A 57,671-nucleotide genomic window follows, 5' to 3' on the forward strand; every position below is an offset into this window, starting at 1 on the left:
AAAACCTTAATTGCTTTTGCACTTTAGAGTCAATTTAAGATATAAATATATTCAAAAGTCAAATTATTTATGATTTGGCAGTTCCAATTCTCTTTGCCGATAATTTAAGAAATCGTAGCACGAGCATTACTGCAGAAATCGTTAATCCCAATCCGAGAGCAATCCACATTCCGAAAGCACCCATTTCCATCGTCACGCAAAGGAAATATCCCAAAGGAATTGTAATCAGCCAATAAGCAATAAATGTAATGATTGATGGAATTTTCACATCCTGCAGACCTCTCAGCATTCCTAAAGCCGTTACCTGAATTCCGTCTGATAATTGAAAAAGAGCGGCAATAATCATTAGTTTTGAGGCTAAAGTAATCACTTCTATTTCTTCACCTTTTGTAAAGAAAGTGGGCAGAATATTTCTTCCTAAAATGAATATTATTCCACAAAAACACATAAAGAGAAAAGCTATCTTCAAATTATTAATTCCAACTTTTCTAAGTTCCACGAAATTCTGCTCTCCTAGTTTTCTCCCGATCATTACGGTAGAAGCAACACTGAAACCGATGCATAAATTAAATGTAAACGAAGCCATACTTAATGCAATTTGGTGAGATGCAATGTCGTGGGAAGAAATAAGTCCGCAAATAAAAGCAGCTCCAGCAAAAGCGGTAACCTCAAAAAACATTTGTAAAGCAGTAGGAAAACCTATTCTCACCATTTTTTCAAACATTTGTTTTGAGAACACTTCTATTTTCAATGAAAAATCTTTTATATACTGTCTTGTTTTTTTCTCTTTAAGTAAAACGTAATAAAGAAAAACAACCATAAAAACTCTTGCAATCAAACTTGCTAATGCAGAACCCTTTACACCCATTTCGGGAAAAATCCATAAGCCTTTGATGAAAACGTAATTTAAAACAATGTTGATAATATTAGCAATAATGGTTGCTTTCGTCACCCCAATTGTATAAGAGAGACCTTCGGAAACCTCTCTCAATGTTTGAAAAGCCATGAATGGCACAATGCTTATCGCCATGATCCAGAGAAAATCGACCGTATCCGGAATAATTTTTTCGGGTTGTCCGGATTTGTAAAGCAATGGTAAACCGGCAAATAATACGAGCATCAGAATAATACCAACCGTCATATTGATCACAAAACCATGACTGAAAACCGAATTAATAGTTTTGCTATCATTTTGAGAATGTGCCTCCGAAACCAGTGGCGGAATGGCAAACGAAAAACCCAATGCTAAAACAAACATTGAGAAAAACACCGCATTACCGAGAGAAACAGAAGCTAATGCATCTGCGCCGAGCAGTTTGCCTACAATAATATTGTCGAATAAGTTCACAGAAACCTGACCGACCTGCGTAAGCATTACGGGAAGAGCCAAAGTGAGAGCTTCTTTGGTGTAGTTTTTATTTAAAAAGTTCATAACAGTTCAAAAAAAATTTGCAGTAAATAATACTACAAATTTTAATTCTATATTTTAATTAATAATTAAATTATTTTCTAACAAAACTTGCAACGTCCTCTTGTGAAACTGTAGTTCCGCCAAGAATTATTAATCTTTCCACAACGTTTCTTAATTCTCTGATGTTTCCTGTCCATGAAAGTGCTTTTAAGGCATCAATTGCAGTGTCATCGAATTTTTTCAAAGCTGTACCGTGCTCATCAGAAATCAATGTCGAAAAGTGATCTACCAGTAATTTGATGTCTTCTTTTCTGTCATCCAAAGGCGGAACGTAGATTTCAATTACAGAAAGTCTGTGATACAGATCTTCTCTGAATCTTCCGGCCTCGATTTCTTTCGCCATATTTTTGTTGGTTGCTGCAAGTACTCTTACATCAACTTTTATTTCTTTATCGCTTCCAACAGGAGAAACTTTGCTTTCCTGCAATGCTCTCAAAACTTTCGCCTGAGCGATTAAACTCATATCACCGATCTCATCTAAGAAAATAGTACCGCCATTCGCCTGTTCAAATTTTCCTTGTTTGTCTTTTATAGCGCCTGTAAACGAACCTTTTACGTGTCCGAAAAGTTCAGATTCTATCAACTCGGAAGGAATTGCAGCACAGTTTACCTCTACCATCGGACCTTTTGCTCTTTCGCTTAAATTGTGAATTGCATGAGCAACCAATTCTTTTCCGGCACCATTTGGGCCTGTAATCAAAACTCTAGCATCAGAAACAGCCACTTTCTCGATCATCTCCTGAATTTTCTTCAAAGCAGCAGATTCACCGATCATCTGGTATTTTTTATTAACTTTTCTTTTTAGGGTTTTATTTTCCGTCTGAAGATTTTTATTTTCTTTCTTTAAAGTTTCCTTAACCAAAGCGTTTTTCACACTGGTAATCAATCGGTTGATATCAATTGGTTTTGAGATAAAATCGTAAGCTCCATCCTTTAAGCAAGCTACCGCAGAATCAATATCGGCATGCCCGGAAATCATGATAAATGTAGATTCAGGTTTTAAAATCAAACTTTGTTTTAAAAATTCCGTACCCGACATTTTAGGCATTTTGATATCTGAAATTACTAAGGCAAAGTCTTCTTTCTCAACTTGTTTGTAGCCTTCAAGGCCGTCTTCGGCAATAACAAATTCGTAATCGGTAAGTTCATCCGAAAGAATACTTTGAAGTACACCGGAGATCGCTTTTTCGTCTTCTACAATAAGGATTTTTTGCATAGTTGCAAATTTAGTTAATTTTTGCTCAATTGCATCAAAAACTGTTCCTAAATCTATGATTGGGCATAATCTCTGCGCCCGAAAATTGCCGAACCAACGCGGATAGAATTTGCTCCGCAATCAATTGCGATAGGGAAGTCGTCGCTCATTCCCATAGAAAGAGTTTGCAAAGGGTTTGTTGTACTTAAATCATCAAAAAGATCTTTCAAAACTTTAAATTCTTTTCTTACTTGATTTTCATCTTCCGTGAAAGTTGCCATTCCCATTAGTCCTGTGATTTGAACATTGGAAAATTCACCATCAACAAATTTTTGAAACAGAATTTTAGCTTCCTCAATTTCCAACCCAAATTTGGTCTCTTCTTCAGCAATTTTTACCTGAAGTAAAACTTTAATTGTTCGGTTGTATTTTGCAGCTTCCTTGTTGATTTCTTTTAAAAGTTTCTCCGAATCTACACTTTGAATGGTATCAATAAATTCAGCAATATATTTTACTTTATTGGTTTGTAGATGCCCGATCAAATGCCACTGAATATCGTTAGGCAGTAACGGATATTTTTCAGTCAGCTCCTGAACTTTATTTTCACCAAAAACTTTTTGTCCTAAATCATAAACTTCCTGAATCGCAGTAACCGGGTGAGTTTTTGAAACCGCCACCAATTCAACGTTATCCGGAAGTTGGTTTTTAATCTTATTGTAATTTTCCTGAATACTCATACGTGCAAATTTCTGAAATTTAGTAAAGAATAACTATTTAAATTAAAATTTTGTTCAGAATAAATGTTTCTAAAATTATTTGGCAAAGTTTTAATTCAAACAAAAAATTTAAAAGTTGACAAACTTTCAAAACAATTTTCACAGCTTGTCAACTTTTGAACGTCCTAACAACACAGTAAATTCTTTATTTGTTTTGCGGTAAAATACTAGTTTAAAACTTCATTAATTCTCGGGTATTTAGAAATTTTTCTAAAGACAAACCGATTTGTTTTCTGAAGTTTTTCAATAAATAAATCAAGTTCATTAATTGAATCTGCGTCTGTTAAATATTGATCATGCGCAAGAAAAACCAAATGTCTAGAAGTTTTTTCGAGATCATTAAAGAAAATACTGTCAACTTTTTTTAGCATTTCCTGATGATTTCCTTTCAACGTCATTTTGTTGGTAGGTTTCCATTCCAGATCCCATCCTATAATTTTATAACCGGCATTTTTGAGCTTGTTTGCAGCTTCGTTTGAGCTTTTAAGATCTGTAACGGTGATGTTTTTTAGCCTCCAGATATTTCTTCCCGGTGTTCTGGCAATCTTACTATTTAATCTAAGACTGTCTTTTGCAGCATCAAAATCGTGAATTACCATCGCAGGATTTCTGTAAAAATCTGTGTATTTATTGTGGGCGTGCGTATAACTGTGATTGGCGAGTTCTACCAGTTTATCTTTTCTCAAAGATTCAAGATCGTCTTTTTGTTTTTTGCTACCTTTTGCATGCTGCCCAACCAAAAATGCAGTTGCGCAGACATTTCTTTTATGTAATATTTTTAAGAGATTTTCAGTTCCGCGGTTGGGACCGTCATCGAAAGTAAGGTAAATTACTCTTTTGTCTGAAATGACATTTTCATCGTCGATTTTCTGGACTTTGATTGCGGCGGGATGAACTTGTGAACTAATTTTGAAAGATTCGGTTTTGTGTTTTTTCTTACTGCAACTGTTGAATAAGATCGTGGCTGCACTCATCAATGCAAACACTCCAAGAAAAGTCCTGTTCACAGACTTTTCCTCAAAGTTATTTTTCATAAAAGTAAATGGGAATTAAAATTGTTTTTAAATAAATTTTTTCAAAATTAAGTTAACAAATTTTAAGCCATTTGTGTAAGATTTGTAATCTTTTTAATGAATTTTAATAAAATATTTTAACCCAAATTTTCTTGTAGGTATAAACCGTTTTTAATAGCTGCGGTTCCCCATGTATTATTGAAAAATATATAAGATTTCAGATTTGAATGCTTAATTTTCGCAGCTAAGTCATTCAAAAATTCCTCCGAATATTCTGATTTGTAAAGAATTGGTTTTCCATGAAGACGATAGTAAACTGCATTTTTTGAATTAATGATAACATCTTCAGGAAGATTGCCAGGAAAACTCACTCCCGAAAAAGTAATATTTTTTTGCTCTAAAATTTTAAAAATTTCTTCATTCCACCAGGATTCATGACGAAATTCAATCACATTAAAAAATTGAAGATCAATATTTTCAAAAATGCGTTTAAGATTCTCGTCCGAATTCTTAAATGATGGCGGAAATTGATAAAGAAATCCCGCAAGTTTCTCTTCTAAATGAGTTTTAATATAATTGCAGAAAATTGTGATTTCATCTTTGCAGTTTTCAAGTCTTTTTTCGTGTGAAATTGACTTAGGGATTTTAATGAAAAATTTAAAATCATCAGGAGTTTCACCAAACCATTTTTGAAGCGTTTTCGCAGTTGGTTTCCTGTAAAATGTAGAATTAATTTCAACTGAATTAAACTGTTGAGAATATAAAGTCAGAAAGTCTTTGCTTTTCGCATCTTCAGGATACAAAGAACCCTTCCAATCGTTGTTGTAAAAACCTGAGCAACCGATGTAGATTTTTTCTTCTTTCATTGTAAAAAGTTTAAATAGTTTATAATCTCTCGCAGATTTTTCAAATTAAGCAGATTTTTTTTAGATGGCTAAAACCATTTAAAAACAATTGAAAAATAAAATCTGCTCAATTAGCTTAATCTGCGAGAGAAAAACATTTAAATAACTTCAGATTTATTTCACATTCAAATCAACAGAATTTAACCTCAATGAATTTAAAATCACAGATAAAGAACTGAAACTCATTGCCGCCGCCGCGATCATTGGTGATAGTAAAATCCCAAAAAACGGATACAACAATCCTGCAGCAACCGGAATTCCCAATACATTATAAATAAAAGCGAAAAAGAGGTTTTCTTTGATATTTCTTAGCAGCTTCTCACTAAGAATCTTTGCTTTTGCAACTCCAATGAGATCACCTTTTAGTAAAGTGATTTCCGAACTTTCTATGGCAACATCGGTTCCGGTTCCCATTGCAATCCCGATATTTGCTTGTGCCAAAGCAGGAGAGTCGTTTATTCCGTCTCCGGTCATAGCAACGATTTTGCCCTGTTGCTGAAGCTTTTTCACTTCATTTAGCTTATCTTCAGGAAGACAATTGGCTTTAAAATGTTTGATTCCAAGCGCATCTGCAACGGCTTTTGCGGTATGTTCATTGTCACCCGTCATCATGATGACATCAATTCCGTCATTAATAAGAAGTTCAACCGCTTTTTTCGAACTTTCTTTAATTTTATCTGTAAAGCTAATCAATCCTAAAACTTCATTTTCCTGTGCAACATAAGAAATCGTATGTGCTTTTAGCTGAATTTCTACAGCTCGTTGTTTTAAATTTTCAGGAATATGAATATTGTTCGAGGTCATTAAATTTTCGTTTCCTACATAAACGGTTTTTCCATTGATCATACCTTTTACGCCTTTTCCTGAAATATTCTCGAAATCACTTACTTTTTCAGCAGAAATGTTTTGTTCTTTTGCTTTTTTGATCACCGCATTAGACAATGGGTGTTCTGAATTTTGGTTTAATGAAAAAGCTATTTTTAAAACTAAACTTTGATTATTATTCACAGTTTCGACATGTTCAACGGAAGGCTTTCCTTCAGTTAAAGTCCCTGTTTTATCGGTGATTAGAACATTTACTTTATTCATTTGTTCAAGGGCTTCTGCATTCTTTATGAGAATACCACTTTTGGCACCTTTTCCGATTCCGACCATCAGAGACATTGGTGTTGCCAAACCTAAAGCACACGGACAAGCAACAATAAGAACGGCAACTGCATTCACAAAAGCAAAGAGACTTTTTTTACCTTCCGGCCCGAAAAACTGCCATAAAATAAATGTAAGAACTGCAACCAGAATAACAGTTGGTACAAAAACCTTTGCCACTTTATCGGTCAGTTTTTGAATCGGGCCGCGGCTTCGGCTTGCATCGTTCACCATTTTAATAATCAGAGAAAGCAGCGTTTCGTCGCCCACTTTTTCAGCTTTCATAATGAATACATGATTTCCGTTGATCGTTCCGGAAGTCACCAGATCATTAATTTTTTTCTCAACAGGAATCGGTTCACCGGTAATCATACTTTCGTCTACGGTAGAATTCCCATCAATGATTTTTCCGTCTACAGGAATTTTTTCGCCGGGTTTTACTTTTAATAAATCTCCGATTTTAATTTCCGAAAGCGACACCTTCTTTTCTTCTCCATTAATCATTAAATTGGCCTCGTCAGGTGAAAGATTCATCAGTTCTTTGATGGCATTTCCTGTTTTTTTATGTGCTAAAGCTTCCATCAGCTGACCTAAAATAACCAATGTAATAATCACGCAAACTGCCTCAAAATACAACGGACTTTCATGGCCGTGACCTCTGATTTCGTGCGGAACAATATCAGGAAAAAGTAAAGCAATAATGCTAAAAATAAATGCAGCCGAAACACCTAAAGCAATAAGACTAAACATATTCAAGTTCCAGGTTTTAAATGAAACAAAACCTCTTTTCATTAAAAACCATCCCGAATAAAACAGAACTGGAAGCGTCAAAGCAAGTTCTATATAACCCTGAATCTGATGTGAGAAAGGAAATTTAATTAGCATTCCGCCCATTGAGAGAATAAAAACAGGGATTGTGAAAATCAAAGAAGTGATGAATTTTCTTTTTAGAATTTTGTACGTTTCATCTTCTTCTTCGTTTCCGTTTTTGTCAGGATATTTGACAAGATCCATACCGCAAACCGGACAACCTACATTGCTGTCATAGGTTTTATCGCCTTCACAAAACATCGGACAGTAATATTTTCCAGCCATGTCGTCCGTGACTTTTGGCTTTTCCTGATGATGATGACTGTGAGAATGTGATTGATGATTTGAAACCGAATTTTTTACTAAATCTTCCGTAATTTCTTCTAAATGCATATGACAAACGGGGCAGTTGCCCTTTTCATCATAAATTTTATCTCCTTCACAAAACATCGGACAATAGTAATCACCGATGTGATCTTTAAAGTTTTCAGGAAGATTTGCTTTTGAAAATGTAGGTTTGTAATTGAGATCTTTCGTTAGTTTATCTTCAATTGGCACTAAAAACATATTACAAACCGGGCATCTTTCACCTTGTTTAAAATATACTTTTTCACCCTCACATTCCATCGGGCAATAATAAACCGAAGATGGAGAAACTCTGTCCTGCGGTTTTAAAAAAGTCTTATCTGGAATGCTAGGATCTTCTAACTTATAATTTCCTGCTTCTTCAAGAGCTTTATTTAAATGATTTAAATCAAGATCTTTATCAGAAGTAATCGTTGCTGTGCTGTTTTCGAGGTCGATTTCAGCTTTTATATTCTTAAGATTGTTGAGTTTTTCTGAGATTTTTTTCTGACAACCCGAACAAGTCATCCCAATTATTTTATATTGCTTTTGCATGATGCTAAATTTATTTTACAAATTTCCAAAAATGAAAATAGAAGCTGTTATAAATTTATGGATAATGTTTATAAAATTTGGAACATTCTAGGTGGGAGAGTAGGAGAATAATACATTTAAAAGTTTAGTACTAAAGTTTTGCTTTTTTTCGAAGAAGAATAATTTCAAACACTAAAAGTTCTCGATTCTCAAAGCCGATCAAGCGATTTTCTGTCCAGAACTTTTAGTTTTTTAAAAGCAGTAGGAGTGTAGCCTGTGCTGTTTTTGAATTGTGATGAAAGATGCTGAACACTTTTGTAGCCCATATGAACTGCAATTTCTGTCAGAGTAAAATCATTATTGAACAAAAGTTCTTTTACTTTTTCAATTCTTTGGAGAATATAATATTGCTCTAAAGTGATGTTTTCGTTCTGCGAAAAAACTTTAGATAATGTACTGTATTCCTTGTGTAATGCGTTACTTAGGAAATTAGAGAGAAGGAAATTCTCGTCAGTATCCAGTCTTGCGATTTTCAGTATAACCAGATTTTTTATACTTTCAATAAGTTGTTGAGAAGGATCTTTAATGATTTTAAAACCAATCTTTTCAAGCATTATTTCGATCTCAGAAAGGGTTTGTTCCAAAAGTTCGGTAGCAGTTTCTACTTCGCCTAAATTGATGGACTCAATATTTACTCCCACATTCTCAAAAATATTTTGAACGGCAGAAATACATCGTTCGCAAACCATATTTTTTATGAGAATTTTCATAGAGAATTATTCAGTCGGTCTTTCACAAATTCAACTTTTGTTTTTCCGTGTGGCGCAGGATTTCCATCTTCATCAAGATTCACCATTACGATTCTCTCCACTGTAATAATGGTTTGGTGCGTCATTTTATTTCTTACCGCACACTTTAAAGTTAGAGAAGTTGAGCCGAAAGCTGAAACTTCGATACCAATTTCAATGATGTCACCTTGTTTGGCTGAACTTACGAAATTGATCTCTGAAATATATTTCGTGACCACTTTTTTGTTTTCAAGCTGAATCACTGCGTACAAAGCGGCTTCTTCGTCGATCCACTGCAAAAGTTTTCCACCGAAAAGTGACTGATTAGGATTTAAATCTTCGGGTTTTACCCATTTTCTAGTATGATAGTTCATTTATTGATATTTGCACAACAAATTTAATGTTTAAAACCGAGTTTGTTGAGTGTTTATCATGTTTAAATCTAAAATAACACATTTATAAACTCAATTATTTCCTTTTGGATCGCATTGCTTTTACTTTTTTAATCGAGTCGTTTTGAATCAATTTTTGATATTCTCCGCTTTCAACAGGGTATAACGCTACTTTACCTTGTTCATTGTGATGAAATCCGAAACCATATCTTTTTGCTAATGGTGAAGACCGAAGGCAAGGTTGACCTCTTGAAAAAAACTTTTCTCTTTCGCTAAACTTTTCACTTTCAGAAATTTCATTTTTAATTACATAAGACTCAAAAACAATGTCATCTGACGAATATTGATACGGATTTTGAATGAGCTTCTCATATTGAAGATTGGCCAACGTTTTAATTTTTTTTTCTGGCGGAATCTCACTTGTGGAAACAGGACAGTCTTCTGCAACTTCTATAAACGTGTTAATATAGTTTGTCGTGTGGTATTTCATCGTACTTTTTAGGATTTTTAAAGTTAATATTCGCAGATTTTATATGTAAATCATTTGTGTAAAGATTTGATTTATAGCTAAATTACAACATTCTTATATTAAATTTTCTGTAATAGATGAAATAGTTTGAAAAATGTTTTGATTTATTCAATTAAATTGTATCTTGCAAACGTTTATATCAGGAATCAATATTATGTTCATTATTATGTTGCTTTTCTTTTATACCAGAATTTATATTAATTTTTAATTTTTTTTTAAAATGAACATTTTTGTTTCAAACATCAATTACGCAACTAAAGAATATGAGTTGCACGATTTATTCGCAGAATTTGGCGATGTATCATCTGCTAAAATTGTTACAGACAGAGAAACTGGTCGTTCTAGAGGTTTCGGTTTCGTAGAAATGGGTGACGAAGAAGGAGCTCAAGCTATCGAAGCTCTTAATCAAAAAGAACTTAACGGTAAGATTCTTAACGTGTCTGAGGCTAAGCCAAGAGAAGAAAAACCAAGAAGAAGTTTTGATAATAACAGAAGCGGAGGTGGAAGTTATGGTAACAACCGTTCAGGAGGTAATTCTGGAGGTGGTGGTTACGGAGGTAACAACAACCGTGGAGGTAACGGAGGCGGCGGAAGTCGTTGGTAAAAAATAAGAGCGGCTTTTTAGCCGCTTTTTTTATGTCTTTATTTTATTGAGAAGAAAACTTTTAGTCTGACTGTTTACTTAACTTTAGTTGCTACAAAAAAATAACAATCAGTCTTTTTTCTTCTTCTTTTTCTTATCTTTATTTTTTTTATCCTTTTTGGGGTTCAGGATTTCTTCTGCGTATTCTAATGTAGGAGTTTTTACTTTCACAGGTTTCATCTCAATTTTAAGATCAAAATATTCTTTAAGATCATTTTGAGAAACCAAATTCTCTTTAAATAAAAATTCTAAAATTTCTTTACCCGAATTGTTGAAAAAATTCTGCGTGAGGTCTCTCAGTATAAACTTTTTATATTCATCAAACGGAACAACAACGGTATATTTAAAAATCCGGCCTTCCTTCTGTGTAGATAAATAGCCTTTTTCAACCAGTATTTTCAAGTACGTGGAAACCGTATTCTGATGTGGTTTCGGCTCCTGATGTTTTTCCATAACATCTTTTAGATAAAAAGAATTTAAGTCCCAAAAGAGTTTCATTAAATTTTCTTCTGCCGATGTAAGATGATTTATTTTCATATTTGAATTTAAATTTAGTGGTAATTTTTAAATATAAGACAACTATTTAATGGTCGTTTCTACAGGAATTACTTCTGTAGGCAGATCATCTCGCTGATATTTATTATTGCAATAAAGATAGACAAAAGAAACTAAAATAGCGATTCCTGCTCCTGTAAGTACTTCTTTTACCGTGTGTCTTTTTAATATAACTCTAGTGACCCCAACCAGAACGGCAATTACCAGCCAGGCAAAGCCAATTTCTATATCGAATGCAAAAAATAAAGCTGCCACAAAAACATTAAATGCTGTATGCATCGAGCTTTTGATATATAAATTACTGATCTGTAATGCAAAAAGAAGCACTAAAATAAACAGCATTACGAAATCTATAAAACCATTTTTTATGTAGTTAAATGTTAAATAAGAAATAATGCACACTGCTATGAAAATATAAAGTGTCTTGCGCTGAACTCTGTTTGAAACATCCATATTGGTATAACGACCTGTTTTTACATTCCAAACGATCCAGATGATGACTGGGAGAATGGTAATAAGTAAAATTGGTAAAAAATGAGTGAAGGCCTCTTTGAAAGTATAATTCTGAATACTGAAATATATAAAATAAATAACCAGAGATACTAAAGGATTGAAAAAATCTGAAATTATTCTTGAAACAATTTGTAGTAAAGAGGTCTGCTTTTCTTGCATATTGAAGTTTGTGATGTAAATATAACATTATAACTAAAAAAACAATTGCTCTATATATAATAAAAACAAAGTTTTTTCATATTTTTGCTCAACTATTTCATAATAAATAAGCAAGAAGCTAGCACATGAAAGAATTTTCTAAAGAGGTATACCTGAAGTGGTATGAAGATATGACAATGTGGAGAAGGTTTGAAGACAAATGCCGTTCTCTTTATTTAAAACAAAAAATCAGAGGTTTTTTACATTTGTACAACGGTCAGGAGGCAATTCCGGCTGGTTTTACGCATGCAATGGATTTAACTAAAGACAGCATGATCACTGCTTACAGATGTCACATTCATCCAATGGCAATGGGGGTAGACCCGAAAAGAATCATGGCAGAACTTTGTGGTAAAGCCACAGGTACTTCCGGAGGTATGGGAGGGTCTATGCACATTTTTAGTAAAGAACACAGGTTCTACGGAGGCCACGGTATCGTAGGAGGTCAGATTCCTTTGGGAGCAGGTATTGCTTTTGCAGATAAATTTTTCGACAGAAAAGCAGTTAACATCTGTTTCTTTGGCGATGGTGCTGCTAGACAAGGATCTCTTCATGAAACATTCAATATGGCAATGAACTGGAAACTTCCGGTTGTTTTTGTTGTTGAAAACAATCAGTACGCGATGGGAACGTCTGTAAAAAGAACTGCAAACCATGAAGATATCTATAAATTAGGTCTTGGTTACGAAATGCCTTGTCTTGCTGTAGATGCGATGGATCCTGAGAAAGTTGCTGAAGCTGCTTACGAAGCTATTGAAAGAGCCAGAAGAGGAGACGGACCAACTTTTATCGAAGCAAGAACCTATCGTTTCAGAGGCCACTCTATGTCTGATGCTGAACCATACAGATCTAAGGATGAAGTTGCTATTGCGAAAAAAGATGATCCGATCGAATTGATTAAAGAGAGAATCTTGCAAAATAATTGGGCAACTGAAGAAGAACTAGAAGCTACAGACAACAAATCGAGAGATTTCGTAGAAGAGTGCATCGAGTTTATGGAAAATTCTCCTTACCCGACTGCAGAGAAAATCTATGAGTATGTTTACGCTCAGGAAAACTATCCGTTCTTAGATAAATTAGAAAATTAAAAATTAATAATTAATTTGATATTTGAATTTTGAGATGATCTAATCTCAAATCTCGAATCTTAAATCTCAAATCAATATAGATTATGGCAGAAGTTATTACAATGCCACGTCTTTCCGACACGATGACGGAAGGTAAAGTGGCAAAATGGCATAAAAAAGTAGGAGATAAAGTAAAAGAAGGAGATATTTTAGCTGAAATTGAAACAGATAAAGCTGTACAAGATTTCGAGTCTGAAATTGAAGGAACTCTTTTATTTGTTGGAGTTGAAGAAGGTTCTGCTGCTGCAGTAGATTCTGTTTTGGCAATTATCGGTAAAGAAGGTGAAGATATTTCGGCATTGAAAGGCGGAGATGCTTCAGCTAATGATAGCGGTTCTGAAGAAAAAAAATCTGAAGAAGAAACAAAAACTGAAAACGAGTCTACAAGTGTTGAGCAAACTTCATCTGAAGTTCCATCAGGAGTAGAAGTTATCACTATGCCGAGACTTTCTGATACAATGACAGAAGGTAAAGTAGCCAAATGGCACAAAAACGTTGGAGATACAGTAAAAGAAGGCGACTTGCTTGCTGAGATCGAAACAGATAAAGCAGTACAGGATTTTGAATCAGAATATAACGGAGTGCTTTTAAAGCAAGGTGTTGAAGAAGGAGGTGCCGCACCTGTAGATTCAGTTCTTGCAATGATAGGACCTGCAGGAACAGACGTCTCTGGTGTTGGTGCTCCGAAACAGGCATCTAAGTCAGAAGATAAACAAGCCGAACAAAAATCTGAAGCGAAAGTAGAAGAGAAATCGGTTGCACAAACTACAAATACTTCTTCTTCAGAAAGAGTAGCGATTTCTCCTTTAGCTAAAAAAATGGCTCAGGATAAAGGTGTTGACATCAACAGTCTTCAAGGTTCTGGTGAAAACGGAAGAATCGTGAAGAAAGATATTGAAAATTATCAGCCTTCACAAAAAACTGAATCTGCTCCGGCACAAAATAATGCAGCAGCTCAGGTTGCTCTAAGTTTTGTACAGGGAGAAGATACAGAGACTCCAAACTCTCAGGTTAGAAATATCATTGCGAAACGTCTTTCTGAAAGTAAATTCTCTGCGCCTCATTATTATCTGATGGTTGAAATCAACATGGATAAAGCGATTGAAGCCAGAAAAGAAATCAACTCGTTGCCGGATACAAAAATTTCATTCAACGATATGATTATTAAGGCAACTGCTGTTGCTTTAAGAAAACATCCACAGGTAAATTCCAGTTGGGCAGGCGACAAAGTAATTCACAGAGGAAACATCAACGTTGGCGTAGCAGTTGCAATTCCTGACGGATTGGTAGTTCCTGTATTGAAAAATACAGATCAAATGAATTACACTCAGATCTCTGCTGCTGTAAAAGATATGGCCGGAAGAGCAAAATCGAAAGGTCTTAAAGCAAACGAGATGGAAGGTTCTACATTCTCTATCTCAAACTTAGGAATGTTCGGAATTGAGACTTTCACAAGTATCATTAACCAACCAAATGCTGCAATTCTTTCTGTAGGTGCTATTGTAGAAAAACCAATCGTAAAGAATGGTCAGATTGTAGTAGGAAATTTAATGAAACTTTCATTGGCATGTGATCACAGAGTGGTTGACGGTGCTACTGGAGCTCAGTTCTTACAAACTTTAAAAACTTATTTAGAAAATCCATTAACTTTGTTACTGTAATTTTCTTTTTATATTATATTATATTAAAACCTCTCATTTTGGGAGGTTTTTTTGTTTTAAAATTTACCAAATAGTTTTCGCTGTTAACTTCAAAACTTTTGTAAATAAAAATAATATCCTATTTTAGTGATAAAATATTAATGTTTAGAACTATTATTGGAATGCTTCCATTTTTACGCATTACTATTTTTGCACCAAATCAACGATTTATTTTTGAGTCTAAATTTGTCAAAGATTCTACTGAAAAAGTAAATCTGAAACTGAATAATGGTTTTAGATTCCACTAGAATTGGTTCTAAATTATATGTTTGAAAAAAGCATAGCAGATTTGGTAATCCTTAACATACTGCAAAGAGAAGTTTTCATGATCTCCCGAATTGAGTGTAAAATTGGTGGATCAAAAGACAATAATATTTTAGAACTTGAGTTATTACAATAATTAACTACAAATAATGAAAAATTTACTATTTACAATTTTTACTTTTTCAAGTATTCTTTTTTATGCACAAAACCAAAGATTTAGCTACGAATATAAATTTGTCACCGATTCTACAGCGAAAGATAAATCTCAAACCGAGCTGATGTATCTTGATATTTCAAAAAAAGGTTCTAAGTTTTATAGTCGTGATAAGGCAGTTGCAGATTCCATTATGGATGAAATGAATAAAAAAGGCAGCAATGATTTTGAAGGAATTAAGTTTGGACAAGTTCAATCAATCGTTGAAAAATCATATCCCGATTACAAAATTTATTTTTTTAACAGAGTAGATATGGATGAGTATAAAGTTTCTGATGAAAGAAAATTAGATTGGAAAATACTATCTGAAAAAGAAAAAATCGGAGAATTTAATACTCAAAAGGCAACTACCTATTTTGCAGGTAGAAAATGGATTGCCTGGTTTACTACAGATATTCCTTTTCAGGACGGTCCTTATAAGTTTCGCGGATTACCTGGTTTGATCGTGAAAATCGAAGATAAAGCAAACTCGCATTCCTTTATTCTGAAAGGTGTGAAAAATCTTAAACCAGACGAAATTTGGATTAGTGAAAATGATACAAAGAGATACGAACCATTGATCATTCTGAGTCATGATAAATATAATAAGCAGGTTATTGATCAAAGAAATAATCCGACAAAAGGCCTGAGACAACTAATGGCAAGAGGTGGAACCGTAAAGTTTACCGATCAAGACGGAAAAGAACTGGATACCAGTAAAATGATGCGTGAGCAGGAACAAAGAGCTAAAGAAAATAATGCAAAAAATAATAATCTGCTAGAACTTGATATATTAAAATAAGTAAGAACGCCCGAAACTTCAGTCTCGGGCGTTCTTATATTTAGACTTAAATTAATTAAGCCAATTTCTGAGAATCTGAGATAAATTGAGCCAAACCACTGTCAGTTAATGGATGCTTCAATAAACTCAAGATCGGAGGAAGTGGAGAAGTGATAACGTCTGCACCGATTTTAGCACAGTCAATAATATGCATCGAATGACGAATTGAAGCCGCCAAAATTTCAGTTTCATACATATAGTTATCAAAAACCAATCTGATTTCCTGAATCAAATTTAATCCGTCAGTAGAAATATCATCTAATCTTCCTAAGAAAGGTGAAACATATGATGCTCCGGCTTTCGCAGCTAAAAGAGCTTGCCCAACAGAGAAAATCAAAGTACAGTTGGTTCTGATTCCTTTATCTGAAAAATATTTCAAAGCTTTGATACCATCTTTGATCATTGGAATTTTCACAACGATATTAGGATGAATTGCAGCCAATTCATCACCCTCTTTGATCATTTCCTCGTATGTTGTAGAAAGTACTTCCGCAGAAATATCTCCGTCCACGATTTCACAAATCGCTTTATAGTGATCTTTGATTGCTTCTGCACCTCGTATTCCTTCCTTAGCCATCAACGACGGGTTAGTTGTTACACCATCAAGAATTCCCAGGTCTTTAGCCTCTTTTATCTGCTCTAAATTGGCAGTGTCTATAAAAAATTTCATATAATAAATTTATTGTTACAAAGATAATGAATACTTTGTAATTAAAGATTTACATCGGGCTACAAAAGAAAATTAAATCAAGGTTTTATGTTTACATCAAATAAAAAATCCGGAATAACTTTCCGGATTCAATTTTATGAGTTTAATGTTGTACTAAGTTTCACCGCATCCTGATTGCTAGGATCATATTGAAGTGATTTTGCAATATGCTCCTTTGCTTTTGCAGGATCGGTTGTCTGCTCTGAAAAAGCAATATAAAAATATGCATACGCCAAATTCTTCTTGCTTGCTTCTATTTCTTCTGGTTTTACAGTTGAAATATATTTTTCATAGGCAAGTTTGGCATTTACATCATCTTTAGCAGATTGATAAGCGTATGCCTGGCTGTAATAAGATGGTGACCAATCTGGCAATAATACAGATATTTTTTTCCATGTTTCAACTGCATTCGTCCAGTCAGAAACATCTTGATAGGCTGTTGCCAACTTTGCTAAAGACTCAGTATCTTTAGGATTTGTCTCAACTTGCTTTTTTAATGCATCAATCGTCGGATTACTTTGCTTTACAACTACAGGAGCATTTTCGCCCTGCGATTGACTTGTTTGTGCATTCATCAAACCTGAGCCACCTACAATTAATAATCCTAAAAACAGACTTTTACTATTCATTTTAATCATTTTCATAATCTTTTATTTTTATTGATTGATTATGTTCAATATTAATTCCATTACAAATAAAATTTCACAACCTTTAAGAATTTTTAGAAATGATTAACGAATGAGGGATGTTTTTAGCTTTATTTTTGATTCTACGATGTTTCCTTTATCTTTGTACTAAACCACATTTTAGTAATCAAACATAATTTCTGCAATGAATATTATTTTAGCATCTACATCCACACTTTATGGTGGAGAATATTTAGTTTACTTAAAAGAAGAATTAATACAATTGTATAAAGGAATTGATGAAATTATTTTTATTCCGTTCGCAAGACCTGGCGGTATTTCCCATGAGGATTACACCAAAAAAGTGAGCTTGTTTTTTGAATCTTTGAATATAAAAGTAAAAGGTTTACATGAGTTTGATAACAAAATAGAAGGATTAAACTCTGCAAAAGGATATTTTACTGGCGGCGGAAATACTTTTCTATTAGTTAAAACTTTACATGAAGAAAATCTTATGTCACTTCTGAAACAAAATGTAGAAAGTGGAAAACCTTACTTAGGATGTAGCGCAGGAAGTAATATTGGTGGACAGAATATGAAAACAACCAATGATATGCCGATTGTTTATCCGCCAAGTTTTGAGTGTATGGGATTGGTTCCTTTTAATATCAATCCGCATTATCTTGATCCTAATCCTTATTTAAAACATAATGGAGAAACCCGTGAGACGAGAATTAGAGAATTTCTAACCCAAAATGACATCAAAGTTGTGGGACTTCGTGAAGGAAACTGGATCAGAAGAATTAGCGATAAAATTACTGTCGAAGGAAGCGAATTGACAAGAATTTTTGAGAAAGGAAAAGAGCCTTATGAAATTGAAGCTGGAACTCGTCTTTAATTACAATTCTTAATTTTATATTTGATTTAAATCATTTTAAATGAAAAAAATATTCGTTGTACTTACATTTTCTGCACAAATCTTTATTGCTCAAAACATCAGTCAAAAATTGGAAGATGTCACAAATAATTTAATGAAGTCTTCAACAGCGATTTCATCAAACCTATCTTTTTATGTTGCTGATGAAAGCGGAAATTTAGTTTACGAATATCAAGGAAGCAAAGGTTTGTCAACCGCATCAACGCAGAAAATTTTCACCGCTGCTGCAGCTTTGGAAACTTTAGGAAAAAATTATACTTACAAAACGAGTTCTTCGTATTCAGGAAATATTTTAAATGGAAATTTAGATGGAAATCTCTTTATAACCTCAAATGGCGACCCGACTTTAGGAAGTTGGAGATACGAAAGTTACAAACCCGAAAATTTCAAACAGAAATTATTAGAAGCGATCAAAAAATCAGGAATTACAAAGATTTCAGGAGATCTTATTATTGATGATTCTTATTTTGACCATCAAACAATTCCCGGAGGTTGGCCTTTTGATGATTTTGGAAATTATTACGGAGCCGGAGTTTGGGGCGTAAACTGGCGTGAAAATCAGTTTGACATCAATATCAACGGTACAGATTTTAAGAGTTTTTCTTATCCTTTAGCAGGAATTAAATGGTTAAATGATCTGAAAGCTGTCGGAAATTCAGATCAGAGTTTGATTTTTACTTCACCTTATTCTAACGTCGCACTGATCAATGGAAGTTTGCCTTCCGGAAAAGTGACAACAGTTTCCGGGTCGGTTCCCAATCCTCCCTTGCAGTTGGGCATTGAAGTTGAAAAATGGCTGAAAGATTCAGGAGTTGAATTTTCAGGAAAAGTGATGACTAATTCACAACTTGAAATTGATGGAAAAAAGCCTTTAGACTTTCCAAAAAGCAATATTATTCTTACTTATGAATCACCGACTTTAGACAAGATTGTTTATTGGTTTTTGAGAAAAAGTGTGAATATGTACGGTGAAAATTTAATTAAAACTTTAGGTAAAGAAAAAAAAGGCAATCCGAGTTTCAAAAGTGGCGTTGCTTTTTTAAAAGAATTCTGGAAGTCAAAAGGAATTAATGTAAATATGATCAATTTTGCTGACGGCAGTGGACTTTCACCGCAAAATTATGTTTCTGCAAAAGCGGAGGTTCAGTCTTTAATTTATGCTAAAAAGCAATCATATTTTGATGCTTATTATCACGGATTTCCAACGCAGGATAATGGTATGAAAATGAAAAGCGGAACGATGCGAGATACGAAATCTTACGCAGGTTATCATACTTCAAAAGACGGTAAAAAATACGTATTTGCAATAATTATCAATAATTATGAAGGAAGCGGAAGTACCGAATTGCAGAAAATTTTAAATGTTTTAAAATAAAAAATTGAAAAAAAGATCCATTTTTTCCAGATTCAACAACTGGTTTATTTTTTCTCTGATGACTTTAGTTGTTATAGCGATTGTCATAGCTTCCACTTTGGTTATAAATTACCTGAGAAAAGAAGAAGTGAGAAGGGTTGATATTTTGGTAAGTGCTATTAAATTTCAGCAGGAAGCAACTTCTCCCAGCCTTGAAGTGCAATCACTGCTTCTTACTATTTACAGCTCAAATACTTCGATACCGGTAATTATTTTAGATAAAAATGATCAGATTATTGAGCATAAAAATATATCTAGAGAATACGATAATAATGATCAGGAAATTATTGCATTGGCAAAGAGAATGGCAAAAAAATACCCGCCCATAGAACTCGAGTTTTCTAACGGAAATAATCAATTTTTGTACTACGACAACTCAAAAATTCTGAATAATCTGCAGTATTCTCCATTTCTATTAGGCTTTTTTGTTTTATGTTATTTCCTTTTTTCTTTTTGGTTTTTACGAACAGTTAAGAAAACAGATGAAGGTTATCTTTGGGCAGGTTTGGCAAAGGAAACAGCGCATCAGATAGGAACTCCGCTTTCCTCAATGATGGGATGGATGGAAATTATGAAACTTGAAAATCCGGAATCCGACGGCGTGCAAGAGATTGAAAAAGACATCGAAAGGTTGAGAACGATATCAGAAAGATTCTCTAAAATTGGTTCGGTTCCCGAGCTCAATGATATGAATTTTAACGAAACAATTCAGGAGAATTACGATTATCTCAAAACTAGAATTTCAAGGAAAATAGATTTTACACTTTTGCTGCCGACCTACAGTATTTTGGTTCCACACAACAAAATTCTGATGAGCTGGGTAATCGAAAATTTAGTTAAAAATGCCGTTGATGCAATGAAGGGGCAGGGAACTCTTCAGATGTCAGTTTTTGAACGCAACAAAAATATTTTAATTGAAGTAAAAGACAACGGTAGCGGAATGACAAAATATCAGGCACAGAATGCTTTCAAACCAGGATATTCTACAAAAAAAAGAGGCTGGGGATTAGGATTGTCTTTGGCAAAAAGAGTGGTGCAGGAATATCATAATGGAGATATCAGAATTTCACAAACTGAAGTCGGTAAAGGAACAACATTTAGAATTATTATTAAAAAAGGATAATTTAATAATGCTAAAAGCTTATTTTCTAAAAGCCATAAGCAAAAAAAAATCACTATTTTTGAATCATGATTAGAGCAAGTAATATCCATAAATTTTATGGAAATCTGGAAGTTTTAAAAGGTGTTGATTTACACATAAAAGCAGGCGAGGTTGTATCAATTGTAGGGGAATCCGGTGCGGGAAAATCTACACTTTTACAAATTTTGGGAACTTTGGATAATCCTTCTAATCCTAAAAATTATCACACAGAAATAGAACTCAATGGTGAATCGTTTATCAATATGAGTGATAAACAGATCTCACGATTCAGAAATCAGAACATTGGTTTTGTATTTCAGTTTCATCAGCTTCTTCCGGAATTTACGGCCTTAGAAAATGTGTTAATCCCCACAAAAATTGCCGGAACAAATGAAAAAGAAGCAGCGGAAAAAGCGTTTGACCTCTTCGAAGATCTGAAAATTGCACACAGACTTCATCATAAACCCAATCAGCTATCAGGTGGTGAAGCTCAAAGAGTTGCGGTTGCCAGAGCACTTATAAATTCTCCGAAAATTATCTATGCCGACGAGCCTACAGGTAATTTAGATTCGAAAAATGCCGATGATCTTCACAGGCTTTTTTTTGATTTGAGAGACAAGTACAATCAAACTTTTGTGATTGTTACCCATAATCCTAATCTGGCGGAAATCACAGACCGAAAGTTGGTTATGAAAGACGGATTGATTATAGAATAAAAACACATTTATCATGATGAAACAATTTATTTTTCTGTTTCTATGTATTTTGTCCTGCTCAAAAACGCAGTCTCAGCAAAGTTCTTTAGCTTTGCCTAAAAATAAGATTTCTGAAATTAAAAATTTCGTGAAAGGGAAAAATTATAATCAGGATCTCGCTGTTTTTATAAATTTTAAAACTCATTCCGGGAAATTCAGATACTTCGTTTATGATCTGAAAAATGATAAAATTCTGCAGAAAGCGATAGTTTCTCACGGTTCGGGTTCTGTTATTTCAAAATCAAATTCCCTCAGATTTTCAAATGTTGAAGACTCTTACCAGTCTTCTTTAGGGAAATATGAGATCAGAGAAAATTATAATGGTAAATTCGGCAAAGCTTACAGACTTCAGGGTTTAGACTCTTCAAACAGCAATGCAATGCTACGAGCCATTGTGCTTCATTCTTATGACTGTATTTCAGACAAAGAATCTGAAAATCCTGCGTGTTTAAGTCTGGGCTGTCCGATGCTTTCAAAAAGTGCTTTCGGTAAGACTGCAAAATATATTGATCAGTCAAAAAAAGCAATTATTTTATATGCATTTTATTAAACCTTATGCCAATTGCACATGTCTATAAAATTTCTTGCTGAAGATGACAGACCGAGAGAAAAGTTTTTGTTGAAAGGTAAAAATTCACTTTCAGATTCAGAACTTTTAGCCATTATTATGGGAAGCGGAAGCCGTGATGAAACTGCGTTGGAACTTGCAAGAAAGATCCTGAATTCGGTGGATAACAGTTGGCATCAGCTGAGTTTACTGACGATAAAAGATTTGATTAAATTTAAAGGAGTGGGCGAGGTGAAAGCAATTTCTATAGCAACCGCTCTCGAAATCGGTAGAAGAAGAGCGTCGCAGGAAATTCCTGATAAACCACAGATTTCCAGCAGTAAAGATGCGTATCAGATTCTCAGACTTCATTTGGCAGATCTCAGAACAGAAGAGTTTTGGGCCATTTTTCTCAATCAAAGTAATAAAGTTATTCACATTGCTCAGCTTACGCAAGGCGGTATTAATCAATCGATTGTAGATATTCGAATCGTCTTTAAAACTGCTTTGGAACATTTTGCGACAGGAATTATTATTTCTCATAATCATCCTTCAGGAAATTTGAAGCCAAGCCAGGAAGATTTATCAATTACAAAGAATATTAAAGAAGCAGGAAAGTTGATGAATATTCAGCTTCTGGATCATCTCATCATCACTCAAAATGCTTATTTAAGTTTTACAGACGAAGGATTATTATGATCAGGAAAGTAAAATATAAAGATATCGATTTTAAAAAATACAATCATTGCTTAGAAAATTCTGAACAGAAAAACTGGTATGCAAAAAAAGAGGTTTTGGATCATCTTTCAGACAATTGGGAATGTCTTGTATATGGTGATTATGAAGCGATAATGCCTCTTCATTTAAAGAAAAAATTAGGTTTTACTTTTGTTCATATGCCTTTGTTTTGCCAGCAATTCGGGGTTTTTTCCGAAAGAGATAATCCGTCTGTTAATACTGAATTTTTAAAATTTTTAAAAAATAATTACAAGGTATTTCTCTATTGTTTCAACGACAAAAATCAATTTTATACTGAACTTGAGAAAAGAAAAAATTTCATCATTCCGGTTTCTGATTATGAAACTTTAAAAAGAAAAAAATATTTTAAAGGAAGAAAATCAACAGTAAAATGGTCACAACATCTTACGTATAAAGAGATTGCATTAGATGAGAATTCTTTGATTTTTATTGAAAAAAATTTTAAAGGTTTGTCTAAGTCATCTGATTTTCATGTGTTTAAAAATTACATTAATTTTCTAAATGATAAACAGCTTCTAAAACTGTGTGGTGTTTTTTTTGAAGGTCAAATGATCAATCTTGCAGTTGTAATCGCTGATCGGGAACAATATTCTTTGCTTGCCCTGATTAACGATGACGATTTTAAAAACGAAAACGGACCGTCATTTTTAATAGATAAGATTCTTAGTAAATATATTCACGAAAGATCGTTCAATTTTATGGGAAGCAATATCCGCGGAATTCAGGTTTTCTTCAAAAGCTTCGGAGGAGAACTCTGCGAATATAGTTTCACTGAAAGCAAAATTCTAAAGAAATTCTCATGATAATTATTTAAAAAGTTTAGTTTTAAGATAATTCATTAACTTTAGAAAGTCATTTCAATCAATGCACTACAGCAATGTTTAAACAGATCAGAAACTATAAATTACCATATATTGTCTACAATTTTTTCAATAAGAAAAAACTTATGCACAATATTCCTCTCTATAAAAAGTTTGGGATTGAGAAAAACTATTTTTCAAGTATTTCCAGTAAAGATTTTCAAGGTCTCGACAATTCAGAAAGAAAAGTAAATTATGTAAAGATAAAGGAAACGAATTTTTTCAAAAATCTTAACGAACAAGATCAAAAAAGTGTTCTCGAATTTGACGATAATGGTTTTCTGGTGCTAAGAAATTTTTTGACTAATGAAATTACCGACAAAATCAATACAGAAATTGACAGTTTATTGAATGACGGAACCATTAAATTCCGATACGGAGGAAAACTGATGTTTGTGATTCATCATTCTGAAATCGTCAAGAATATTGGTAACGATAAAGATATGCTCGAGTTTCTCTCAGTTCTGATTGATGGGGAAGCCAAGCTTTTCCAAAGTATCAATTTTATTAATGGAAGTCAGCAAAAAACGCATTCAGACAGTATCCACATGACGACTTATCCTTTGGGAGGATTGCTTGGTGTCTGGATTGCTCTTGAGGATGTAGATGAGAATAATGGTGCACTGCATTACATTCCGGGAAGCCATAAACTTCCTTATTTTCTTAATTCAGATTACGATAATGAAGGAACTTTTTTCAAGATCGGTAAAAAAAGTTATCTTGCTTACGAAGAATTTCTTGCTGCGAAAGTACAACAATTGGGACTTAAAAAAGAGGTTTTCAGAGCCCAAAAAGGTGATCTTTTGATCTGGCACGCCAATATTCTGCATGGTGGTGAGCCACATCTTGATAAATCACGTACAAGAAAAAGCCTTGTTTATCATTACTTTGACAAAAATAGTGTCTGCTATCACGAGGTTACGCAAAGACCTGCTTTATTTGAGCTGTAGATTCAGAAAATATTAGTAATTTTGCTTCCTCAAATTATGACAGATTTTTCAGATTATTTACCGTATGCATTTGCTCTTATCGTAGCAATTCCTTTTTTGGTTTTGCTGAGACAGTTTGTGTATACATACATTAAATTAAAGAATCAGGAAATCAAATTACTTTCTGTAAAATCTAATTCTGAAAATAAAACGCATTCTTACGAACGCATGACTTTATTTCTGGAGCGTATCAAACCATCAAATCTTATTCAGAAATTTGATAAAGATCTGGCGGCGTACGAGTTCGTATTTTTAACTGAAAAGACGATCAATGAAGAATTTGAATATAATTCTTCGCAGCAGTTGTATTTAACAAAAAATTCTTGGCAAAATATCGTCGATTCTAAAAATGCCATTATAGATCTACTTCACAAAACTTACGAAAGCCTCAATAACAAACCGAATCTCGACGAATTCAAAACTGTTTTCATCATGAATTATATGAACGGTGATGATTTTATAAGTGCAACAATTGAAGATTTACGTAGAGAAATTTTAATAATAGCTTAACTAAAAAAATAAAAAAATAAATGATTCCAAATTTTAAAGCACATCCGTGGCATGGGATTTCTGCAGGAGAAGATGCGCCAAACGTTGTAAACGTTTTCGTGGAAATTGTACCTTCAGACACTATTAAATACGAAATTGACAAAGCTACAGGATACCTGAAAGTCGATAGACCTCAGAAATTCTCAAACATTATTCCTGCATTATATGGTTTCGTTCCTAGAACTTACTGTAATGACGAGGTGATGAGATTGGCTGTAGAAAGTGGTGCAGATGATGTTACAATGGGAGATCACGATCCTTTGGATATCTGCGTTTTGAGCTCTCACAATATTCATTCTGGAGGATTGTTGATGGAAGCTATTCCGATCGGTGGTTTTAAAATGATCGATGATGGTGAAGCTGATGATAAAATTGTTGCAGTAATGGTAAGCGACCACGCATTCGGGCATTTCAGAGATATTGCTGAACTTCCGGAGGCAGAAATTAAGAGATTAATGCACTATTTTTTAACTTATAAAAACTTACCAGACGAGCCTGCAAAGTGTAGAATCCAGGAAGTTTACGGTGCTGAACATGCTAGAAAAGTTATAGTAGCTTCTCAGAACGATTATGCAAGTAAATTCGGAGGATAATATTCTTTTCCATCATAAATTAGAGGAGTAAGTGAGTTTTTCATTTGCTCCTTTTTTATTTTTTTTGGGCGCCTGTTTCCGCCCTCCATTCCCGCTTTTTTTGGTTATTGCGACAGATGCTTGTGATGAGTTGTTGGTTTTTCCCATCGCAATAACCAAAAAAGAGCTTCATTCAGGTCGGGGCGTATGCAATCCGATACATTAGAAGTTTGAAATATTTATGCGCATTTGAGATATTTTTAAATAGTTTATAAAAATTTTCGGTTTACGAATAGAATTATTTGGTATATTTAATAATCTATTACCAAAAAAATATTAAACTATGGACTTATTTTATTTAGTACCAATCTTTGGTATTCTGGCTTTACTCTATACGTTTTTTCAAAGCAAATGGGTAACAAAGCAAAATGCAGGGAACGAACGCATGAAAGTAATCAGCGGACATATTGCCGATGGAGCAATGGCATTTCTCAAAGCAGAATACAAAATCATGACTTATTTCGTGGTTATTGTTGCAATTTTATTGGCAGTAATGGGAACCACAAATTCAAATTCTCACTGGACAATCAGTGTCGCTTTTGTACTTGGTGCCGCATTTTCTGCACTTGCCGGATTTATAGGGATGAAAATTGCCACAAAAGCTAACGTTCGAACTGCTGAAGCAGCAAAAACTTCGTTGGCAAAAGCACTCAAAGTTTCCTTTGCGGGCGGTTCTGTGATGGGAATGGGAGTTGCAGGTCTGGCAGTTTTGGGTTTAGGATCTCTATATTTAATTATCAAACAGATCTTCGCGCCAGATGCGCCGGTAGATTCTCAAGAAATGGAAAGAACCATCGAAATTCTCACCGGATTTTCATTAGGTGCAGAATCGATCGCACTTTTCGCAAGAGTAGGTGGTGGAATTTACACCAAAGCTGCTGACGTAGGAGCTGATTTGGTAGGAAAAGTAGAAGCAGGGATTCCCGAAGATGATCCTAGAAATCCTGCCACGATTGCTGATAATGTGGGAGATAATGTAGGAGATGTTGCAGGTATGGGTGCCGATTTATTCGGGTCTTATGTTGCAACAGTTTTAGCAACAATGGTTCTAGGAAGAGAAACGATTTCGGATGACTCGTTTGGAGGATTTGCTCCAATTCTTTTGCCAATGTTAATTGCCGGAACCGGAATTATCTTTTCCATGATAGGAACATTATTCGTAAAAATTAATGATAACGAAGATTCTTCTACCTCAAGCGTTCAGAATGCTTTGAATCTGGGAAACTGGGGAAGTATTGTGATCACAGCAATATCATCTTATTTTCTGGTAAACTATTTACTACCCGAAAAAATGGTTTTACGTGGACTGGAGTTTACGAAAACCGGGGTCTTCGGAGCAATAATGGTTGGTCTAGTGGTAGGAACTTTGATGAGTATCATTACAGAGTATTATACTGCAATGGGAAAAAGACCTGTTCAGAGTATCGTAAAACAATCTTCTACGGGACATGCTACCAATATCATTGGCGGTCTGTCAGTCGGAATGGAATCTACATTTTTACCGATTATTGTTTTGGCAGGTGGAATTTACGGTTCTTATCTGTGTGCCGGATTGTATGGTGTAGCCATCGCAGCTGCGGGAATGATGGCCACGACAGCTATGCAATTAGCAATTGATGCATTCGGACCTATCGCTGATAATGCAGGAGGAATTGCCGAAATGAGCGAATTGCCAAAAGAAGTTAGAGAAAAAACAGACATTTTAGATGCTGTAGGAAATACAACCGCAGCCACAGGAAAAGGTTTTGCAATCGCTTCAGCAGCTTTAACGGCTTTGGCTTTATTTGCAGCTTTTGTGGGGATTGCCGGAATCGACGGTATTGATATTTATAGAGCCGATGTTCTCGCAGGACTATTTGTGGGAGGTATGATTCCTTTTATCTTTTCATCGTTGGCAATTACGGTAGTTGGACAAGCTGCAATGGCAATGGTAGAAGAGGTAAGAAGACAGTTCAGAGAAATCCCTGGAATTTTAGAAGGAAAAGCAGAGCCGGAATACGAAAAATGTGTTGCCATTTCTACTGATGCTTCAATTAAAAAAATGATGCTACCGGGAGCGATTGCAATTATATCACCACTTTTAGTAGGTTTTATTTTCGGACCTGAAGTTTTGGGAGGGTTTTTAGCCGGAGCAACGGTTTGCGGTGTGCTGATGGGTATGTTTCAGAATAATGCGGGCGGAGCTTGGGATAATGCTAAAAAGTCTTTCGAAAAAGGAGCGAAAATTAATGGAGAAACTTATTATAAAGGTTCTGAGCCTCATAAAGCTTCTGTCACCGGTGATACCGTAGGAGACCCATTTAAAGATACTTCAGGGCCGTCTATGAATATTTTAATTAAATTAATGTCGATTGTTTCATTGGTTATTGCACCAACTTTAGCCGTGATGCACAAAGATAAAATTGATGCAAACAGACAGGCAAAAATCGCAAGTCTTACCGGATTGTCTAACGTTCATACAGCTAATCAAAATGTATCCGGAACGGCAGTCGCAGTTGTGCCTGGTGAAGTATCCGGTCAGTTAAATGAAAACGGAGATTTTGTTTATAATACTGGGAATATTCAGGAAATCAAATTGAAAGACGGCAAAACGATTTCTTTAGGTGATCAAAGCCAGCTGTTGGTGATGTATGATCAGATCAAGAATAATAGACAGGAAGTTTTAGATCCTAATGCATGGTTTACGATTGAAAATTTATATTTTGAAACCGGCTCAAGTGATTTGAAATCAGGTTCTGAATCTCAATTGATGAATTTAGCTGAAATTTTAAATGCTTATCCTAATCTTAAGATAAAATTAGGTGGGTATACTGATAATTCGGGAACTGAGGAGGCAAACAGGCAATTATCTAACCTCCGTGCTCAGACCGCAAAACTTAAGTTGCTGGAATTTGGAATTGCAGCAGATAGAGTAGAAGCTGAAGGATACGGATCACAATTCCCAGTTTGTGCAGCAAATGATAGTGATGAATGTATGGCAAAAAACAGAAGAATTGATGTAAGAGTTCTTTCTTTATAATCAGTTTTTTTTAATAATAGAAGTTAACACCGCAAAAAATTGCGGTGTTTTTTTATGGGAATGATTTATAAATACAAAACCCCTCTTAAATAAATTTTAGTATAATACAGTATAAATCTAGTGTACTAAAGTGAAAATCTAGTGTACTAAGATAAAAATGTACTGTACTAAGGTGAAAATGTATTGCACTAAGATAAAAATCTAGTGTACTTAAACAAAAAACTTGCAAACAGAAGCAAATACTAGGTGTAGTGAGCAAATACCCAAATGTTTTATTATAAATATCTTACGCACCAGACAAAATATCAAGTGCATAAAGGCAAATATCTTGTGTACTATTAAAGATTTCTCTTCAAATGATCCATTGCCTGAATAATCACATCATCTCGTTTAGCAAAACTAAATCTGACGTAATCTGAATTCTGTTTTGAATTGTAAAAAGCAGAAAGCGGCAAACATGAAACTTTTTTTTCTACAGTCAGCCATTTCGAAAATTCTACATCAGTTTTATCTTTAGAAATATTTCTGAAATTAACGAGTTGAAAAAAGCCGCCTTCTGCTTTCTGTTCGATTTCGAGAGGCGTATTCTTAGCAAGTTCATTAAAAATATTTCGTTTGTTTTCCAACACTTTTTTATTCTCAGCAGGATCGAAAACTTCAAGATATCTGGCAATCGCATATTGGCAGGGCGCATTTGAACTGTATGAAATATATTGTTGATGACTCCTGAAATTTTCCAGTAAATCCTCCGAAGATAAGAGATAGCTCACTTTCCAACCGGTGGCATGAAACATTTTGCCGAACGAAAATATAGAAAACGTTCTTTTTTTCAATTCAGGATGAAGAAACGGACTGTAATGAGCAATCTCGTCGTAGCAATAGATGTCATAAATTTCTTCTGAGATTAAGTAAATTTCCTGATTTTTAATGATTTGATACAGTCTTTCCCAATCTGCGGCAGTCCACATTTTTCCGGTAGGATTCTGAGGTGAGTTGACGATGATCGCTTTTGTCTTACTTGAAATGCAGTTTTGAAGTTTTTCCCAATTAATTGCAAAATCATTATCAAGATCATAATAAACAGGAACACCACCATTTAAAACAATAGACGGAGCATAAGTGTAATAAGAAGGCTGAATAACAATCACTTCATCGCCAAATTCTAAAATAGATTTTAACGAGGTATATAACGCGAAAGTAGAGCAAGGCACAATATTTACTTCTTCTTTTTTTAAAAGTAAACTGTTGATTCTTTGAGAATTAAACTTTACAATGTTTTCGATAAGCAGAAGATTACCGGAGAGCGATTCATAGCTATGCGTGATGACGTCGGCAGATTCCTTTAGATAATGGCGTAAGCGATCGTCGATTTCAAAATCTGGCAGACCTAATGAAAGATCAAAACTTTGATGTCTGACAGCGAGTTCAGACATTTCTGTGAAAAATTTGTAATCATTAAATCCGTAATTTTTTTTCATAGTTATTATCAAATATAGAAAAAAAACAACAGTGTATGAGGGTTAAATTATTTTTGTTATTTTTAAACAAATAATTTACGAATGAAAAAAGTTCTGATTCCTATATTCTCCGCTGTCATATTGGCAAGTTGCGGAAGTTCAAAAGTCGTATCAAATGAGCAAAATACTTCTACAAAAGCCAATTCAATCAACTCTAACGATGATGAAGGTTTTCAATCTGCCTATCAAAATATTAAACTTGAAGATTTAAAGAAAAATCTTTATGTAATTGCAGCAGATGATATGCAGGGTCGCGATACCGGAAGTCCCGGACAAAAGAAGGCGGGAGCATATATGATCAATTATTACAAAAACCTGGGGATTTCTTACCCAAAAAGTTTAGGCTCATATTATCAGAAAGTTCCTGCTGATTACATGAAGCAGCGGGGAGGCGGAAGTTTACCCGATTCAGAAAATATTTTAGCATATATAGAAGGAAGTGAAAAACCTGAAGAAATTGTAGTCGTTTCTGCTCATTATGACCATGTAGGAACAAAAAATGGCGTTGTATACAACGGTGCAGATGATGATGGAAGCGGTACGGTAGCTGTAATGGAAATCGCTAAAGCTTTTCAAAGTGCTAAAAAAGCAGGAAAAGGCCCAAAAAGATCAATTCTTTTTCTTCATGTAACTGGCGAAGAACACGGACTTTTCGGGTCTGAATATTATTCTGATAATCCGGTTTTTCCTTTAGCGAATACTGTTGTTGATCTTAATATTGATATGATTGGCCGAGATGATGCAGAAAACAGAGGTAAAAATTACGTTTACGTCATCGGATCTGAAATGCTAAGTTCTGAGCTGAAAGTAATTAACGAAGCTGCGAACAAAAAAACGGTAAATTTAGAACTCAATTATAAATATGATGATCCTAAAGATCCCGACAGGTTGTATTACAGATCAGACCACTATAATTTTGCTAAAAACAATATTCCTGTTGCATTCTATTTTGATGGAATTCACGAAGATTATCATAAACCAACAGATGATGTTGAAAAAATAGATTACAGCATGTTGCAGAAAAGGACACAGCTGGTGTTTACAACTGCATGGGAAATTGCTAACAGGGAAGCAAGAATTGTGGTTGATAAAAAATAATTAAAACCAAATATCAGGATAAAAGCCTATAAGAAGATTCTTGTAGGTTTTTTAAAGTAAAAACGACTATATGAAAGCCTCTTCAGAAATAGCGAAAGTACAGTCCAGAAAATAAAAATTCAAATAACTTTGAAATAGTGTAAAATAAAGTTACAACATGAAGCAAAAAATAAAATCAATTCGTCCTTTTATCGGTGCCAAAAATTTTGACGAAAGCCGATCATTTTACAGAGATTTAGGGTTTGAAGAAGTAGTTCTGGAAAGTAAATTATCGGTTCTTAAAAATCAGGAAATCGCCTTCTATCTTCAGGATTATTATGCGAAAGAATGGATAGAAAACACCATGATTTTTGTAGAAGTAGAAAGTGCAGATTCATACTATGAAGAACTACAGGCTTTAAATCTGCTAGAAAAATACAAAAACACAAAATTAACACCTGTGCGTACCATGGATTGGGGAAAGGAGTGTTTTGTACATGATCCTTCAGGAGTTCTGTGGCATTTTGGTGAATTTTTCAATAGATAATTCATGATCTACGCTTTTGATACTTATTATTACGAAAATTTTGCCAGAACAGTTTGCATAGCTTTCACCGAATGGTCTTCTGAAAAAGAAACTGAAATCTTTAGTGAAAACACAGAGATTGTTTCGGATTATGAAAGTGGAGCTTTTTATAAGCGGGAACTTCCGTGTATTTTGAGCCTTTTGTCAAAAATTAATTTACAAGAGAATGATATAATTATTGTAGATGGTTTTGTTTCTTTAGATAACGAAGGAAAAATGGGATTAGGAAGCTATCTTTTTGATGCTTTAGATCAAAAAATTCCAATTATAGGGATTGCAAAGAATAATTACTCGGCCGCTGACGAAAAGAGAAGAACGATTTTTCGTGGTGAAAGTAAAATTTTAACTGCGGTCGGAATTGACGTTGATGAAATCAAAAGCAAAGTCGAACAGATGCATGGTTTATATAGAATTCCTACACTTTTGAAAAAGCTTGATCAACTGACAAGAGATTAAATTTTCAATGAGATGAAAAAAGAATCCGCTCTTTAGAAGCGGATCCAGTAGATAAATACATCTCATTTTTTAATTAGACAACAACAAAAAAGCACAGCCGACGATGCTGTGCTTAAATTTTTATTTCAAATTTAATTGCAATTTCAAAGCTGAAAAAAGCAAATAATGAATTCATTTCAGTTTTATTACATAGTAAATGTAAGAATAATTTGAATATACAAGATTAATTAAATGTTAAAATTAACAGGTTTTCCACATTTTTTTGTGGATAAAGTTTAATACATTTTTTTACTATTAATCGCTTCAATCTCAAATTGTGTTATTCTTCTAATATTATATGAACGATAACCTAAACTTTCAATGTTTTGCAACAGTGAGTACATGTCAAAATTTTTAATAGTATCATTCTCAAAAGAGAACGACAAAGCAAGAAGTCTACCTTGATTATTTTTCATGTTCTTCTTATATGATTTATCTTTAAGAAACGAATATATATGATTTTGGTTGATTTGATGCAAACTGTCTTTGCTGAGCTTTCTTCTTAATAATTCTGATTCAGCCGGGCTCCATCCACACCAATTCCATATCAATTCTTCTCTGTAAAAATAAACTATTCCGTTGTTTAAAAAAATGAAATTAACTGCTCCTTTTGGGAAATCATATAACTTTCTTTCATTAATAATAAGCAAATCGGGATTTTTAGCAACTGCTTCTTTAGTGCGTTTTTCTATATCATCATTAAATTTAGAAACGATAAAAACTTTCTTTTCAGCACTTTTCTTTCCATCATTTTTACAAGATGAAAAGATGAAAACTATTAATATACAAGATAAAATTCTCATTAATCATATGTTTAAACAAATAAAAAAGACAGATCAAAAAGTGAGTAGCAACTAGAAAACTGCGAAAAGCGTTTACAGCTTCTCTGCAATATACTTTGCTGTATGCGACTTTTTATTTTTAGCTAAATCTTCCGGTGTTCCCGCAAAAACGACTTCTCCACCATATTTTCCGGCTTCCGGACCGATGTCAATGATGTGGTCGGCAGATTTCATAATATCAGGTTGGTGTTCAATCACTATAACTGAATGTCCGAGATCAATCAAAGCCTGCAAGGATTTTAATAATTTCTGAATATCATGGAAATGCAATCCTGTGGAAGGCTCATCAAATATAAACAGGGTTTTATCTGTCGTCACGCCTTTCACAAGGAATGAAGCGAGTTTTACACGCTGCGCTTCACCACCGGAAAGTGTGGAAGAACTCTGTCCCAACTGGAGATATCCCAAACCAACTTCCTGAAGCGGAGTAAGTTTGGTAACGATCTTATCTTCTTTATTTTCTCTGAAAAAAGCCAAAGCCTCATCAACGGTCATATGCAGAATATCCGATATATTTTTTTCGTCAAATCTCACCTCAAGAATTTCGTTTTTAAAACGTGTTCCTTTGCAAACCTCACATTCCAGCTCGATATCTGCCATAAACTGCATTGAGACATTAATGACACCTTCACCTTTGCACTCATCGCATCTTCCGCCATCGACGTTGAAGGAAAAATGTTTTGGTTTGTAGCCCATCATTTTCGAAACTTTTTGTTTTGAAAACAAATCTCTGATGTCATCATACGCTTTCAGATAGGTTACAGGATTTGACCTTGAAGATTTCCCAATCGGGTTCTGATCGATCAATTCAATGTGCTTTACCAGTTTTGTGGGGAATTCTACAGAATCATAATCTCCTTTTTTTCCGCCCATTCCCAGCTGAATCTGAATGTCATTCGTGAGAATCTCTTTCATTAAAGTAGATTTTCCGCTTCCCGAAACTCCCGAAATCACGACCAGACTTTCCAAAGGAACATCAACGTCAATGTTTTTAAGATTATTTGATCTTGCTCCTTTTATATGAATAAATTCTTTTGCTTTTCTGCGTTTTTCAGGTACTTTTATTTCTAATCTTCCTGTCAGATATTTTGACGTCAGCGTATCGGCATCTTTCAATTCTTTATAATCTCCGGCAAAAACCAATTCACCACCAAGATAACCCGCTTCCGGACCAATATCAATAATATAATCTGCGGCTCTCATCACATCTTCATCATGTTCTACGACAATGACGGTATTTCCAAGATCTCTGAGATTCTTTAGTACTCCAATCAGGTTTTCGGTGTCTCGAGAATGTAAACCGATTGACGGCTCATCCAAAATATAAATGGAACCCACTAAAGAACTTCCCAAACTCGTAGCAAGATTAATTCGTTGACTTTCGCCACCGGAAAGTGTGTTAGATGTTCTGTTTAAAGTTAAATATCCAAGGCCAACTTTCAGTAGAAAATCAAGTCGGGTAGTGATTTCGTACAATAATCTTTTGGCAATATCTTTATCGTGCTGTGAAAGATTCAGACTGTTAATCATCGGTGACAATTCATCCAAAGGAAGTTCAATCATCGACTGAATATTATGACCGTCAATTTTTACCCAAGTCGTTTCCTCTCTCAAACGCAAGCCTTCACAAGTGGGACAAAGCGTTTTCCCGCGATAACGGGAAAGCATAACACGATACTGGATTTTATATAGATTTTCCTCCAGCATCTTGAAGAAATTATTCAGTGATGGAAATGTGCTTTTACCATCACCTTTCCACAAATAGCTTTTCTGCTCTTTGCTTAATTGATGATAAGGCTTATGAATAGGGAAGTCTTTAGCTTTTTTAATGAAATCTTTTTTCCATTCGCTCATCGATTCTCCTTTCCATGAAGCGACAGCATCTTCAAAAACAGATAATGCTTTATTAGGAATCACTAAATCTTCATCAATACCAATTACTTTTCCGTAACCTTCACAAGTCGGACAAGCGCCATAAGGATTATTAAAACTGAAAAAATGAACATTCGGCTCAAGAAATTCTATTCCGTCAAGTTCAAATTTATTTGAAAAGTCTTTTGTTTCTCCATTTTCGACATTTTTTAAGGAACAATATCCACGACCTTCATAAAAAGCCATCTGAATAGAATCTGCCAAACGCTGAAGAAAACTTTCATCATCTTCGTAAGAAAAACGATCGATTACCAAATTGATTACCATTCCTTTTTCCGGAGCGAAACCAAAGCTTTCAAGATCTTCAATCCCGGCAACGTTCCCATTAACTTCAAGTCTCGTAAAACCTGCAAGTTTTAAAATATTTAAATTTTCTGTAAAATTTTCAATATCATATTCTAACGGAGCCGTTAATAAAAATGAGGTATCCTTTTTTGCTGATTTTATAAAATCAATCACATCAGAAACCGAATCTTTTTTTACTTCCTCGCCTGAAACAGGAGAAAATGTCTTCCCGATTCTTGCGAATAAAAGTTTCATATAATCGTAAATCTCTGTAGAAGTTCCTACCGTCGATCGGGGATTAGAAGAAATTACTTTCTGCTGAATAGCGATCGACGGAGCCAATCCTTTGATATCATCAACTTTTGGTTTTTCAAGTTTCCCTAAAAACTGACGAGCGTATGAACTTAAACTTTCCACATAACGTCTTTGTCCTTCAGCATAAATGGTATCAAAAGCCAGTGAAGATTTTCCGCTTCCGGAAACTCCTGTGATGACGATTAATTTATTTTTAGGAAGTAATACATCGATGTGTTTCAGGTTGTTAAGATGTGCATTCTTTACGAAAACCTGTTTTTTTATATCTATTTCTGTAGTTGGAGTCATAGTAAAATTGAGACTAACAAAAATACAAATTTTAAATTATATTTTTTGAAGTAATTTCTTTCATTATCTCATCTGATTTCATTTATTATTCATAAAAATTTTTCAGAATTAAATTTTTTTTTGTGCAAAATTGATAAGATAATTCACTTTGTTAACATTTTTTTAGACCGTGTTAAAATTTAAGTAATTAATTATCAATTACGTGAGATATAATCTCGCAAAATTTCCATAAAAATTGAATGTTTTTAGTAGTTTGCTATTGCTTTATATTTTTTTTCGTTTTAAATTGCACTAACCAAAAAGTAATAATATGAAAACACTATTTAAGCATTTTATTACATATTTGATGAGCAAAAGATAACATTACTTCCCGTATTGAACCCTCAAAAAGACACAGTGTATGTGTCTTTTTTTATGATATCTATCATTTTGACTGTTGTGCAAAGTCTCCTAATTTTGAAAGCTTCAAATAATTTTTAAAAAAATAAAAAGAAGTATGATAAAAAAGCTGGGAGCCACAATCTTTCTTTGCTCATTATGTTCGCTGAACGCTCAGGAAAAAATGGTGGATATAGATTCTATAGAAATCCAAGGGAAATTTATTTCTACGCCTTATAAAAATGCCAACCAAAATATTTCTGTCATCACCAAAGATGATATTTTAAATTCACCAGCAACAAGCATCGACGAGATTCTTCAGCAGATTCCCGGCATGGATATCAGAAGAAGAGGAGCGAATGGAGTACAGAGTGATATTGGCTTTCGCGGCAGCTCTTTTGAGCAGGTTCTACTGCTTTTGAATGGGATCAGAATGAATGATTCTCAAACCGGTCATAACTCAATGAATGTTCCTGTAGATCTGGATGATGTTGAAAGAATTGAAATCATCAAAGGTCCTGCAGCAAGACGTTTCGGGCAAAATGCTTTTGCGGGAGCCATCAACATTATAACTAAAGCAAAACCGGGAAAACGTGTCAAAATAGGCGGTGAACTTGGTGATTACAAATCTTATGGTTTGGGAATTAATGCGAATTTTGGCAACGAAAAATTTTCAAACCTGCTACAGGCAAACTCTAATTCTTCGCAAGGATACCGACACAATACTGATTTTGAAATGAGAAATGTCTTTTATCAGAATCAATTAAAAATAAAAGATGGAAGCATCCGATTACAAGCAGGAATTTCAGAGAAAAAATTCGGAGCCAATGGTTTTTATTCTTCTCCTGCCGCAACAGAGCAGTATGAAGAACTTCAGGCCTCAATCGTAAGTTTGGCTTATCAACAAGACTTCGGAAAATTAAAATTAAATTCAAATGTGTATTGGCGAAGAGGGCAGGATATGTATCTTTTTAACAGAGAAAAGCCAGAAATCTACAGAAATATGCACATCGGAAACAATGTGGGAGGCGAAGTAAACTCGAGCTACACATCAAATCTAGGAACTACAGGTTTGGGGGTAGAATTAAGAAAGGAATTTTTGGCAAGTAATAATTTAGGACATAGAGAACGTTTTGTTTCTCAGGTTTTCTTCGAGCATCATTTGTCTCTTTTAGATAAGAAATTAAATATTACACCAGGAATTTCATGGGCAAATTATTCGAATGAAGGTAACTTCTTCTATCCGGGATTAGATGTTGGATATACTTTCTACGAAAACAATAAAATCTACGGAAATATCTCGAAAGTTCACCGCGTACCTACTTTTACCGATCTTTATTATTCTAGCAAAACAGAAAAAGGAAACGAAAATCTTCTTCCTGAAAGCGCCGTATATGCTGAAATCGGATATCAATATCAGACAAAAAACATTCTGGCAAAAGCGAGTGGTTTCTACCGAAGTTCAAGTGACGCCATCGACTGGATGAAAAATTCATTGCAAGATCCTATATGGTACGCTCAAAATATTGGTGACACCGAAATTAAAGGTATTGAAATAGAGTTGGGACATCAGGTTTTTGACTGGATGAAATATACTCTAGGTTATACTTATCTTGATAATAAATTTAAAGATTTTAATAACGGATATTCACGGTATATTCTTGATAATCTGAAACATCAGTTTGTAGCAAAATTAAATACTAAATTTTTGAAAAACTTCACCAACGAATTGATCTATAGATACAATGATCGTGAAAATTTAGGAAGTTATCATCTTTTAGATGAAAAATTAAGTTTTACAAAAAATGATCTTTCAGTTTATATCTTAATTAATAATGTAACAGATTCTGATTATACTGAAACGTTTGGAGTACCGATGCCGCAGCGCTGGTTTCACTTAGGATTTTCATACAATATTAATATTAAGTAAACTTAACATTAACGAATTGTTAAATAGATTATTTTTGCAAAAATTTTTTGGATGAAACTTATTACAAGTCTTGGTTTTGTTTTGACGATGAGTCTTTTTAGCGCTCAGGAACACATTTCAGCTTTTAATGCTTTGACTGTAACGTATAAGTTTCATCCAAAATTCTTTCTCTACGCAGAAGGGCAGATGAGAGGGATTGAAGAATATACTTATCCTGATTATTACGAAATAAAAGGTGGTTTGGGGTACAATCTGACCAAAAATCACAAACCATTCGTAGGTTTGGGAAGATACGCGACTTATAAAGATCACGCGATCGATAAAGAAGAATTCAGGATCTGGCTTCAGGATGTTATCGACTTTAAAAAAGGAATCGTAAAATTTGAAAATCGTTTCCGTGTAGAAAAATCTTGGTTTTACGAACCTAAGACCGATAAAAATTCTGAAAGAATGCGTTATCGTTACCGTTTAAATATTTCTGTCCCGTTAAACTCAAAAAAAATAGCACCTGGTACTTTGTTTGCCAATGTTTATGATGAAGTTTTCTTCGTAACACCGATGAAGCCTTCATTTTCGCGAAACCGTCTGTATGGTGGTTTTGGTTATCAGGCAGATGAGATTTTTGGGATTGTAACTGGCTATCTCTGGCAGAGAGAATTTGATGCGAAGGGAAACAAAAATGTACATTTTGTATATTTAGCACTCAACATCAATATTGACGATACAAAAAATAACGAAACAAAAACATATCATTTCCCGGGAGCAGATTAGTATTTCTCAGATAAATACCGGTAAGCTTTCAGATATTTATTGAATCGGTGAATGTCTTTAGAAGTCAACTCACGGTTTACTCTTCTCAGATCCATATTATCGCGCAGATCATTTAGTTTTACTGCAACTGCCAAGGGCGATCTTTCAGTTCTCTTTACAAAGTCATCGTAAATTTCATCCGGATCATATTTCGTAAGGCAACTTACAGCATATAAAATATATTCGGGGAAACCTTCGTTTCTTAAAAATTCAATACTGAAATCTTGTGGATTATCCTCAACAACATCGTGGAGAACTCCGACAATTTTTTCGTCCATGGTTTTGCCATATTCCATAACACGCATTACGTGAGCAATATATGGAGCATGGTATTTATCTTTTTGACCTTTATGTGCTTTATCAGCTATTTTTATGGCTTTATGTAGAAGTTCTTCTTTTGTCATCGCTATTTAATAGAGTACAAAAATATAAAACGCCACAAAAAAACGGATGATTTTTAGCAAAATTTATCCACAATTTAAAAGTTTTAAAATTTCTGATCGCTTTATTTTTCAATTTCTTTTCTAAGCTTTTCGGGAGAAATTGAATTCAGCGTTTTATACTTCGAGTGATCTTTGTAAGAATCTTTAAGACTAGAATAGACAATGGTATCCTTGGGTTTAGCAACAAGCATCTTATATGTTTTTAAAGGCTGTCTCAATGTATTAGCATAAGCTGTTAATAGCACGGAATCCTCCGATATTTGATGCTTCTGCATTAATTCCGGCTTGAAAAAATATGATCTCTTTAATGAATCTGTCTTTTTTTCCTGTGCCGAAAACGTTACGCTCATCAATAGAATTGTACCGCAAATAATTTTCATAATCAATTTTTTTTTCTAAAATACAAAATATTAATTTAAACAAATATTACTTTTAAACAAAATTCTCAATAATGAGATTTAATGATGTCGATATCTCAATAATTTGCTGCACTTAAATTTGTACTCTTAAATTATTGAAGGAAAAAAAAATCTGACTGGCTCTATTAACCAATCAGATTTCTAAAAATTTTTATTTAAACCGATTTAAGCTTAGTAATGACCTTTCGTGATGAAGTGCGAAGCTACTTTTTCAGTTAAAGAAACAACATTCGGGCTATTCGTATACTTGGTAAATCTTCTCAATCCTGAAAGCATCATTCTCTGCTCATCGCCTTCAGCAAAGGAAACTATTCCTTCTTTTGCAGCAGAAATAATTTTATCGATTGCTTTATATAGATTTAACTGAGCCATTGCTGCTTCCACAGAATCAGCAGAAAAATGTTTTTCTGCTCTTAAAACTGCAGATTCTGCCATGTAGATTTGATTAAGAATTTCTGAAGCATTAAGCAATAGATGTTGTTGCTTCTCTATATCCATCATGTATTTTTGAAGAGCAGCACCAGAAACCATTAAGAAAACTTTCTTAAGATTGGCAATGATTGCTTTTTCTTCACTCATAAATGCTGAATAGTCTGGAACTTCAAATGATGGAATTCCCATCAATTCTTTGCTGATCGCCATAGCGGGAGAAAGTAGATCTAATTCTCCTTTCATCGCTCTCTTTATCAGCATTCCTACTGCGAGAAGTCTGTTGATCTCATTTGTCCCTTCATAGATTCTTCCAATTCTGGCATCTCTCCATGCAGCTTCCATCGGAGTATCTTCCGAGAATCCCATTCCTCCATATACCTGAATTCCTTCATCTGCAGTATTCTGAGTAAGATCAGAAACATATACTTTAAGAATGGAAGCTTCTACAGCAAATTCTTCAACACCTTTTAATTCAGCCTGTTGATGATCCATTCCTCCGGAAACTAATTCCTGGATTTTATCCTCAACATCTTTTGCCAAACGGTAAGAACCCGCTTCACTTACGAAAACGCCGGTCGCCATTTCAGCAATTTTCTTTCTGATTGCTCCAAAGGTCGAGATAGAAACCCCAAATTGTTTTCTCTCATTTGAATATTGAATAGAGTGGTTCAAAATTCTTCTCTGTCCGTCAAGATTTGCAGCAGCTAATTTAATTCTGCCTACATTTAATGCATTCAAAGCGATTTTAAAACCATTATTTCTCTCGCCTAGCATATTTTCCACAGGAATTTTCATGTCATTAAAGAAAACCTGACGAGTAGAAGACGAACGGATACCAAGTTTGTGTTCTTCTTCCCCGAAAGATAAGCTGTTCGGGTCTTCCAATTCTGAGCGGTTAATTACAAAACCTGTTATGTTTTTATCATCATCAATCTTTGCGAACAAGGTGAATGTATCTGCAAAACCTGCGTTAGAAATCCACATTTTTTGTCCGTTAATGATGTAATGTTTTCCATCTTCAGACAATTTCGCTCTTGTTTTCCCGGAATTTGCATCAGAACCAGCATCAGGTTCTGTCAAGCAATAAGCACCGAATTTTGTTCCTGTAGCTAAGTCTGGAAGGTATTTCTTTTTTAGTTCTTCACTTCCATATAGAAGAGTAGGCAATGTTCCGATTCCCGTATGAGCCCCGTAAGCGGTTGCTAATGAACCGTTTCCACCAGATACGTAATCACAAGCCAACATTGTACTGACGAATCCCATCCCAAGTCCGCCATATTCTTCAGGAACGGTAATTCCAAGAAGTCCCATTTCGCCCAATTTGCGCATTGTCTCTTCAGTGAGTGCATAATCTTTTTTCTCAAAACGCTCGTGGTGAGGAATAACCTCTCTGTCGATAAATTCTTTTGCAGAATCACGAAGCATTTTTTGTTCTTCTGAAAGTTCTTCTAAAGTGAAGATTTCGTTTGCAGAAACTTCTTTAATAAGAAATTCGCCGCCTTTTAAATTTGACATATTATTTATTTTTTTTATTTTTTGTCTAAGACAGATAGATAATAGACATATAGATGATAGATTTTGATGGAATAATCTATTATCTGCCTGTCTATATTTTTTTATGCTTTTAATGTGTTCTGAAATACCATTGTTGCTTTTTGAAATTCTTCGATTTTAATTTCAAAAAATTCACTTCTTTCATCAGATAAATATTTTCTATGATTTGCCAGCATTATTTGTGTCTGCAATTCAAACGATGAGCCTAAAGAAATATCTAAAAAATGACTAAAAGACTTGTTTGTTCTGCTTGAACCTTCAGCTATATTTGATGGGATTGAGATTGAACATCTGTCCATTTGACTCTTCAAACCATATTTTTCATAAGCTGGAAAAGTATCTGTAAGATCTAATGTAAATTTTGATAACTCCAAACCCATCTGCCAAATTTTAAGTTTTTTAAAATTGTGCCTTTTAAAATCATTCATCTTTCTTGTGTGCTTTTACTATCTATTATCTATCTGTATATTATCTCATTGTCTATAGAAGCTCAAAGATCGAAGCTGCTCCCTGTCCAGTCCCCACACACATAGAAACCATTCCGTATTTATTTCCACGCTTTCTCATTTCATCAAGAAGCTGAACGGTTAATTTTGTTCCCGTACAACCAAGTGGATGGCCGAGTGCTATTGCGCCTCCGTTGACATTCAAAATATCAGGATTTAAGTTTAATTCTTTTTTAATCGCAACAGATTGTGAGGCAAATGCTTCATTTAATTCGATCAATTCAATATCTTTTAGTTCTAAACCAGCTTGTTTCAGAGCTTTTGGAATTGCATAAATCGGTCCCATTCCCATAATTCTTGGTTCTAAGCCTGCTGCTGCATACGCGACCAATCTTGCTTCAGGTTCCAGACCAAGTTCTTTCACCATTTCTTCAGACATTACGATCACAAAAGCTGCTCCGTCACTCATTTGCGAAGAGTTTCCTGCTGTAACTGAACCTCCGTTTGCGAATACAGGCTTTAATTTAGCCAAACCTTGCAAAGAGGTGTCTAATCTTGGACCTTCATCTACTGAAAAGTCAAACTTTTTGGTCTGCATTTTTTGATTTTCATCTAAAAAATTATATTCAACAGGAATCGGAACTATTTGATTGGCAAATTTACCTTCCTGATTCGCTTTTAAAGCTTTCTGATGAGATTCGAACGCAAATTGATCCTGTTCTTCTCTTGAAATATTAAATTGTTTTGCTACTTCTTCTGCGGTGTAGCCCATTCCCCAATAATAATCTGGGTTAGACTTTGCGATGTCTGTTTCAGGAACTGGTTTGTAACCACCCATTGGAATGTAAGACATTGATTCTGTACCACCTGCGATAATACAATCAGCCATTCCTGCCTGAATTTTTGCAGACGCGATCGCAATTGCTTCACTTCCTGATGCACAATACCTATTTACGGTAACTCCGGGAACTTTGTCTGTATTTAATCCCATAAGAGAAATTAAACGTGCAACATTTAATCCCTGTTCAGCTTCTGGCATTGCGTTTCCAACGATTAAATCATCCACTCTGTCTTTATCTAACTGTGGAACTGCTGCCATTAATTTTTCTATGACAGTTGCTGCCATTACATCGGGTCTTGTGAATCTTAGACTACCTTTTGGAGCTTTTCCAACGGCAGTTCTAAAACCCTTTATTATATATGCTTGTTTCATTTTTTTTATTTTAGAAATTAGAAATGAGAGGTTAGAGGTTAGAATCTAACCTTTCATTAAATTAATTTTGAATTTGTAAATCATCTTTTGAATTTCCATTAAAACAATTTAATAGAGGCAGAATTTCTTTTTCGCTTTTGAAATCTAGTTCAACTAATAAAAGCAGTTGAGTTTCTAATTCATAGCTTGAACCATTTGCAATACCTAAAAATTGATAAAATTCTTTAGGATTATTTCTTCCTGCTCCTTCAGCGATATTAGAAGGGATGGAAACTGCACATCTTCTGATCTGTGAAATAAAACCATACTTTTCAGTAGACGAAATGTTTTCAGTTAAATAATAAATATCTTTAACTGAAATCATGGACTTTTGCCAAATAAGTAAATCTCGTAATCTGTGCGTTTTCATCTAACTTCTAAATTCTAATGTCTAACTTCTAATTACGAAGCGGTTTCCCTTTTTGCAACATAAACTGAATTCTCTCCAGAGTTTTTCTTTCCCCACAAAGCTGTAAGAAAGTCTCTCTTTCTAAATTCAGTAAATATTGTTCGGTTACAACAGTGGGTTCCGAAAGATTTCCGCCCACTAAAACATTTGCTAATTTATCAGCGATGAGTTTATCATGTTTTGAGATGAAATTTCCTGTCAACATTTGATCTGTCCCCACGTAGAACATTCCTAAAGCATCTTTCCCCAGAACTTTTACAGTTTGTTCGATTGGCTGAGTATATCCGTGTTCTGCCAAACTTTTCGCCATCATTTTAGCAGTCATGATCTGACGCTTTTTATCAACAACCACAACATCTTTTCCTTTTTCAAGAATTCCCATATCATACGCTTCATAAGCTGAAGTTGCAACTTTACCCATCGCAATATTCATAAATGCTTCACGAAGTCTGTTGTTTTTCACATCATCAGTATGAAATTCTCTTGAGGTTCTAAGAGCAAACTCTTTCGTTCCACCACCACCAGGAATTACACCAACTCCGGTTTCAACAAGTCCTACATAAGTTTCTGCGGCTGCGACAACTCTGTCTGCGTGCATAGTCATTTCGCAACCACCGCCTAACGTCATACCGTGAGGAGCAACTACGACAGGAATTGAAGAATAACGAACTCTCATCATTGATTTCTGGAAATACGCAATTGCCATATTCAGATCATCCCAATCCTGCTCAATAGCCATCATTAAAATCATTGCTAAATTGGCTCCTACAGAGAAATTTGCACCCTGGTTTCCGATAACTAATCCATCGTATTCTTTTTCAGCTAAATCAATCGCTCTGTTCAAACCATCTAAAACTTCGCCACCTAAAGAATTCATTTTAGAACGGATCTCAAAATTGATAATTCCGTCTCCCAAATCTTCAATTGAAGAACCGGAATTACTCCAAAGGGTTTTGTTTTTTCTGATATTATCTAGAATGATAAATGATTCCTGACCCGGGATATTGTTGTAGTTTCCTGAGTTTTTATCAAAGAAAATACTTTGTCCGTCCTCATTTACTTTATAGAAAGATTCTACATTTTTCACCCAATCAGATACTTCATATCCGGCGTCCTTAGACAATTCGATTCCTTTCTGAACTCCAACGGCATCCCAAATTTCGAAAGGTCCGTTTTCCCAACCGAAACCTGCTCTCATCGCATCATCGATTTTATAAACTTCATCAGAAATTTCAGGGACTTTGTGAGAGACGTAAGCAAATAACGCTCCCAGAGATTTTCTATATAATTCTCCTGCTTTATCTTTACCACCAATTAATACTTTGAAACGGTCAATTGGTTTGTCGATATTTTTCGTTAATTCTAAAGTCGGGAAAGAAGATTTTCCCTGAAGTTCATATTCTAAGGTGTCAAGATTTAATCCGTGAATTTCAGATTTCCCGTCACTACCTTTTACTTTTTTATAAAAGCCCTGTTCAGTTTTTGATCCTAGCCATTTATTGCCAACCATTTTCTGTACATATTCCGGAAGAGCAAAAACGTCATAAAAATCATTTTTTTCGACGCCGCTGTCACGAACGCCACTCGCCACCATCACCAATGTATCAAGACCAACAACATCAGCTGTTCTGAAAGTTGCAGATTTCGGACGCCCGATAATAGGACCTGTTAATTTGTCAACATCAGAAACATTTAGACCTAATTTCTGAACATTATGAAGAAGATCCATCATCGAGAAAACTCCAATTCTGTTGGCGATGAAAGCTGGAGTATCTTTAGCTAAAACCGTAGTTTTGCCAAGAAATTTTGATCCGTAAGACATATAGAAATCTACAATTTCGGGATCAGTTTCTCTTGTTGGAATGACTTCCAAAAGCGGCAAATATCGCACAGGATTAAAAAAGTGCGTTCCAGCAAAATATTTTTTAAAATCATCACTTCTTCCTTCCACCAACATATTAATTGGAATTCCTGAAGTGTTGGAAGAAACCAACGTTCCTGGCTTTCTGAACTGTTCAATTTTTTCGTAAACTGACTTTTTAATGTCAAGTTTTTCGACAACAACTTCAATAACCCAGTCGGTATCTTTTATTTTTGCTAAATCGTCATCAAAATTTCCCACTTTAATACGTTCTGCAAACTTCGGAGAATAGAGTAGTGCAGGACTTGCTTTCTTCAGTTTTTCAAAGTTTTCTGAAGCAATTCTGTTTCGAACTGCTTTATCATCCTTTGTCAAACCTTTTTTCTGTTCGGAGTCATTCAATTCAAACGGAACAATGTCGAGCAATGAAACCTGCACGCCGATGTTGGCAAAGTGTGCAGCAATACCGCTTCCCATAATCCCTGAACCTAAAACTGTTACGTGTTTGATTCGTCTTTTCATCTATATATTATTTATTTTTTTTGATGCAACCAAACGGTTTTTGTAAATTTCATTTATTACTACCGTCTCCAGCTCTTTTATTTTGATCTTGCTAAACTTTACTATTTTCTGTTGTTTAGATCAGCTGCTATTTTCATAATTTCAGTCATGACCTCTTTAAAAGTTTCAAGTTTTTCGGGAGCGATCTTCTCCATCACCTTTTTATTAAAATTCACGACAACTTCCTTAGACATATTTCTTGAGCTTAAACCTTTATCAGTAAGCTTTATAATTACTTCACGCTTATCGGTAGTGGTTTTTTCTTTATAAATGTATCCGTTATCTTCAAGAAGTTTAATAATTCTTGTGAGCGAAGTAGGCTCAATCGCCATTTTGGGACCTAGATTTGTACTCCTCGTTCCTTCTTTGGGATCAATTTTTAGTAACGTAAGAGCTTGAACCGCTGTAGAATCATGCTCCTGAGCAAGCTCAGTGTACATTTTTGAAACGGCCAACCAAGTTTGTTTTAGAATAAGATCAACATTCTCTGTTTTTTCTTTATTGTTATCCATCATTTTTTTTGCTAATCGGTTTTATCAAATGTAGCAAATATTATGCATGCATAGCATTATCATCAGTTAAAATATATTAACTAATTGATTTACAGTTGAATAAAAAGTATGATAAGCATAATACTATGCATGCATAGTATATAGAATAAATAAATAATTTACTGATTTAATGAAGGTTTGCAATTAATTTGACTATTTCTTCAAAAGATTCACATTTGTACAAATTATAGTGATGCGAAATCTCCCAAATTGATTCATTTAATCTAAAGTTGAAGGATGATAAATCTTTTTGAAAGTTTTTTTGAAGCAAGGAATACAGCATTTCCTTCTGAATTAGAGGAGAATCTATAGAAGGTGCAACAAAATCATCATTAATCTGAAATAGCGAAACATCGGTAAGCTCGTCGTGTTGTAGCAGAACATCTTCCACAATGCCAGAATACAAATGGTGGTCTTTTATATACCACATTTTATCGGCAAATTCTTTTGCCAACCTCCAGTCATGGGAAGAAAATAAGATAATTTTGTTTTGTTGTTTTGCTAATTTTCTAAGCGTTTTGAGGATGATGAGTTTATTTTTTTCATCAAGATGTGTTGTCGGCTCATCCAGAATAATAATCTGAGAATTTTGTGTAATAGCTCTTCCTATAAATGCTTTCTGCAGGTTTCCATCTGAAAGATTTTTGAGCAGTGTATTTGTATATTGACTTAAATCTAATTCCTGAATAATCTCTCTAACTTCCTCTCTGTCATTATTTTTCAATTCAAAATAAAAAGGATAGTAGATGTATTTTCCCAAAGAAATAAGATCTTCAACAGTATAATTTTGCGGAATGGTTGATTTTGAAAAAACAACAGCAATATTTTTAGCAATCTCTTTTACTGAAAGATTTTTTACATTTTTATTATCAATAAAAATTTCTCCCTTTAATAAAGAAATTTGATGGAGAATTGATTTAATTAAAGTGGTTTTTCCTACACCATTGTTACCAATCAAGAGACATACTTCTCCTAAATTCAAATCTGCATTTGCATCTGAAATTAAAGTTTTGTCGTAACCTATATTGGCATGATTGATTTTTAGGTGCATTTTTTTAATTTAAACCTTATTCTGTTTCAGCAACATCACCAAAATTACAGGAATTCCAAACATCGAACTGATCACATTTAAAGGAATCTGTGTTTTCTCTGCAGCAATTGAAAACAATAACATGATCAGCATTCCCAAAAACATATTTAAGATCCATTGCTGCCATAATTTCGAAGGATTATAAATGAGCCTACAAAAATGAGGAACTATAATTCCGACAAATAAAATGGGTCCTAAAAAAGCTGTAATGGAAGCTGAAAGAAGTGACGAAGTTACGATAATCAGTATTTTTAACTGACTCAAATTAACACCCAGGCTTTGGGCGTAAGAATTGCCTAACGAATTACCAATTAATGGCTTAATGGATTTAAAACAAAAAAATAATCCAACAAAAACTAAGATTGAAAGTACGTAAATCTGATTTCGGGAAACCATATTGTTAGCACCAAAAGACCATAAAATATAGTTTTTCAGGCTTTGATTCTCTGCGTAAAACTGCAGTAAAGAAACAATAGCACCAGCAAATGCTGAAACCAAAAATCCGAAAATTATCAGATAAGATTTATCCTGAAATTTGTTGGAAATTGACAGTAAAACCAGCATCAAAAGTAAACTTCCTGCAATTGCAGATAAACTTAAGAAACTGTTTTGTAAAAATTCCGGAAGTAAAATGCTGTGCGAAAAAAAGATATAGAATGCTACAGATAAACTTGAAACAGAAGTTATTCCCAGTATATCTGGGCCCGCGAGAGGATTTTGAAAATATTCCTGCATCAGAAAACCAGACGTAGGAATTGATATTCCTGCCAAAACCATAACCAAAACACGATTGATTCTGATCTCGGCAATTTGTCCGTTTTCAGAATTTTGAAAAAAATCATTCAAATTTAAATCTAAAAATCCTGTATTCAGATTTGCAATCGATATACAGATGATTGCGATAAATAAAACCGAACACAGGATTTTGAATTTATTTGACATCAAAAATTTCCGAAAAATTATTTAAGAAAAGTCTTGATTTTAGAGTCCAAAAGCTCAGCAGTCATCATGCCGAGATATTCGTCTGTCTGATCTCCTTTTCTCATATATGTGAACGGAATAGCGCCGCCGTCCCATTTTTCAAAATTATTTTTAAAGAAGCTTCCGTCAAGCTGACCGCCATCAAGTAGAATCGTATTGTTTCTAATTCCTTGTTTATCAACAAATTTTGGCACTTCAGAATTCCAAACTTCTTTTGTATCTAAGCTGATAAATGTAATTTTAACAGGTTTTCCTTCAAATTCTGCAATTTTATCTTTAAAATGAGGGATTTCTCTCACACATGGTCCGCACCACGTTGCGAAGAAATTTGTCACATATAAAGTATCATTTTTTTTCTTGAGAAAATCTGTAGTTTGCTGTGGAGTTAATACTTTTAATGCTATCGCTGGAGGTGTATTTTCTGGTTCTGAAACTGTAGTTGATACCGAATCATTTGCAGCAGTACTGTCAGTAGCTTTTTCAGTTTCTTTTTTACAGCTAAACATTGTGACAGCTATAATTGCCGATAAAAGTATTTTTTTCATAAAATTAATATTCTTTGTTATAACGGAATATACGACGGGCGTATCTCACTGGTTTTGCAAATGAGAAAATACTGTTACAGACCATTTCTTATTTATTTTTTCTCTATTTTTGAATTGAAGTATGGAACAACAAATCTATAAAGGGAAACTGACAAAGTTTCATCCGTTAAAAATAGCTAAAAAGGCAGACCTGACCAAAAATACTTTTTCTCTGGAGCTTGAAATTCCTGAGAATCTAAAAGATAATTATACATTTGAAGCAGGTCAGTTTGTAAGCGTAAAATTTTTATCCGACGGCAAAGAAATGATCAATGACTATTCGATGACTTCTGCGCCCTATGAAGAAAAAATATGTTTGGGAATAAAGATCAATTCTCAGGAAGGATCTACGGCTGATCTCTATAAAAACTACAATATCGGCGATCAACTGTTTGTTAGTGAGCCAAACGGAAGGTTTACACTGGTGTCAAAGCCAAGTGAATTTAGAACAATTGTCGGTTTTGCTGCGGGAATTGGTATTACACCAATTTTAAGTCATTTTAAAAATATACTTCACAACGAACCGCGCACCAGACTTTTTCTTTTTTTTGGAAATAAAAACTCTCAGGAGCTCATTTACAGAGATCTTTTGGATAATCTTGCACGTACTTATCACAACAGGTTGCAGATTCATTATTTTTATTCTCAGGAAAAAACTTCACACCAATTATTTTACGGACGGCTCGATGCAAAAAAATTACATCTAATTATCAATCAGATTCTGCATCTTGATGATACAGATGAAGAATCAACAATCTGGGATGCCGTAGATGAAGTTTTAATATGCGGAAAAGGAGAAATGATCAAAACACTGGCGAATGCATGTTATCATCACGGAATCCCGAAAAAGAATATTCATTTTGAATTATTCGAAGAGTTTAATGACGCAATTTATCCGCAAGAGAAAGAGTTTCCGTTAATTGAGAATGTAACTGTAGATTTTAAAATGTTGGGAAAAGATTATCATACACAGCTTCCTGATAACAGAGAAAAAATTCTTCAGCAATTATTGATTCAGAATTTTAAGGTTCCATATTCATGTAAATCCGGAATCTGTGGAAGTTGCGAATGTACGCTCGTAGAAGGAGAGGTTGAGCTTTTGGAGAACGAATATCTTACAGAAAAAGAAGAAGCTCAGGGAAAAATTCTTGCCTGTATGTCGATAGCAAAAAGTAAGAAAATAAAGCTTAACTTTGATTTCAGTTGAGAATCATTAAAAACATATTCAGATTTATTATTGCGTCATCAGAACTGGTTTTTCTTTTGATCTGCTTATCAAATATCTGGGTTTTTGGACTTACTAATGGAAGAACTTACAATAAAATATCAAAAATTCCGCCGAGGGAAATTGCTTTGGTGTTAGGAACTTCACCAAGAATGAGATCAGGACAGTCAAATCCTTATTTCACCAAGAGGATGGATGCGGCCGCATTGCTTTACCACCACGGAAAGATCAAAAAAATTATTGTAAGTGGAGAAAAAAGCAAAGGGTATAATGAGCCGGCTGCCATGAAAAACTATCTAATCTATCAGGAAGGAGTTCCGGAACATATTATTATTGAAGATCCTAAAGGCCTTAATACCTACAAAAGTATTCTTCGATGTAAGGATGTTTACAAAAAGAAAAATGTAATCATCGTTTCGCAAGGTTTCCATAACCTAAGGGCTTTATTTTTTGCAAGAAACAATAGCATGAATGCTTTAGGTTTTGATGCTCAAGATGTTACCAAGCCGGAAAGTTTTTACAGAAACCAGTCGCGGGAAATTCTCGCGCGAGTGGTTGCCGTAGTTTATTTTTTATTGGGAATTTCTCCGGATTAGAAAGGATATCCGAAAGCAATATTTAATGTTGGTTTCAATGGCTGAATTTTATTAAATCTCCACTTTTCACCATCTGGTTTATTGGGATCATATATTTTATAAGCCAGATCTAATCTCAAAGTAATATATGCTACATTTACTCTTAGACCGAAACCACTGCCTACACCCATTTCACGAATAAATTTGTTGAATTTAAACTGATCGTCGAATCCATTATTTTCAGTGTTCCAAATATTACCGATATCGGTGAAAATTGCACCCTCGTACATATCATTGAACGGCATACGATATTCTATATTTGTAGTAAGCTTTACATTTCCCATCAAATAAGTTCTCACTCTCTCATCAATCTGAGAACCTCCCGGACCTAAACCTCCGAAGGCAACCCAAGCCCTGATGTCATTAGATCCTCCATTGAAATAAGATCTTACAAAAGGCATTGTAGAAGAATTACCGTATGGAATCCCCAAACCGATAAACTGTCTCAGAGCTAAAGTCTGATTTCCGTTAAACTTGAAATATTTTCTTACATCGAAATCAAACTTAACAAATTGGGCATAAGGAATTCCAAAAATTGTTCTCTCGGGGCTTCTTAAAATTCCACCGCCATCATTTCTTTTTTGATTAAATATACTTGGGATATTTCCTGAAAGTTCCACTTTTCCATTAAAATAAAATGCATTAGGATAATCTTTCTTTCCGATTTCATTATAAATAAAATTATAAACCATCGACGAAATGATAACATCCTGTGTTTGTCTGTCTTTGTTTACCAAAGTCCCATAAAATGCCACCAAATTATTAGCTTTATCAAGATCTAATGTGGAAGGGTATCCTTCGTCAGTAATAATCTGCTCAGAAACCTGGTCTCGTGTCAAAGCGCCTGATTCAAATTGCTGTCTGACTGACGGATTATAATTAAAATAATCCTGAAAAACATTTTCTCTGATGATGTTGTCACTAACGAAATAGTCGTAATAGCTGTCCTTATTTTTGGTTAAACTAAAAAGCGTATTAAACAATGTAAGTCTGTGAGAAGCCTGATCGTTTACATTAGCAAAATAATTTAGTCCCGTATTGAAATTGACTCTTCCCAAGCCAATATTATTTTGTACTGATGCACCCAAAACAATCGATGAAGTAGGAGTGTAACGCTTAGGAATAAGCTTATAATAATTAAAAGGAAGCAACAATCTTGGAAAACTTAAAGACGCTTGAGCAGAATATTCATAGGCTAAAATTCGCTTATCAAGATTCTTAGGATTTCTAATCGAACCGAAGGTTCCTGCAAGACTCGTTGTAAGGTTTTCTGCACCTCTGAAAACATTTCTTGTCGTTAAATCTACGGATGGTGATATTCCTAAATTTAGTAATTGAGAATAATTGATATCGGTTCCTAATTTTATTTCATATTTTGGTAGCGGTTTCAAGAGATAAAGGACATCAATAATGCTGTCGTTCGGCTTTATTGCTCCACCTTGTCTTAGAGAATCTTTGGCTTTCAGAATACTAAAATTATTCATCGCCAGAAGATTTCTTTTTGTAAGATCGAGTTTTTGCTGATCATAAACAGATTTGGTGTCTACAATGATTGCCCGCCACAAAGAATTTGTCTTGTAATTGTCATTCATCTTGTGAAATCTGATTCTTCTAAGGCTATCTTTCACTGTTTTCCTGCCAAAATCACTCGTTTCTTCAACGATTGCAACGTCAATATTTCCTATCGTTGAAACTTTATAAGGTGTATCTGCAGAATCTTTGTGAATTTCCAGGGTGAGCGGAACATTTTTTCTGTCTTTTAGTGAATCTGCTACAAAGTACACTTCATTATTTCCATTGTTAAATCTATAGTAGCCACTATCACGCATCAAGTCGTTGATTCTTGTAACTTCTTTTTCCAAAACTGTCTGATCAAGAATCTTTCTTGATCTCACTAATGTAGAATTGATGTTTTGCTGATAAAGACTTTTCACGCCCGCATCAGGAATATTATAAAAATAGTCTTTAATCATGGTAGGACTGCGATGATTAATAAAATAAGAAACTTCAGCTTTTTTTGACGCAGAATCTAGGGCATGGCTGAATTTAACTTCCGAATCCCAATAACCTCTGTAAATCATTCTTTTTTCAATTGACTGCGCGCTTTTCTCTGTTCTTGTCTGATCTAGAATCACAGGAGGCGTTCCCCAATTATGTAAAAGCCTGTCCATCAAAAGCCTTTTTCCTACACTACTTTGCATATCATATTTAATGAAAAGAGAATCTCTCAGTTTCTGATTTCTCATTTCACTGGGATACGTCATGTATTCATTAAGGATGGTATCGTATTTAGGATTTGCAGCATTATATAAAAGGAGACTTAGAGGCATAAATAAAAACTGCTTTTTATTCGGCTTCTGCTGTACATAATCTTTCAGTTCATCATCGAAGAATTCCTTTTTATCTTCAAACTCAAAATGATTTTTAGTGAGCAGATATTCACTATCAGGAACTTTTTTTGTGGTACTGCATGCATAAAGTAATCCCACTGCTGTTGCAAATGATATAATTTTATAATATTTTTGAGGAGAATTCTTATAATGCTTACAGCTCATACAATAAAAGTTTTACAGTCTTTAGATAAAAAGAAGTTCAGGCAAAAATACAATTTGTTTTTGGTTGAAGGGAATAAAATAATCTCCGAACTTCCGGATTCTAACTTTAAAATTAAAGAAATATTTTCTACAAATCCTCAAAATTTAAATTTTAAGGACACTAAAATACATCAAATCACTGAAAATGAACTAAAAAAAATCAGTTTTCTGCAAAATCCGAAAGATTCTGTAGTAGTGTGTGAAATAAATCAGGATGTGCAATTTGCTGACAAAGATATTCAGTTGGTCTTGGATGGAATTCAGGATCCGGGAAATCTGGGGACAATCATACGTTTGGCAGATTGGTTTGGTATTGAGCAAATTATTTGTAGTGAAGATACCGTAGATTTTTATAATCCGAAAGTGATTCAAGCAACGATGGGATCTTTTACAAGAGTAAATGTGGTTTATTGTAATTTAGTAAATTATTTATCGACCACTGAGAATACCAATGTAGGAACCGATATGGATGGAGAAAATATATATTCATTCAAAAAACCGGGAAAAATAAATCTGATTCTAGGAAACGAAGGAAACGGAATGCGTGAAGAAACCGAAAAGTTACTTCAGGCAAAAATATCAATTCCCCGATTTGGAAAATCTCAATCAACAGAAAGCCTTAATGTTTCTATGGCAGCAGGAATTATATTAGGCCAAATCTTCAGAGTGGGAGAGTGATAGAGCTTTAGAGCTAAAAGTTTGGCATTATTTAAATGAAAATTCCTTTAATTCTAAAACTCTACAAACTCATATAAGTTGCTCCATACTTGATACGCTTTTTGTTTTTTGGTAAGCTTCAAGTTTTGTTCTTACAAATTTTAAAGCCATCGGTGCTATGTAAATCAATACTGCTCCCAGCACTTTCTTTTTCCAGTTTGAGCTTCGTAGATTTTTCTTTGCATAATTTGCTACGAAAGCCGTTACAGCAAGTTTTACCACAGCATCCATCGCATCACCTTTAAAGGCACTTCCGGCAATTCCCATCGCTGTATTTTTACTTAAAAATAAATCTTTTACTTCCGAGGTTAGTTGTTTTGCAATAACATCTTTTCTCAAAACTGTTTTTTCTTCGCCATCTGCATCCACTTTTTCTTTAAGATACTGATCTGTTAAACCATTTGTAAATGCACTCAGACTTTCTTTAGTATTTTTAAAAGTGAGCAAGCCTTCCAAATCTTCAATCTCACTTTTTAAAAGCTTCTTTTTTCTCTTTAACTCTTCTAAACTTTCGTAATTTCTGCTCATGAACTAGTGATTTAAAAATTCGATTACTTTATTTGCCACGCTATGTACAATACGTTTCTTAAAGGTAACGACTAAAAGTGTGATGACCAAATAAAACGCTGCAACAATAAAAAATCCGTATGAAGTATTATTTAATAATTTACCTACGAAGAATGCAAGTCCAAAATTAAAAAGGATTATAAAAAAAGCAAAAGCAACCATTAAAACAACCAGATAAGCAATAACTCCGGCAGAGATCGATGATTTTTCTGTCGCCTGAATCTTTAGCAAATCTATTCTCTTCGACGCATATTCTTTTAAAGTATCTATCATTGTTTTTTCTTAAAGTTACAAAAAAAGGAACTTTAATTTGGTCAAAGTTCCTTTTGTCATTTAAATTAAATGAATTTATCCTTTCAGATCATTCAAACCTGTTTCAACATCTTTTACGATGTCAGTAGTTTTTGATACGATTTGATCTTTATATTTATCATAACCATCTTTCACAGTATGAGCTACGTTACTTGCAGTTTCTTTGAAAGTAGATGAAATATTTCCATATTGATCTTTTACTTTTTCAGATACTTCTCCGTATTTGTTTTTAGCTTCTTCTTTTAGATCGTTAGCCTTAGTTTTAATTTTTTTTCTTGTTTCTTTTCCTTCTTCAGGAGCATATAGCATTCCTAAGATTACCCCTGCCGCAGCACCTGCTAAAAGTCCTGCTAAAATACCTGCTGTATTATTTTCTTTTCTAGACATTTTTCGTTTTTTAGTTATTGTTAATAATATTTTATAGTTTAAATGTTACAATTAATATACCAAATGGAAATTTTGGCAGAGAAAAAATGTTATTTTTTTAAATATGACAATATAGTTTCTATTGTCTCTTTCTTAGTAAGCATGGTATTATCAACGATTATTGCATCGTCAGCTTTTGTGAGAGGAGCTATCTCTCTCTCACTATCAATCTTGTCTCTCGCTATGAGGTTTTCACGCACAAGATTTTCGTCAGCTTCAATACCTAAACTCAACAATTCCTGATATCTTCTTTTCGTTCTCTCATCAATACTGGCTGTGAGGAAAAATTTAAAATCGGCGTTTGGCAGTACAACTGTACCGATATCTCTTCCATCCATAATAATACCGCCTTTTTCTGCCAGATTTCGTTGAGACTGCAAAAGAAAATCTCTCACTTCTTTCTGTTTAGCAATAAAACTCACATTATCTGAAACTTCATTGGAGCGAATTTCCTTTGAAATATTAATATGATTTAGATAGAGAACCAATTCCCCTTCATCATTTTTAAATTGAAGGTCGATAAGAGGAAAAGATGAAAAAAGCTGCTCAAGATTAATCGTATCATTATCATCTAAACAGTTTTGCAGCGCAAACCAAGTAATGCCTCGATATAAAGCTCCTGTATCCAAATGCACAATACCAAGGTTGTCGGCAATAATTTTAGAAATAGAACTTTTCCCTGTAGATGAGAATCCGTCAATTGCAATTACTGGTTTTTTCATGGTACAAATTTCAAAAAAAAAACTTTAAATCCAAAGAAATTGCAGATTTAAACTTGAGAAATTACAATTATTCTAATGATTATTTTAACGAAAATTTTGCAGAGATTTATTTAACTAAATACTATTTTTAAGTTCGCAAAGGCGTTCCGCTTAACAGAGAACACAAGGTTTAATTGAGTTAAAATAAAATAGATGTGATTATTAAATTATTCTCCTCTGTGACCGCTTAGATCAACTGATATTCCGATTTGATTGACGTTAGAAGAATTGTGATATCTCACGTGAGCATAATCTATACGAAATTTCGAAACCTTCAGTCCGAAACCGGCCGAAAGACCAGAGAAATTTCTTTGATCGGCAACTGCAAGTTCGTTACCTCTTCTGACGTTATATCCCAAACGGAAATTGAAGCTTTTTTCAGGGAAAAGTTCCGCACCCAGTGAGAAGTGATCTGCAATTTTTCGCCCGACATTTACTTCTTGTCCGTCTACATTAAGTTCTGATGAAATATCAAACTCCTGAAGATCATGTGCTGTAACAGTTATGGCTAAAGGAAAAGC

The 57,671-nt window shown here is 34.2% G+C and carries 55 protein-coding genes and 1 pseudogene (1 of these 56 only partly in view); 23 read left to right on the plus strand and 33 right to left on the minus strand.

What is annotated here, in order from left to right; genetic code table 11:
* Window positions 1–67: 67 nt before the first annotated feature.
* The 9 genes from PGH12_RS02830 to PGH12_RS02870 form a co-directional block, all read right to left on the minus strand.
* On the minus strand, window positions 68–1,432 hold the full coding sequence (locus PGH12_RS02830) for an MATE family efflux transporter (RefSeq protein ID WP_267598960.1): 1,365 nt from the start codon (window positions 1,430–1,432) through the stop codon (window positions 68–70).
* 70 nt (window positions 1,433–1,502) lie between these two features.
* Complete coding sequence (locus tag PGH12_RS02835) at window positions 1,503–2,687, minus strand: sigma-54-dependent transcriptional regulator (RefSeq protein ID WP_267598961.1); 1,185 nt, start codon at window positions 2,685–2,687, stop codon at window positions 1,503–1,505.
* Between the two features lie 53 nt (window positions 2,688–2,740).
* Window positions 2,741–3,403 carry a YggS family pyridoxal phosphate-dependent enzyme gene (locus tag PGH12_RS02840; RefSeq protein WP_267598962.1) on the minus strand — a complete coding sequence of 221 codons (663 nt, stop codon included), beginning with the start codon at window positions 3,401–3,403 and terminating at the stop codon, window positions 2,741–2,743.
* A gap of 206 nt (window positions 3,404–3,609) precedes the next feature.
* On the minus strand, window positions 3,610–4,476 hold the full coding sequence (locus PGH12_RS02845) for a polysaccharide deacetylase family protein (RefSeq protein ID WP_267598963.1): 867 nt from the start codon (window positions 4,474–4,476) through the stop codon (window positions 3,610–3,612).
* A gap of 116 nt (window positions 4,477–4,592) precedes the next feature.
* On the minus strand, window positions 4,593–5,321 hold the full coding sequence (locus PGH12_RS02850; RefSeq protein ID WP_267598964.1) for a DUF72 domain-containing protein: 729 nt from the start codon (window positions 5,319–5,321) through the stop codon (window positions 4,593–4,595).
* A 153-nt stretch (window positions 5,322–5,474) separates the two neighbouring features.
* Window positions 5,475–8,216, minus strand: coding sequence for a heavy metal translocating P-type ATPase (locus PGH12_RS02855; protein ID WP_267598965.1), 2,742 nt, complete (start codon window positions 8,214–8,216; stop codon window positions 5,475–5,477).
* A gap of 188 nt (window positions 8,217–8,404) precedes the next feature.
* Complete coding sequence (locus tag PGH12_RS02860) at window positions 8,405–8,965, minus strand: helix-turn-helix domain-containing protein (protein WP_267598967.1); 561 nt, start codon at window positions 8,963–8,965, stop codon at window positions 8,405–8,407.
* Window positions 8,962–9,357, minus strand: a complete 396-nt coding sequence (locus PGH12_RS02865; RefSeq protein ID WP_267598968.1) for an acyl-CoA thioesterase — start codon at window positions 9,355–9,357, stop codon at window positions 8,962–8,964. The genes PGH12_RS02860 and PGH12_RS02865 overlap by 4 nt, the downstream gene beginning before the upstream one ends.
* Before the next feature lie 94 nt (window positions 9,358–9,451).
* Window positions 9,452–9,865: a DUF6157 family protein gene (locus PGH12_RS02870; protein WP_267598969.1), complete on the minus strand. Its 414-nt coding sequence runs from the start codon at window positions 9,863–9,865 to the stop codon at window positions 9,452–9,454.
* Between the two features lie 259 nt (window positions 9,866–10,124).
* On the opposite strand from PGH12_RS02870, the gene rbp reads away from it, so the two are divergent.
* A complete protein-coding gene (gene rbp / locus PGH12_RS02875) occupies window positions 10,125–10,508 on the plus strand; it encodes an RNA-binding regulator (protein WP_263001907.1) in 384 nt (127 codons plus the stop codon).
* A gap of 108 nt (window positions 10,509–10,616) precedes the next feature.
* Here the strand turns inward: rbp and PGH12_RS02880 are convergent, their stop codons facing one another.
* A complete protein-coding gene (locus PGH12_RS02880) occupies window positions 10,617–11,084 on the minus strand; it encodes a BlaI/MecI/CopY family transcriptional regulator (RefSeq protein ID WP_267598970.1) in 468 nt (155 codons plus the stop codon).
* A 42-nt stretch (window positions 11,085–11,126) separates the two neighbouring features.
* Window positions 11,127–11,774, minus strand: a complete 648-nt coding sequence (locus PGH12_RS02885; protein ID WP_267598972.1) for a phosphatase PAP2 family protein — start codon at window positions 11,772–11,774, stop codon at window positions 11,127–11,129.
* 125 nt (window positions 11,775–11,899) lie between these two features.
* Here PGH12_RS02885 and pdhA point away from each other — a divergent pair, with 125 nt between their 5' ends.
* The 3 genes from pdhA to PGH12_RS02900 all read left to right on the plus strand — a co-directional run bounded on the left by pdhA (window position 11,900) and on the right by PGH12_RS02900 (window position 15,899).
* A complete protein-coding gene (gene pdhA / locus PGH12_RS02890; RefSeq protein ID WP_267598973.1) occupies window positions 11,900–12,901 on the plus strand; it encodes a pyruvate dehydrogenase (acetyl-transferring) E1 component subunit alpha in 1,002 nt (333 codons plus the stop codon).
* A gap of 83 nt (window positions 12,902–12,984) precedes the next feature.
* Window positions 12,985–14,601, plus strand: a complete 1,617-nt coding sequence (locus tag PGH12_RS02895) for a dihydrolipoyl dehydrogenase family protein (protein ID WP_267598974.1) — start codon at window positions 12,985–12,987, stop codon at window positions 14,599–14,601.
* A 452-nt stretch (window positions 14,602–15,053) separates the two neighbouring features.
* Window positions 15,054–15,899: a GLPGLI family protein gene (locus PGH12_RS02900; RefSeq protein ID WP_267598975.1), complete on the plus strand. Its 846-nt coding sequence runs from the start codon at window positions 15,054–15,056 to the stop codon at window positions 15,897–15,899.
* Between the two features lie 55 nt (window positions 15,900–15,954).
* Here PGH12_RS02900 and fsa read toward each other — a convergent pair whose 3' ends face one another.
* Complete coding sequence (fsa, locus tag PGH12_RS02905; RefSeq protein ID WP_263001914.1) at window positions 15,955–16,608, minus strand: fructose-6-phosphate aldolase; 654 nt, start codon at window positions 16,606–16,608, stop codon at window positions 15,955–15,957.
* Between the two features lie 134 nt (window positions 16,609–16,742).
* Window positions 16,743–17,276 carry a tetratricopeptide repeat protein gene (locus PGH12_RS02910; protein ID WP_267598976.1) on the minus strand — a complete coding sequence of 178 codons (534 nt, stop codon included), beginning with the start codon at window positions 17,274–17,276 and terminating at the stop codon, window positions 16,743–16,745.
* A 202-nt stretch (window positions 17,277–17,478) separates the two neighbouring features.
* Here PGH12_RS02910 and pepE point away from each other — a divergent pair, with 202 nt between their 5' ends.
* The 11 genes from pepE (at window position 17,479) to PGH12_RS02965 (ending at window position 28,875) form a co-directional block, all read left to right on the plus strand.
* Complete coding sequence (gene pepE, locus PGH12_RS02915) at window positions 17,479–18,171, plus strand: dipeptidase PepE (RefSeq protein WP_267598977.1); 693 nt, start codon at window positions 17,479–17,481, stop codon at window positions 18,169–18,171.
* A 40-nt stretch (window positions 18,172–18,211) separates the two neighbouring features.
* Window positions 18,212–19,585, plus strand: a complete 1,374-nt coding sequence (gene dacB / locus PGH12_RS02920) for a D-alanyl-D-alanine carboxypeptidase/D-alanyl-D-alanine endopeptidase (protein WP_267598978.1) — start codon at window positions 18,212–18,214, stop codon at window positions 19,583–19,585.
* Between the two features lie 4 nt (window positions 19,586–19,589).
* Window positions 19,590–20,747 carry a sensor histidine kinase gene (locus PGH12_RS02925; RefSeq protein ID WP_267598979.1) on the plus strand — a complete coding sequence of 386 codons (1,158 nt, stop codon included), beginning with the start codon at window positions 19,590–19,592 and terminating at the stop codon, window positions 20,745–20,747.
* Window positions 20,748–20,812: 65 nt separating this feature from the next.
* Window positions 20,813–21,481 (plus strand): ABC transporter ATP-binding protein, encoded by a 669-nt coding sequence (locus tag PGH12_RS02930; RefSeq protein ID WP_267598981.1) that lies wholly within the window; start codon window positions 20,813–20,815, stop codon window positions 21,479–21,481.
* Between the two features lie 13 nt (window positions 21,482–21,494).
* Window positions 21,495–22,070 (plus strand): murein L,D-transpeptidase catalytic domain-containing protein, encoded by a 576-nt coding sequence (locus PGH12_RS02935; RefSeq protein ID WP_267598983.1) that lies wholly within the window; start codon window positions 21,495–21,497, stop codon window positions 22,068–22,070.
* An 18-nt stretch (window positions 22,071–22,088) separates the two neighbouring features.
* Window positions 22,089–22,766 carry a RadC family protein gene (gene radC, locus PGH12_RS02940; RefSeq protein ID WP_267598984.1) on the plus strand — a complete coding sequence of 226 codons (678 nt, stop codon included), beginning with the start codon at window positions 22,089–22,091 and terminating at the stop codon, window positions 22,764–22,766.
* Window positions 22,763–23,629, plus strand: a complete 867-nt coding sequence (locus PGH12_RS02945) for a hypothetical protein (RefSeq protein WP_267598985.1) — start codon at window positions 22,763–22,765, stop codon at window positions 23,627–23,629. The genes radC and PGH12_RS02945 overlap by 4 nt, the downstream gene beginning before the upstream one ends.
* Before the next feature lie 74 nt (window positions 23,630–23,703).
* Window positions 23,704–24,636 (plus strand): phytanoyl-CoA dioxygenase family protein, encoded by a 933-nt coding sequence (locus tag PGH12_RS02950; RefSeq protein ID WP_271286792.1) that lies wholly within the window; start codon window positions 23,704–23,706, stop codon window positions 24,634–24,636.
* Window positions 24,637–24,672: 36 nt separating this feature from the next.
* Window positions 24,673–25,185 (plus strand): DUF7935 family protein, encoded by a 513-nt coding sequence (locus PGH12_RS02955; protein ID WP_267598987.1) that lies wholly within the window; start codon window positions 24,673–24,675, stop codon window positions 25,183–25,185.
* Window positions 25,186–25,205: 20 nt separating this feature from the next.
* The gene (locus tag PGH12_RS02960; RefSeq protein WP_267598988.1) at window positions 25,206–25,817 is read left to right on the plus strand and encodes an inorganic pyrophosphatase; all 612 of its coding nucleotides are present in this window, start codon (window positions 25,206–25,208) and stop codon (window positions 25,815–25,817) included.
* A gap of 322 nt (window positions 25,818–26,139) precedes the next feature.
* The gene (locus tag PGH12_RS02965; RefSeq protein WP_267598989.1) at window positions 26,140–28,875 is read left to right on the plus strand and encodes a sodium-translocating pyrophosphatase; all 2,736 of its coding nucleotides are present in this window, start codon (window positions 26,140–26,142) and stop codon (window positions 28,873–28,875) included.
* Between the two features lie 338 nt (window positions 28,876–29,213).
* Here the strand turns inward: PGH12_RS02965 and PGH12_RS02970 are convergent, their stop codons facing one another.
* Window positions 29,214–30,353, minus strand: coding sequence for an aminotransferase class I/II-fold pyridoxal phosphate-dependent enzyme (locus PGH12_RS02970; RefSeq protein ID WP_267598990.1), 1,140 nt, complete (start codon window positions 30,351–30,353; stop codon window positions 29,214–29,216).
* A gap of 81 nt (window positions 30,354–30,434) precedes the next feature.
* Here PGH12_RS02970 and PGH12_RS02975 point away from each other — a divergent pair, with 81 nt between their 5' ends.
* From PGH12_RS02975 to PGH12_RS02985, 3 genes are all read left to right on the plus strand, one after another.
* The gene (locus PGH12_RS02975) at window positions 30,435–31,490 is read left to right on the plus strand and encodes a M28 family metallopeptidase (protein ID WP_267598991.1); all 1,056 of its coding nucleotides are present in this window, start codon (window positions 30,435–30,437) and stop codon (window positions 31,488–31,490) included.
* A 157-nt stretch (window positions 31,491–31,647) separates the two neighbouring features.
* A complete protein-coding gene (locus PGH12_RS02980; RefSeq protein WP_267598992.1) occupies window positions 31,648–32,016 on the plus strand; it encodes a VOC family protein in 369 nt (122 codons plus the stop codon).
* Between the two features lie 3 nt (window positions 32,017–32,019).
* Complete coding sequence (locus PGH12_RS02985; protein ID WP_267598993.1) at window positions 32,020–32,511, plus strand: endonuclease V; 492 nt, start codon at window positions 32,020–32,022, stop codon at window positions 32,509–32,511.
* 275 nt (window positions 32,512–32,786) lie between these two features.
* Here PGH12_RS02985 and PGH12_RS02990 read toward each other — a convergent pair whose 3' ends face one another.
* Window positions 32,787–33,353: a hypothetical protein gene (locus PGH12_RS02990; protein ID WP_267598994.1), complete on the minus strand. Its 567-nt coding sequence runs from the start codon at window positions 33,351–33,353 to the stop codon at window positions 32,787–32,789.
* 72 nt (window positions 33,354–33,425) lie between these two features.
* Window positions 33,426–36,212: an excinuclease ABC subunit UvrA gene (gene uvrA, locus PGH12_RS02995; protein ID WP_267598995.1), complete on the minus strand. Its 2,787-nt coding sequence runs from the start codon at window positions 36,210–36,212 to the stop codon at window positions 33,426–33,428.
* A gap of 496 nt (window positions 36,213–36,708) precedes the next feature.
* Between uvrA and PGH12_RS03000 the strand changes: the two genes are divergently transcribed.
* Window positions 36,709–38,520, plus strand: a complete 1,812-nt coding sequence (locus PGH12_RS03000) for a TonB-dependent receptor plug domain-containing protein (protein WP_267598997.1) — start codon at window positions 36,709–36,711, stop codon at window positions 38,518–38,520.
* Window positions 38,521–38,571: 51 nt separating this feature from the next.
* On the plus strand, window positions 38,572–39,291 hold the full coding sequence (locus PGH12_RS03005) for a DUF2490 domain-containing protein (RefSeq protein WP_267598998.1): 720 nt from the start codon (window positions 38,572–38,574) through the stop codon (window positions 39,289–39,291).
* On the opposite strand, the gene PGH12_RS03010 is transcribed toward PGH12_RS03005, so the two are convergent.
* The 11 genes and pseudogenes from PGH12_RS03010 to PGH12_RS03060 all read right to left on the minus strand — a co-directional run bounded on the left by PGH12_RS03010 (window position 39,288) and on the right by PGH12_RS03060 (window position 49,874).
* Window positions 39,288–39,734 (minus strand): phosphohydrolase, encoded by a 447-nt coding sequence (locus tag PGH12_RS03010; protein WP_267598999.1) that lies wholly within the window; start codon window positions 39,732–39,734, stop codon window positions 39,288–39,290. The genes PGH12_RS03005 and PGH12_RS03010 overlap by 4 nt on opposite strands.
* Window positions 39,735–39,835: 101 nt before the next feature.
* Window positions 39,836–40,153 (minus strand): hypothetical protein, encoded by a 318-nt coding sequence (locus PGH12_RS03015; RefSeq protein ID WP_267599000.1) that lies wholly within the window; start codon window positions 40,151–40,153, stop codon window positions 39,836–39,838.
* A 210-nt stretch (window positions 40,154–40,363) separates the two neighbouring features.
* Window positions 40,364–42,139 (minus strand): acyl-CoA dehydrogenase FadE, encoded by a 1,776-nt coding sequence (locus PGH12_RS03020; protein WP_267599001.1) that lies wholly within the window; start codon window positions 42,137–42,139, stop codon window positions 40,364–40,366.
* Between the two features lie 101 nt (window positions 42,140–42,240).
* Window positions 42,241–42,606, minus strand: a complete 366-nt coding sequence (locus PGH12_RS03025; RefSeq protein WP_267599003.1) for a four helix bundle protein — start codon at window positions 42,604–42,606, stop codon at window positions 42,241–42,243.
* A gap of 52 nt (window positions 42,607–42,658) precedes the next feature.
* On the minus strand, window positions 42,659–43,837 hold the full coding sequence (locus PGH12_RS03030) for a thiolase family protein (RefSeq protein WP_267599005.1): 1,179 nt from the start codon (window positions 43,835–43,837) through the stop codon (window positions 42,659–42,661).
* Between the two features lie 45 nt (window positions 43,838–43,882).
* Window positions 43,883–44,246 (minus strand): annotated as a pseudogene (locus tag PGH12_RS03035) (four helix bundle protein).
* 28 nt (window positions 44,247–44,274) lie between these two features.
* Entirely contained in the window at window positions 44,275–46,668 is a 2,394-nt protein-coding gene (locus PGH12_RS03040; protein ID WP_267599007.1) for a 3-hydroxyacyl-CoA dehydrogenase/enoyl-CoA hydratase family protein, read from the minus strand.
* A 101-nt stretch (window positions 46,669–46,769) separates the two neighbouring features.
* Window positions 46,770–47,219, minus strand: coding sequence for a MarR family winged helix-turn-helix transcriptional regulator (locus tag PGH12_RS03045; RefSeq protein WP_264748679.1), 450 nt, complete (start codon window positions 47,217–47,219; stop codon window positions 46,770–46,772).
* A 166-nt stretch (window positions 47,220–47,385) separates the two neighbouring features.
* Window positions 47,386–48,309, minus strand: a complete 924-nt coding sequence (locus PGH12_RS03050) for an ABC transporter ATP-binding protein (RefSeq protein WP_267599008.1) — start codon at window positions 48,307–48,309, stop codon at window positions 47,386–47,388.
* A gap of 9 nt (window positions 48,310–48,318) precedes the next feature.
* On the minus strand, window positions 48,319–49,290 hold the full coding sequence (locus tag PGH12_RS03055; RefSeq protein ID WP_267599009.1) for a FecCD family ABC transporter permease: 972 nt from the start codon (window positions 49,288–49,290) through the stop codon (window positions 48,319–48,321).
* 17 nt (window positions 49,291–49,307) lie between these two features.
* Window positions 49,308–49,874: a TlpA family protein disulfide reductase gene (locus tag PGH12_RS03060; protein ID WP_267599010.1), complete on the minus strand. Its 567-nt coding sequence runs from the start codon at window positions 49,872–49,874 to the stop codon at window positions 49,308–49,310.
* A 121-nt stretch (window positions 49,875–49,995) separates the two neighbouring features.
* Between PGH12_RS03060 and PGH12_RS03065 the strand changes: the two genes are divergently transcribed.
* Both PGH12_RS03065 and PGH12_RS03070 read left to right on the plus strand, forming a co-directional pair.
* The gene (locus tag PGH12_RS03065; RefSeq protein ID WP_267599011.1) at window positions 49,996–51,120 is read left to right on the plus strand and encodes a flavin reductase family protein; all 1,125 of its coding nucleotides are present in this window, start codon (window positions 49,996–49,998) and stop codon (window positions 51,118–51,120) included.
* Window positions 51,117–51,734, plus strand: a complete 618-nt coding sequence (locus PGH12_RS03070) for a SanA/YdcF family protein (protein WP_267599012.1) — start codon at window positions 51,117–51,119, stop codon at window positions 51,732–51,734. The genes PGH12_RS03065 and PGH12_RS03070 overlap by 4 nt, the downstream gene beginning before the upstream one ends.
* Here PGH12_RS03070 and tamL read toward each other — a convergent pair.
* A complete protein-coding gene (gene tamL, locus PGH12_RS03075) occupies window positions 51,731–54,328 on the minus strand; it encodes a translocation and assembly module lipoprotein TamL (protein WP_267599015.1) in 2,598 nt (865 codons plus the stop codon). The genes PGH12_RS03070 and tamL overlap by 4 nt on opposite strands.
* On the opposite strand from tamL, the gene PGH12_RS03080 reads away from it, so the two are divergent.
* On the plus strand, window positions 54,314–55,045 hold the full coding sequence (locus tag PGH12_RS03080) for a TrmH family RNA methyltransferase (protein ID WP_267599016.1): 732 nt from the start codon (window positions 54,314–54,316) through the stop codon (window positions 55,043–55,045). The two genes, tamL and PGH12_RS03080, sit on opposite strands and share 15 nt — an antisense overlap.
* A gap of 69 nt (window positions 55,046–55,114) precedes the next feature.
* On the opposite strand, the gene PGH12_RS03085 is transcribed toward PGH12_RS03080, so the two are convergent.
* The 5 genes from PGH12_RS03085 to porQ form a co-directional block, all read right to left on the minus strand.
* Window positions 55,115–55,612, minus strand: a complete 498-nt coding sequence (locus PGH12_RS03085; protein WP_267599017.1) for a phosphoribosyl-ATP pyrophosphatase — start codon at window positions 55,610–55,612, stop codon at window positions 55,115–55,117.
* A gap of 3 nt (window positions 55,613–55,615) precedes the next feature.
* Entirely contained in the window at window positions 55,616–55,924 is a 309-nt protein-coding gene (locus PGH12_RS03090; protein ID WP_267599018.1) for a phage holin family protein, read from the minus strand.
* A 75-nt stretch (window positions 55,925–55,999) separates the two neighbouring features.
* Entirely contained in the window at window positions 56,000–56,350 is a 351-nt protein-coding gene (locus PGH12_RS03095) for a YtxH domain-containing protein (protein WP_267599019.1), read from the minus strand.
* A gap of 89 nt (window positions 56,351–56,439) precedes the next feature.
* Window positions 56,440–57,111 (minus strand): (d)CMP kinase, encoded by a 672-nt coding sequence (gene cmk / locus PGH12_RS03100; RefSeq protein WP_267599020.1) that lies wholly within the window; start codon window positions 57,109–57,111, stop codon window positions 56,440–56,442.
* 206 nt (window positions 57,112–57,317) lie between these two features.
* Window positions 57,318–57,671 carry the end of a type IX secretion system protein PorQ gene (gene porQ, locus PGH12_RS03105; protein ID WP_267599021.1) on the minus strand. The gene runs 639 nt beyond the window's last position, so the window shows 354 of its 993 coding nt (coding positions 640–993); the start codon falls outside the window, past its right edge; it ends in the stop codon at window positions 57,318–57,320.

The sequence above is a fragment of the Chryseobacterium sp. CY350 genome, assembly GCF_027945075.1.
Taxonomy (GTDB): domain Bacteria; phylum Bacteroidota; class Bacteroidia; order Flavobacteriales; family Weeksellaceae; genus Chryseobacterium.

Coding starts and splice junctions, on each gene's coding strand:
- PGH12_RS02830 (WP_267598960.1), bottom strand. CDS start 1,432: ATGAACTTTTTAAATAAAAACTACACCAAAGAAGCTCTCACTTTGGCT.
- PGH12_RS03005 (WP_267598998.1), top strand. CDS start 38,572: ATGAAACTTATTACAAGTCTTGGTTTTGTTTTGACGATGAGTCTTTTT.
- PGH12_RS02980 (WP_267598992.1), top strand. CDS start 31,648: ATGAAGCAAAAAATAAAATCAATTCGTCCTTTTATCGGTGCCAAAAAT.
- PGH12_RS03055 (WP_267599009.1), bottom strand. CDS start 49,290: ATGTCAAATAAATTCAAAATCCTGTGTTCGGTTTTATTTATCGCAATC.
- PGH12_RS02990 (WP_267598994.1), bottom strand. CDS start 33,353: ATGAGAATTTTATCTTGTATATTAATAGTTTTCATCTTTTCATCTTGT.
- uvrA (WP_267598995.1), bottom strand. CDS start 36,212: ATGACTCCAACTACAGAAATAGATATAAAAAAACAGGTTTTCGTAAAG.
- PGH12_RS03040 (WP_267599007.1), bottom strand. CDS start 46,668: ATGAAAAGACGAATCAAACACGTAACAGTTTTAGGTTCAGGGATTATG.
- PGH12_RS03080 (WP_267599016.1), top strand. CDS start 54,314: ATGCTTACAGCTCATACAATAAAAGTTTTACAGTCTTTAGATAAAAAG.
- PGH12_RS02950 (WP_271286792.1), top strand. CDS start 23,704: ATGTTTAAACAGATCAGAAACTATAAATTACCATATATTGTCTACAAT.
- cmk (WP_267599020.1), bottom strand. CDS start 57,111: ATGAAAAAACCAGTAATTGCAATTGACGGATTCTCATCTACAGGGAAA.
- PGH12_RS02935 (WP_267598983.1), top strand. CDS start 21,495: ATGATGAAACAATTTATTTTTCTGTTTCTATGTATTTTGTCCTGCTCA.
- pdhA (WP_267598973.1), top strand. CDS start 11,900: ATGAAAGAATTTTCTAAAGAGGTATACCTGAAGTGGTATGAAGATATG.
- PGH12_RS03065 (WP_267599011.1), top strand. CDS start 49,996: ATGGAACAACAAATCTATAAAGGGAAACTGACAAAGTTTCATCCGTTA.
- PGH12_RS02850 (WP_267598964.1), bottom strand. CDS start 5,321: ATGAAAGAAGAAAAAATCTACATCGGTTGCTCAGGTTTTTACAACAAC.
- PGH12_RS02860 (WP_267598967.1), bottom strand. CDS start 8,965: ATGAAAATTCTCATAAAAAATATGGTTTGCGAACGATGTATTTCTGCC.
- PGH12_RS03000 (WP_267598997.1), top strand. CDS start 36,709: ATGATAAAAAAGCTGGGAGCCACAATCTTTCTTTGCTCATTATGTTCG.
- PGH12_RS02870 (WP_267598969.1), bottom strand. CDS start 9,865: ATGAAATACCACACGACAAACTATATTAACACGTTTATAGAAGTTGCA.
- radC (WP_267598984.1), top strand. CDS start 22,089: ATGTCTATAAAATTTCTTGCTGAAGATGACAGACCGAGAGAAAAGTTT.
- PGH12_RS03085 (WP_267599017.1), bottom strand. CDS start 55,612: ATGAGCAGAAATTACGAAAGTTTAGAAGAGTTAAAGAGAAAAAAGAAG.
- PGH12_RS03060 (WP_267599010.1), bottom strand. CDS start 49,874: ATGAAAAAAATACTTTTATCGGCAATTATAGCTGTCACAATGTTTAGC.
- PGH12_RS03090 (WP_267599018.1), bottom strand. CDS start 55,924: ATGATAGATACTTTAAAAGAATATGCGTCGAAGAGAATAGATTTGCTA.
- PGH12_RS02985 (WP_267598993.1), top strand. CDS start 32,020: ATGATCTACGCTTTTGATACTTATTATTACGAAAATTTTGCCAGAACA.
- PGH12_RS02855 (WP_267598965.1), bottom strand. CDS start 8,216: ATGCAAAAGCAATATAAAATAATTGGGATGACTTGTTCGGGTTGTCAG.
- rbp (WP_263001907.1), top strand. CDS start 10,125: ATGAACATTTTTGTTTCAAACATCAATTACGCAACTAAAGAATATGAG.
- PGH12_RS02845 (WP_267598963.1), bottom strand. CDS start 4,476: ATGAAAAATAACTTTGAGGAAAAGTCTGTGAACAGGACTTTTCTTGGA.
- PGH12_RS03030 (WP_267599005.1), bottom strand. CDS start 43,837: ATGAAACAAGCATATATAATAAAGGGTTTTAGAACTGCCGTTGGAAAA.
- PGH12_RS03010 (WP_267598999.1), bottom strand. CDS start 39,734: ATGACAAAAGAAGAACTTCTACATAAAGCCATAAAAATAGCTGATAAA.
- PGH12_RS03045 (WP_264748679.1), bottom strand. CDS start 47,219: ATGGATAACAATAAAGAAAAAACAGAGAATGTTGATCTTATTCTAAAA.
- PGH12_RS02955 (WP_267598987.1), top strand. CDS start 24,673: ATGACAGATTTTTCAGATTATTTACCGTATGCATTTGCTCTTATCGTA.
- PGH12_RS02930 (WP_267598981.1), top strand. CDS start 20,813: ATGATTAGAGCAAGTAATATCCATAAATTTTATGGAAATCTGGAAGTT.
- PGH12_RS02975 (WP_267598991.1), top strand. CDS start 30,435: ATGAAAAAAGTTCTGATTCCTATATTCTCCGCTGTCATATTGGCAAGT.
- PGH12_RS02900 (WP_267598975.1), top strand. CDS start 15,054: ATGAAAAATTTACTATTTACAATTTTTACTTTTTCAAGTATTCTTTTT.
- dacB (WP_267598978.1), top strand. CDS start 18,212: ATGAAAAAAATATTCGTTGTACTTACATTTTCTGCACAAATCTTTATT.
- tamL (WP_267599015.1), bottom strand. CDS start 54,328: ATGAGCTGTAAGCATTATAAGAATTCTCCTCAAAAATATTATAAAATT.
- PGH12_RS02910 (WP_267598976.1), bottom strand. CDS start 17,276: ATGAATAGTAAAAGTCTGTTTTTAGGATTATTAATTGTAGGTGGCTCA.
- PGH12_RS02840 (WP_267598962.1), bottom strand. CDS start 3,403: ATGAGTATTCAGGAAAATTACAATAAGATTAAAAACCAACTTCCGGAT.
- PGH12_RS02970 (WP_267598990.1), bottom strand. CDS start 30,353: ATGAAAAAAAATTACGGATTTAATGATTACAAATTTTTCACAGAAATG.
- PGH12_RS02865 (WP_267598968.1), bottom strand. CDS start 9,357: ATGAACTATCATACTAGAAAATGGGTAAAACCCGAAGATTTAAATCCT.
- PGH12_RS02880 (WP_267598970.1), bottom strand. CDS start 11,084: ATGAAAATAAATCATCTTACATCGGCAGAAGAAAATTTAATGAAACTC.
- PGH12_RS02885 (WP_267598972.1), bottom strand. CDS start 11,774: ATGCAAGAAAAGCAGACCTCTTTACTACAAATTGTTTCAAGAATAATT.
- PGH12_RS03020 (WP_267599001.1), bottom strand. CDS start 42,139: ATGTCAAATTTAAAAGGCGGCGAATTTCTTATTAAAGAAGTTTCTGCA.
- PGH12_RS02965 (WP_267598989.1), top strand. CDS start 26,140: ATGGACTTATTTTATTTAGTACCAATCTTTGGTATTCTGGCTTTACTC.
- PGH12_RS03015 (WP_267599000.1), bottom strand. CDS start 40,153: ATGAAAATTATTTGCGGTACAATTCTATTGATGAGCGTAACGTTTTCG.
- PGH12_RS02960 (WP_267598988.1), top strand. CDS start 25,206: ATGATTCCAAATTTTAAAGCACATCCGTGGCATGGGATTTCTGCAGGA.
- PGH12_RS03050 (WP_267599008.1), bottom strand. CDS start 48,309: ATGCACCTAAAAATCAATCATGCCAATATAGGTTACGACAAAACTTTA.
- PGH12_RS02835 (WP_267598961.1), bottom strand. CDS start 2,687: ATGCAAAAAATCCTTATTGTAGAAGACGAAAAAGCGATCTCCGGTGTA.
- PGH12_RS02895 (WP_267598974.1), top strand. CDS start 12,985: ATGGCAGAAGTTATTACAATGCCACGTCTTTCCGACACGATGACGGAA.
- pepE (WP_267598977.1), top strand. CDS start 17,479: ATGAATATTATTTTAGCATCTACATCCACACTTTATGGTGGAGAATAT.
- PGH12_RS02945 (WP_267598985.1), top strand. CDS start 22,763: ATGATCAGGAAAGTAAAATATAAAGATATCGATTTTAAAAAATACAAT.
- PGH12_RS03025 (WP_267599003.1), bottom strand. CDS start 42,606: ATGAATGATTTTAAAAGGCACAATTTTAAAAAACTTAAAATTTGGCAG.
- fsa (WP_263001914.1), bottom strand. CDS start 16,608: ATGAAATTTTTTATAGACACTGCCAATTTAGAGCAGATAAAAGAGGCT.
- PGH12_RS03095 (WP_267599019.1), bottom strand. CDS start 56,350: ATGTCTAGAAAAGAAAATAATACAGCAGGTATTTTAGCAGGACTTTTA.